We start from the raw sequence: 57,671 nt of genomic DNA on the forward strand, positions 1-57,671 counted from the left end.
CGGTGCCAAATCTTAAACTGCATAAAATGCAGCTTAACAAGAACCCTTGCAGTAACAACTGCAGGGGTTTCTTCGTTTAAAAACTTAAGCGCAAAGACCAAAGCGGAAAGCTAAAAGGCTAAAGCTAAAAGTCCGAAGCGCAAAGACTAAAGTTGAAAGTCCACAGCGAATTCATTTGGCTGTTTTACTGGCGGGGAAGGTAGTTGGCCGTGCTGGCGGAAACAGGCGGACGTAGGTACCACCGGAACCGGCTGCCCTAAACCCGATGGCAGCGGAAATCCTTTTTGGCTGCACAAAGCCTTCACTTCCGGCAACACACGCAGCCCAAAAAGATTGCAGCAAACAGCGGGGCGGTAGCACCTATGGAAAACCAACGCTCGTTTTCCAAAATTTTAACCTGTGTGTTTAGCTAATCGAAAGGTTAGATGAGCGCTTTTTGAGTTTAGGAAAAATGTTTACCATTATCAATTTGCAAAGTAAGAATGGTGTGGAATACAACCTGGCTTAAAATGTAAGATAACTTGCATTTTTTATGCGTATCAATGTACATACTCTTCATCACTTATATCATATTTAAAACTGAATTAGGCCATTTGTGTTAATATTGTAAGGTTTGCCATATTATTTGGCTATCTTTGCTAATAACAAATATATAACCACAGATAATGAGTTTTTTTGCAGATAAAAGAAGGGAAGTAATGGTGCATATTGAAAAATATATGCTTGAGATGATGGATACCTATCTTAAACCAATTGACACAAATTGGCAGCCGTCTGATTTCTTACCAGATTCTACAAGCGACACATTTTTTCAGGACATTAGAAATTTAAGAGAAAATGCTAAGGATCTTTCTTACGATTTAGTTGCAGTTTTGATTGGTGATACAATAACGGAAGAGGCTTTGCCGACATATGAATCCTGGCTTGCAATGGTTCAAGGGCCTAGTATGAAGGAAGATGGTGGTTGGATGAAGTGGAACAGGCATTGGACTGCAGAAGAGAACAGGCATGGTGATTTGTTGAACAAGTACTTATATCTTTCTGGGCGGGTTGATATGCGGCAGATGGAAATTTCTACGCAATATTTAATCGCTGACGGTTTCGATATCGGTACCGGTCATGACCCGTACAGGAACTTTATTTATACAAGTTTCCAGGAAATGGCCACGAACATTTCTCACCGTAGAGTAGCTTCTCTGGCCAAAAAGGATGGAGATACTTTACTATCAAAAATGTGTGGTGTAATTGCTTCTGATGAGGCAAGGCATGCAAAGGCTTACAAAGATTTTATGAATAAGATTTTTGAAGTTGACCCTAATGAAGCAATGATTGCTTTTGAAGACATGATGCGTAAAAAGATTGTAATGCCCGCTCATTTTTTACGTGAGGTTGGCTTGAAAATTGGGCAGACCTTTGGCCACTTTACGGATGCTGCACAAAGACTTGGTGTTTACACTGCGGTAGATTATGTAGAAATTATGCAGCAGCTTATCGAAGATTGGAAAATTGAAGGCATGCGTGACCTGGATGAGGCTGGTGAAAAAGCTAGAGATTACATTATGAATTTGCCTGCAAGGCTTTTGCGGGTAGCAGAACGAATGAAAAACCCAACTATCGACTATAAATTTACCTGGATAGCTGGTTAAATTACCAATAACTTTTTTAAAGCCACGATTTTTTAATCGTGGCTTTTTTTGTTTTACATGTTTCTACGGTACTGGCCGCCTACTTCATATAATGCCTTGCTAATTTGTCCTAGTGAACAGACTTTGCAAACCTCCATTAACTGTTCGAAGATATTTTCACCCGCAATGGCCGATTTTTGAAGCTTTGTGAGGAGATATGCCGACTTATCTTCATTTCTATCTTGAAAGGCTTTTAAGGTTTCTATCTGATATTGCTTTTCTTCTTCAGTAGCGCGGATTACTTCGCCCGGAACAATAGTTGGAGAACCGTTTTTATTTAAGAAGGTATTAACGCCAACAATTGGGTACTCGCCGGTGTGCTTTAATGTTTCGTAATACAAACTTTCTTCCTGGATTTTGCCACGTTGATACATGGTTTCCATTGCACCTAATACGCCTCCACGATCGTTTATGCGCTTAAATTCTTGCAGAACAGCGTTTTCTACTAAATCCGTAAGTTCTTCTATAATAAATGCGCCTTGTAGCGGATTTTCATTTTTTGCTAATCCTAATTCCCTGTTTATGATGAGCTGAATTGCCATTGCCCTGCGTACTGACTCTTCGGTTGGCGTTGTAATGGCTTCATCGTACGCGTTTGTATGCAATGAATTACAGTTGTCATATATGGCATACAAGGCCTGCAAAGTGGTCCGGATATCGTTAAAATCTATTTCCTGAGCGTGAAGCGAGCGCCCGGATGTTTGAATGTGGTATTTTAGCTTTTGCGATCGATCGTTTCCTTTGTATTTATTTTTAATTGCTTTAGCCCAAATACGCCTGGCCACGCGGCCAATAACTGCGTATTCCGGATCGATGCCATTGGAAAAGAAAAATGATAAGTTTGGCGCAAAATCATCAATATGCATGCCCCGGCTAAGGTAATATTCTACAAATGTGAAGCCGTTGCTTAATGTGAATGCCAACTGCGAAATCGGGTTTGCGCCCGCCTCAGCAATGTGATAACCCGAAATTGATACAGAATAGAAATTCCGCACTTTTTCATCAATAAAATATTTCTGAATATCACCCATCATCCTCAAGGCAAATTCTGTTGAGAATATACAGGTATTCTGTGCCTGATCTTCTTTGAGTATATCTGCCTGGACGGTTCCACGGACTGAACTGATTGCATAGGCCTTTATTTTTGAGTAGACTTCCGAAGGTAGCACCTCGTCGCCTGTAACGCCGAGTAGCATAAGCCCTAATCCGCTATTTCCTTCTGGCAGTGTGCCGTTATAGCTTGGCCTCGGGATATTTTTTGATTTGTATATCGCATCTATTTTTTCGGCTACTTCAGCTTCCAGTCCGTTTTCAACTATGTATTTTTCACATTGCTGGTCTATCGCGGCATTCATGAAAAACCCCAACAACATAGGCGCAGGACCATTTATCGTCATTGATACGGATGTAGAGGCCGCACATAAATCAAAGCCTGAATATAGTTTTTTCGCGTCGTCTAAAGTGGCAATACTCACCCCTGAGTTACCAATTTTCCCATAAATATCCGGGCGAACATGTGGATCTTCGCCATATAAGGTTACCGAATCGAACGCTGTAGACAAACGGTGGGCGGGTTGACCCAAGGAAACGTAGTGAAAACGCTTATTTGTCCGTTCAGGCCCGCCTTCTCCGGCAAACATTCGTGTTGGGTCTTCTCCTTCCCGTTTCAACGGAAACACACCCGCCGCGTATGGAAATTCTCCGGGAAGATTTTCCGTAAGCAGCCAGCGCAAAATATCACCCCAGTCTTCATAACGGGGTAGGGAAACTTTTGGAATGCTAAGCTTGGATAACGACTCGTAATACAAGGGCTGTTTAATTTCTTTATCACGCACTTTGTAGATAAAAAACTCTTCTTTGTAACTGCGTTTGGTTTCAGGCCAGTGGCGGAGTAGTCGTCTACATTCGCCATCCAATTGCTCTTCGAAATGCGTGTATGCTTCTTCCAGTCCGGCACCAATTGCTAAAGTTTTATTTTCATCCGCAAGGTTTATTACACCTTTAAGCTGATACATTTTTCTGGCAATGGCAACTTGTTTATCAACCCATTCGTTGTAAGTCTGGCTGGATTCTGCAATCTCTGCCAAATAACGAATCCTATCCGGCGGTACAATGTAAATCTTTTCTGATTGCTCGGCCGTTAATTCCATTTTTGCATGGAAATCTGTTCCTGTTTTAACTTTTATCTGTTCCATTAAGGCCACAAACAAATTGTTCATGCCAGGGTCGTTGAACTGCGATGCCATAGTTCCATACACCGGAATTTCTTCATCTTTCGCATCAAAAATATTATGGTTGCGCTTATACTGTTTACGAACGTCCCTTAATGCATCTAAGGCACCTCTTTTGTCAAATTTATTGATAGCGACAAGGTCGGCAAAATCAAGCATGTCAATTTTTTCCAGTTGAGTGGCAGCGCCAAATTCTGGTGTCATCACATACAAGGAAACATCACAATGTTCGGTAATTTCTGTATCAGACTGGCCGATACCGGAAGTTTCCACAATTATTAGATCATAACCAGCAGCTTTACAAATATCTATGCTTTCCTGAACATTTTTGGAGAGAGCCAGGTTTGCTTGTCGTGTTGCAAGTGAGCGCATGTAAACCCGCGGATTGTTAATGGCGTTCATGCGTATCCGGTCGCCAAGTAAAGCGCCGCCAGTTTTACGTTTGGAAGGGTCTACAGAGATAATTGCTAATGTTTTATCCTTAACCTCTACAAGGAATCTTCTAACCAGCTCATCAACCAGTGACGATTTTCCGGCGCCACCGGTTCCTGTGATGCCTAAAATAGGGGCATTATTATTTTTCGAAAGCTTTTTTAGCTCGTCTACAAATGTTTGAGCACCTTCCGGATCGTTTTCTGCCACCGTAATTGCGCCGGCAATTGCTTTAACATCTTTGCCCGGAATGGTTACTAATTCATCTGTAATGATTGATTTAGTAACAAAATCCGTTTGTATAAGCATATCATTTATCATCCCTTGAAGGCCCATGCGCCTTCCGTCATCAGGAGAATAAATTTTAGAGATGCCGTAGGCTTCCAACTCTTCAATTTCTGATGGTAAGATAACGCCACCACCGCCGGCAAATATTTTAATATGGCCCGAGCCACGTTCCTGAAGCAAATCGAACATGTATTTAAAATATTCAATATGTCCGCCTTGATAAGAAGTCATTGCGATACCTTGAACATCTTCCTGAATGGCACAGTTAACAACCTCATCAACAGAGCGGTTATGCCCCAGGTGTATCACTTCAGCGCCTGATGATTGCAGAATTCGACGCATAATGTTTATCGTTGCGTCGTGCCCATCAAAAAGAGAAGCAGCGGTTACAAAACGGATTTTATTTTTTGGTTTGTATATTTCTACTTGTTGCATATTGCGGTATTTTGGAGAAAAGATAAATCTTTCCTTAAATATATTTGGTTGCGCAAATGTAAGAATTACTTATTATCTGGCAGATGATTAATAGCATTGATACTGATTATAAATAAAAATGCCCCAAAAAGTCTGGAACTTTCCGGGGCAATGAATTGCTGATGAATGGACTATTACTTGTTAGTAATCTCCGTTATGGGCTCACCAACGCAACCGCTTGGCATTTGAATGTGCAATAAAGCTGCGAGGGTCGGCGCTATATCAGTCATATAATGTGTTTTATTTGATGCGCCGGGTTTTATTCCCCAACCCATAAATACTAAAGGAATGTGCGAGTCGTAAGGATTCCAGTTACCATGTGTAGTACCAGTAGTACTGCCGTTAAACCAGTTTGGATCGAGAATGTAGTAAAGGTCGCCACTTCGGCGGGCATTGTAACCATTCGTAATCATTTTCTTCTGCACTTCTGGAATTGTAGCTAGTGAAATTCTTGATATATCGACAACGTTTGCAAAGCCGTCCATTCGTTTTAAGAATTCCATTGATGCTGATTTAATAACATCGAAACTAACTGTTCCATTGTCGGTTTTATCATGATCAAAAATTATCTGGTTATTCATTGATTTTAACACAACATTGTTAACCTTAAATTTATCGTTTAAAAAACTGTTTAATTTAAAAACGATATCCCTGTCGCTCACGGTGCCGCCCGGAAGTTTGTTCTCTTTCATGAAACCGGGTACGTGTGCCACGCCATGGTCTGCGCTTAAAAATATAGTGTAATTCCCTTTCCCAACTTTTTTATCAAGATAGTTGAAAAACTCTTCAAAGTCTTTGTCCAGGCGGAGGTAGGTATCTTCTGCCTCAATAGAATTAGGACCGTACGCGTGGCCAACATAATCTGTTGCTGAACAGCTTACTGCTAAGAAATCGGTGATGTTATCCTGTCCTAAATCTTCTGATAAAATTGCAAGCTTCGCTAAATCAAGCGTTATTGTATTTCCATAAGGCGTACTCCTAATGGCATCGAAATTTTTGTCGATGTTTTGAGTGAGCTGATGTGGAAATGTACTTGTTTTACCTTCATAATCTTTTTGGTCGGCGGTACTGTTTACGTACGATGCTATGGGATACAGCGTTTCCCAGTTCTTTGCGTAAAATTTATTTGCCAATTTAAGTTTGTTGTAGTCAGCAATCCAGCTAGGAACTTCTTTCATATAGTATGAACTGGTAATCCAGTTTCCTGTGCTGCCCTGGTACCAATAAGCTGCGTTTGCGGCGTGGCCCGCCGGCAAAATAGACCCTCTATCTTTAAGAGAAATTCCAATTACTTTTCCCCTAAAGTTTGTAGCCAATCTCAATTCGTCAGTAATTGTAGTTGCTAATAAATTTTTTGGCGACATATTTCCCTCGCTTGATGGCGTGCTGCCTACCGTAACAACGGTCGAATCTTCTGTACAATAAACATTCTTTTTGGTTTCAGGATTGTACCAATCATTACCCACAATTCCGTGGATGGCCGGTATAGAACCTGTGTAAATAGAGCTGTGCCCAACTGCGGTGTACGTTGGCGTGTATGGAATGAAAGTATTTTCGACCGAGAATCCTTCGTTAATTAGTCTTTTAAATCCACCGTTAGTGTACCGGTTGTAATATCGATAAAGGTAATCCCAGCGCATTTGGTCTACTACTAAACCAACAACCAATTTTGGTCTGGCAACTTCAGCGGGGAATGTTTTAACAGGTGTTGATTTTTTTGTTTGAGCTGAAACTGTTGTGAGCGATAAGATAGACAGGGAAACGATTAAGCTCGAAATTTTCTTCATTCTAATTTATTTTAAACGCTAAAAGTAATAATTTTTAGATGAAGAATTTTTGAACTTTCTGTAAAGTTTTTATAGTGCTTCGGCCACTACAAAAGTGCTGCCACCGATGAAAATCAGATCATTTTCACCCGCATGACTGATTGCAGCCGCTTTGGCTTCCGGCACTGACTGGCAAGCAATTCCCTCCAACCCAAATTCCGCTGCCTGCTTCTGGAGTTCGTACGTTTCAAGGCCACGTTCTATGTCTGGCTTGCAAAAATAGTAACTTGCGTTTTTTGGCATTAACGATAATACTTTGGTGATGTCTTTGTCTTTTACCATCCCGAAAACGATGTGGAGGCGCTCATACTGCGTCTGTTCTATATTCTTTATCACCTCCGTTATGCCAGCATCATTATGGCCGGTATCGCAAATCATCAGCGGGTTTTTGCTTAAAGTTTGCCAACGCCCCTGTAGCCCTGTAAGTTTTTTAACCTGAGCGAGCCCGTCGTAAATTGATTTTTTCGCAACCTTAAGTCCGCTCTGCTCATTTAAAACATCAAGTGTTTTTAATACAGTCAAAATGTTTTTTGGCTGATACAAGCCTGTTAAGTCACTCTTTAATTTTTGATATTTAAGTGCGTTCTTCTCATAAACTGATAGTTGTAGTTTATTGTTTTTAACGGAAATATCCCGAGCTTCTAAATCACCATCGGCGAAAAATATCTGAGCGCTCTCAGCTTTTGCTTTTTCAACGAAAATTGGTTCAGATTCAGGGTGAGTTTCACCAATAACTACAGGGATTCCTTTTTTTATGATACCTGCCTTTTCGCCCGCAATCTCCGGCAAGGTGTTTCCAAGCATATTCGTGTGGTCGAGACTGATGTTCGTAATCACAGAAATTTCTGGCGTAATGATATTTGTTGAATCCAAACGCCCCCCAAGGCCAACTTCTATGACTGCGATATCCACCTGGTGCCTCGCAAAATGTTCAAAGGCCATTGCAACAGTAGCTTCGAAAAATGAGGGTTCGATTTCAAAAATTAGCTTCTTATTCGTTTTAACAAAAGATTTAACTTCAGCTTTGCTTATCATTTTCCCGTTTATACGAATTCGTTCGCGAAAATCTTTCAGATGGGGTGAGGTGTACAATCCGGTTTTGAAACCCTGAGCCTGTAAAACAGACGCCAACATGTGTGATGTAGAACCTTTGCCATTCGTACCTGCAACATGTATGCTTTTAAACTTATTTTGTGGATTGTTTAAAGCTTCACAAAAAATGATTGTATTGGTTAAGTCTTTCTTAAACGCAGCGGCACCAACCCTGGTAAACATGGGTAATTTACTGTAAAGGAAATCCAGCGTTTCTTGATAGTTCATCCTTTTTAATAAAGAAAATAGAAATGGGTAGGCTTATTTCACCTTGAAGTTAAACACGACTACACCTGTTTGGTTATCGGTGCCAACATCTGATTTACTTAACGACGAATTTAGCACGGCCTGGATACACTTGTTAACTAAATCAGTATCTGTAATTGTAGAACCTTTTAACTCCTGATTTGCCCTTGTAATGTCTCCGTTTTTGTTGAAATAGATTCTGATGGCAATTTTGCCGGTTTTCTGTCCGTCATCTTTAGGTATAACGAGATTAGAAAAGCGCCTTAACTCTATTGGTTTATTTCCGAAGCCTGAACCCCCGTTACCATAATTATTAGCCAATGGGTCACCATTTACCGAGCCCTGATTCCCAGGAGTGTTCCCAGTTCCATCGCCGCCGCCCTGACCGGTATTTTTCTTGCCTTTGTATAGTGCGTTCTGATTAATGACCGGCTTTGAAGGTTTTTCTTCTGCTGTAGTTGTCGGGGTAGTTGTAGTTGGCTTCGTTTTTTTCGTATTTACACTTATTGCATCTTCTGTATTCTGTGTCTGAATCTCCTTATCACTTGTTTGCGATTCGGTATTTTCCGTAACCTTTTCTTCCGGTACAACTTTATCTGGCCGCTTATTGTTGGCGTTTGGGTCCGCAGATGGTTCCTCGATACTTGTATAATCATCACCCATGCCGGTTTCGGCAGTTCCATAATTCACAACCATCCCGCCCATACCCAAATCTTCGGGTGGCTCGAAAGAATTAATCACAATTAAAAAGCTAATCGCAAGCAAAAGCCCCATTATTCCGGTAGAGATTGCGACGGCTTTTGGATAATTATTTTCTTCTTTGTAATTCATTATTTTTTCGGCTCAACAGCTAAAACAAGTTTTAATTTCAATTTGTTCGCTACATCGTAGGCAACCATTATATTTTCTGCGGGAACATTTTTGGCCACATATAAAATAATGGTCATATCAGGCGCCAGCTTTTGGTAAGCTTCAATAGCTGATTGCAGACTTTCTGCAGTTGCTGGTTTTTTATCAACGAAATAATTTAAATTCTCGTCTATACTAACTGTAACTGCTTTTTTAGCTGTAGACTGTTGTCCGCTGGATGATTGCGGCAATAACAATTTAACCACCTGTGGATTTACGACCGCCGATGCCAATAGAAAAAACAGCATCAGAAAGAACATTATATCATTTAATGCCGATGTATGTACTTCTACCGAGCCTTTAGTTCTCTTTCTTAAATTCATTATTTACCCGGTTCTTCTAATAAATCAATAAAGTCAATTGCATCGGTTTCCATTTTAAGAATGATTTTTTCGACCATTATGTTTAAAATGTGGTATAAAACATAAGCAATAATACCAATAATTAAACCCGTTGCCGATGTAATCATTTTGGTGTACAAACCACCAGAAATTGTACCGATTTCAATCGCTCCTTTTATTGATACCTGATGGAAAATGGTAATTACCCCAACAATTGTACCCACGAAGCCAAGCATTGGTGCAATACCTGCAACAATACCTAAAATACTTATATTTTTTTCGAGTTTTGAAACTTCTAATTTTCCAACGTTCTCAATTGCACCTTCAATATCTTTAATTGGACGGCCAATTCTTTTTAGCCCTTTTTGCAACATGCGGGATAGGGGCGAGTTGTTGTTTCTTAAAAGGGCAGAAGCACCTTCCAAATTTCCAGATTGTATGTAAGATCTGATCTGAACCATTAAATTTGATTCATCCTTTGTAGATTTTTTAATTGTAAGGTAACGTTCAACGAAAATAACCAATGCCAGGAAGGCTAAAAAAGCCAACGGAATCATTACCCAACCACCTTTGAATAACAGATCTATAAAATGCAATTCCGGTGCCGGTTGTGATAATGTCGGGTTTAAGGCATTTGCCGTGTCTTGAAGCGCTTGCGTGGTGTCTTGAATTAATAAAGTTATCATTATGGTTGTGTGTTGTTTTTTATTTCTTTAACGTAAAATCCTTCTCCTTTTAATCTCTTTTGGAGGATATTCTTTTGTTTTTCAGCTTCGTCTTTTGTAGTAAAGCTGGCAATACTGACTTTTTTTCTTTTGCCTTCCATCTTTGCAATGGTTGCATTAAGGCCAATTTTTTTCACTTTATCGATGTACCGTTGCGCTGCAGCTTCAGTAGCGTAAGAAACTGAAATTACATGAAACATCGATGTTCCCGGAGCAGCTACGGTTTGCTTTTGATTAGGCGTGATATTTTTTCTGCTAACTGTATCAGCCATTGCCGATACCTGATTTGCCTTTAAAATACTATCGGTTTTTGCAATCGAATCTTGTTTGGTTTTTGTTGCATCGGCCTTGTTTACATTTGCAGAATCTACAACTTTAGCAACCGATGTTGGTTCTTTCACTGTTGCTGAATTTCCGAACCATTCCGGTTTAACAAAGTACGCGATTGCGACAAGTAAAATTAATACAAAAAGGGCAATCCATACCTTTGGCCAAACAGATTTGCTTTCCTCTTCGTGGATTTCGGTATAGTCAAGCGGGTCGTTACCAAATCGATTTGGATGCTCCGCATGCTGTTCTTTTATAAATTCAGGAGCTTCGATAACTTTTTCGACCGTTGATGAATCATCCTCAAGGTTTACGTAGGTTTTAGGAAGTTCGGATTCTGGTTGATGGCCAAACCGATTTGGATGTTCCTGATGTTGCTCTTTTACAGACTCAGGCACAGCAACTTCGTCATGCTTAACATCGGCAGTTGAGCCTGACTCGACATTTGAGTTGGCAAGCGTATGCTTCAAATCATCTTTTACCTCATCTAATTCTATGTTTTCGATTAGAGGATGTTTTGCTTCGTCCTGAGGCAAATTATTGGCAGTTAAATGTGCGCCATTACCCGGAGCTTCCGCAATTTCATCATAAATTTCATGCGCTGTTTCAGGGTGGGTTTGATTTTCCTGCTCTGTCTTCTGTTGTACTGGTGGCTCTGCCGAAACTTCAGTTTCTGCTATCGCTGGTAAACCATAAAACTCAGAACCATAAATTATAGCTTTAGATGGTTCGAAACTTAAACCTTCGTGCTCAGTAAAAAATAAGCGACCTATGTTTTCAAGCTCAGCCTCGTGGTCAATTTCCAAACGCTTGTTTACCTCCTCAACAAATTGAGCAATGTAATATGCTGCGCTTTCAGCTGAAATACTCCTTTTTTCGGAGATAAAGGTTTGCAGCAAGTTTTCATTCTTAACATCGCTGGTAAATTGCAGGCTATATCCCGGAGGTAAAAACGATTGTTTTTCCTTGTCGTATCTGCCAGCAAATTTTTTTTTTAAAAAGGTACCAAGGCCGGTCAATCCAACCGAAGTATTTTGCTGTAAGAGTTCTGAAAGGTATAATAAGATATCCATTCCGGTAAAATTAGCGTTTTATTCTAAATCGACACAATAATAAATTAACGTGCTTAAAAAGAATAGGTTAGGCCACCAAATACGTTAAAGCCATTTACCTGGTAAAATAAGTACCTGCTATAATTGGTATTTAAGATGTTATTAGCTTTAGCGAAAACTGAGAATTTGTTGTTTATGCGATACTCCGCTCCAAGGCCCAAATCTACAAAACCTTTAACGGTTTGAATGAGTTCGATATTGGTATTTGGAACTACATACTGGCTTGCCGGAACCGGTGCGCCAGTATATATCTTCGCTTTAACATCATCCTGAATTACTACTGCCGCATTAAAGCTCAATTTTTTGTTATAAGTGTAAAGGAAATTAGAACTCACTTTTAAGCCTGGTTTAACCCAGCTATAGGTTTCAGATGCTGGCTTGTAGTCGTCTATATTTAATTTACCCGTCCATTTTAAAGCATCACTAACCTGAACCGAGATTTCACCTTCCAAACCAGTTATTTTTGCTTTCCCAAAATCATAGATTACGTCGAATTTATTAAAATCGGTAAAGTTGTTCACAAATAAAGGCATGTCATCAATTTGTTTCATGTAGAAACGTGCTTTGTAGCCAAAACCAGGGCCGCCCGTGCCTTTTATTCCTGCACTAATGCTTAATTTTTCAACCGTGTTCTTAATCAGGATGTTGTTATTTAACCATGGATTTTCATCTGTAAAAGTTTTCATCGAATTGCGGTTTACATCTCCTTTTACTTCTCCGAAAACCTGTAAATAGTCAGGAATTAATGTAAAATCTGCGGTAACAGCTGGGAAAATCCTTGTGCTGCTGTAGGCTCCGAATTCCTGAACGAAATTAATGCCGGCGGTAACTTTTGCCCCTTTTACCTGTAAACGGATATAAGGGTTTAAACGCAAAAGGTTATTTCCTACGCTTGTTGCCAGATCCTTGGTATTGCCAAATTCGGTTGATGCTGCGAGCCCTAAATTTAAAGAGTTAATCCGCTTGTTTAAATACCCGTTTAAAGTTAAATAACTTTCTTTTGCACTAAATTTGTCGTTCCATACGTAGCCATTCGCCTTCACAGCATAGCTAAAAGCATCAGTATCTTCCTTATAATTTCTTATCAACTCTCCTTCTGCCTCAAATAATGTTAGGGCTTGCTTTTGAGGATTAGGGTTTAAAGCAGGACGATCATTATCGATACCGTAGAAATACAAACCATTGCGCTCGAAATTGATTCGGCCGCTAATTGTATTTTCATCCATAATGCTCCGGCCAAAAAGGCTAAATTGCTGGTTGCTGCTGTTCTGCTTGTTCAGTTTACCTTCCTGACTGAAGTGTTTAAAATAGCCACCAACCTGTAGGGCAGGGTCGCGGCCCATATTTACATAGACCTCGCCGAGCAAAGTTGCCAGTGAGCCAAAGCCACCTTTTACGTAATTGTTTACTAACTCAGTTTGTTTTTCATCAACCAAGGCCTGCGCCTGAAGCTTCTGTATATCACTGTTAATCTCAAGTTTTCTATCCGTTACACTATAGTTAAGTTTCGCCTTATAGGTTTTAACATCATCCAAATTCGGACTTCTCCGCAGTTTAACGGCTTCAGCTAAAATTGGTTTGTAAGGACGAACAACCTCTATCTCTTCACTAACCGCCGCTTTCTCTTCCTGTTTCTTTTCCTGCGCCTCAGCTGTGATAAATCCGGCAGCAAAAATGAGCGTACTGTATATATATTTATTAAACTTCATGATTTTACTTCTTCGGGGTTAGTTTTTCTAATTTTTGTTTTGCCGTAGGGATGATGTCATCTGTTTTATTATCATAATTATCGATAATGCTTAGCAGTGTACTTTTCGCCTGCAAATTGTCCTTAAGCGCAACATAATTGTCTGATAATAAGATGAATGATTTAGCCACCCAATAATCGTATGATGCCATGTTGTTAATTAAATCGAAACAGGTTTTTGATGAAGTTTTATAATCACCTTTCGTATACTCCAGAAAAGCAAGGTTATACTTGGCTTCTGCAGCGGCAATTGTTTTTGTACTGGCCACAACATTTTTAAATTCTTTTACGGCCGTGGTTGTATCGCCTTTCAATAAATAAGCTTTACCAGCATATAAACCCGAACTGTTTTTTTCTTCCTCTGATGCCTTTTCAGACTCCTTGGTCAGCTGTGCATATTTTATCATGTCGTCAGCCGAATTGAGAGCAGTGTAAGCTTTCAACAAATTATTAATTGCATAACCGTAATGTGCTTTATAATCTGTAGTAGTTTCCAGGCGCTTCAAATAGACGATTGCTTCGTTATACTTTTTCTGGTCTAGAAACACTTTAGAAATACTTAATAACGAGCGCTCTGTATAATCGCTTGTCCAGTCATTTAATATGTATTCATAATCTGCAATAGCATCTTCTGGCCGGCCTAATTTAACCAATGATTCTGCCCTGATGAATTTTCCCTCCTTATCATGAATTGCTTTCGGGAACTTATCGAAGTAAGCATTGATCGCCTGTAAAGCACCGTTTGCATCTCCTTTTAGGTATAAATTATTGGCAGCCGCGAAAACAATGTTATCTTGTTCTGCATTAGAATAATTACCTAGTGGTGTTGTGCCAGCATAGCTAATAAAGCCATTCGCATCGCCTTTATCGATGTAGATATTTTTGATAGATTCCATTGCCTGCTTAGCTTCATCGGCGCTTGGATAATCACGAATAACTTTTTTGAATGATTCCAAAGCGGCATCGTCCTGGTCCTGATTGTATTGTACCAAACCAATGGTTACCAACGCCTTTGGAACATAGCTGCTGCGAGGATACTTTGCAACCAAACCAACTAAATCGGTTTTAGATTTTTCTAAATCACCTTTGTTAAAATAAGTATAAGCCGTTTCAAAGCCCGCGTCGTCGGCATAATTTGAGTTTGGAAAGCGTTGCAGCAAAGTTTGCATGGTTGCAATTTTAGTATCGTACTGGTTTTCCAAACCTTGTATCATACCTTTTTGAAAAATGGCATAATCTTCAGCACTTGTTTTGCGACTAATTATCTTATTATAATTATTCATCGCATCGCCGTAGCTCTTATTAACAAAGTATGAATCTGCTAAACGAATTGTTGCATCATCAACCGTTTTCTGGTCTTTATCATTTCCTGCCAAAAACTTCTCGAAGTAAGTAGCCGCTTTGCTGTATTTCTCATCTTCGAAAGCGGCGTATGCCAACGCATAATTGGCAAAGTTATAAACGCCCGTTTTATCGGCATCAGGCATTTTTAAAAATTTCTCGAATGTAGCAACCGCTTCACCATATTTTCTCAGTTCGTACATCGATTCTGCTTTCCAATAGGTGTTTAAGGCATGTATCTCATTATCTTCGGGAAATTTATCAGAACGCAAGAACATAGACAAGGCATTCGGGAATGCTCTTTCATTGTAAAATTCAAGTCCGCGGAAATAGGTAACTTTCTGATAAGCCTCTTTAGCTTCTAAGTTTTTATCGGGGATTGGCTCGAGGATATCTACGGCAGCCTGATAGTTTTTGGTGGTAAGCAATACTTCACCCAAAAGAATTTTTGCTTCGTTTGTTTTCTTTGATTTTGGAAAAGTTTTTAAGAAAGTTTGTGTCGCATCAAGCGCTTGCTGATGAAAATTCAACTCATAACTTAATTTCGCATAATTTAACCATGCTTCTTCCTGTATAGCCTTGTCGAAATCTAATCGCGAAGCCCTGAAAAAAGCACTTTGGGCTTTTTCTTTATTGCCCAACTGGATAAATGCTTTTCCTAAAGTGTGCATACCATTTTGAAGGTAAACATCATCCGTGTTCAATTTTTCCAATACAGCAACCGACTGCGTGTATTTTTTATTCTGAAACAAGGAATAGCCATACTGGTAAATGAAAAGGTTGTTTTTTACTTCGCTTTTATCTTTTGCGTAAAACGCTGCAAAATATTTCTCAGCATTTTTAAAATCTGATTTTGCAAAGTAAGAAGCAGCCACTAAACTCAGCATTTCGGGCTCAAATTGTTGTTTAGTTTTCGCAATGGCTGGGAGCGCATAGCTTATTACATCATCATAACGTTCATCCAGGTAATACATAGAGGTTATGTAATACGGATAACTTGCTTCATAGGTAGGCGAGCCTTTAAGTTTTTCGAAATTGGCTAAGGCTGTTTTATACTCTTTGTTTAGGTAGTTAATGTAGGCAAAATAGTAAGTAGCACTTTCCTGAAATTCACCCTCTTCTTTTTTAACTTTTTCAAAAAGGGGTTCGGCTTTCTCATAATCCTTTAACTGGAAATATGAATAACCTTGCTTAAACTGATATTCGTTTCTTTGCTTTCCGGATAGGGTGGAAGGATCGGTTTTTTCAAACCATTCGAGCGCTTTCTCATAATTCTTTTGATTGAAATAGGTCTTTCCAACATAGAAATAAGCAAGTTTTGTATTTGGATTTAAAGGGTAATCGCGAATGAAGGCTTGAAATAAACTCTCTGCATCGCTGTTTGTAAGTTCCAACGCACAAACAGCTGCGTAGAACTTTGCATTTTCTTTCAGCAGCGATAGTTCTGCATTACTTTCTGATTGCGATGCGGGTTTAATACGTTGCTGTTCTACAAGTTTAAATTGCTGCGATGCGGCTGTGTATTTTTCTTTATCTAATAATTCTAACCCCGTTTGATAGTTTTTATTGAGGTTTTGCACCGCACTAACTTGTGCATATGTGCTAAAACTTCCTGCTAAAATTAGCGGAATCAGTAAGTATTTTTTTTTCATTCGTATATCTTTTCAATGGTAATGCGCCATCATAATTTCGCTATAACAGCACTTTATCAGGTGGTGTTTGTTGCAACGGTTTCAAAAATGGTCGGTACTAAATTAGAAATAGTATCAAAGCTTATCAACAGAAGTAATTAACATCTGTTAATAACACAAATTAACGACAGGAATTTTTATTTGGTATCAGGGAAGTTAGATTGTGGAAAATTTCGCTGGTTTTAGCCCTGACTTGCCAACAAGTAAAGAACAGCCATTCTTACTGCAACACCATTTTCAACCTGCTCGAGAATGATGGATTGCTTGCTATCTGCAACGTCGCTGGTAATTTCAACGCCACGGTTTATTGGGCCAGGGTGCATTACAACAATCTCTTTGTCCAGGTTATCCAGAATCTGTTTATTCAATCCGTACATCATTGCATATTCCCTTAACGATGGGAAGTATTTAATGTCTTGGCGCTCGAGTTGGATGCGCAGCATGTTCGCTACGTCGCACCAGTTTAGTGCTTTTAGCAGGTTGTGTTCAACCTTTACACCAAGTTGATGAATGTGTTTTGGTATTAGCGTAGTTGGGCCGCAAACCATAACTTCGGCGCCTAGACGCTGCAGGCAGAGAATGTTGGAAATGGCAACCCTTGAGTGTAAGATATCGCCTACGATAACAACTTTTTTCCCCGCAACATCACCAAGTTTCTGGCGGATAGAAAAGGCATCGAGCAAAGCCTGGGTTGGATGTTCGTGGGCACCGTCTCCTGCGTTAACAATTTGAGCTTTAACATGTCTGCTCAAAAACTGACCCGCACCGGCGTATGGATGTCGCATCACCACCATATCAACTTTCATCGAAAGGATATTGTTAACGGTATCAATCAATGTCTCACCTTTGCTTACTGATGAAGATGATGCCGCAAAATTTACAACATCTGCAGAAAGCCTTTTCTCGGCCAGCTCGAAAGACAGTTTGGTGCGTGTTGAATTTTCAAAGAAAATATTGGCGATTGTAATGTCACGAAGTGATGGAACCTTTTTAATCGGCCGGTTAATCACTTCTTTAAAATTATCTGCAGTTTCGAAAATCAATTCGATATCATTCCGGTTAATATCTTTAATACCTAAAAGATGTCGGGTTGATAGTTTGTCTGCTGCCATTTTTTATTTATTGTTTTTCGGATAATAAAATCACTTTATCTTCTGCACCTTCGTCGGCCCAACTTACTTTAACATGTTGAGAATCCAGGCTATCTACCTGTAAGCCGATATAGTTAGGCTCGATAGGTAAGTGTCTGCTAAATCTTCTGTCAATTAGCACTAAAAGTTCAACTTTTTCAGGCCGCCCATAAGCTAAGAGGGCATCCATCGCTGCTCTTATTGTTCGTCCAGTCCAAAGCACATCATCAATAAGAATTACTTTTTTTCCTTCAATTATAAAATCAATTGAATTGCTGCTAGCCGTTACAAGACCGTCTTTGCGGCGAAAATCATCTCTGAAAAAAGTAATGTCGAGGTTTCCTTTTAAGATTTTCTTATTTTTTAAAATGCTCTGTAGTTCGGATTGAATGCGGTCTGCCAAGAAAATGCCTCGGGGTTGAATCCCGATTAAAACGGTATTTGCGAAATCGTCGTGATTTTCAATTAGCTGACGGCAAAGTCGCTTAATTGTTATCTGAATTTTTTGTCCGTCAAAGATTGTTTTCTTTTGCATTGAAGAAGGATTGGGCAAATATAGGCAAAAACACTAAAGTTGAAAGCAGAAAGTTAAAAGTTATCAGGTAAAAGGACAAAGCATTTGATTACTAAACTGTTGTATTTATATATCTTTTTAGCTAATCAATCTTCAAACATTAACAGCTAATTTACTGCGTTATACTTCCTGTAAATAAAATGCATTGCCCGCATCAGCATCGTGTTAAATTACATGAAATGGTATTTTACCGATAGTTATACTTCGCTCAATACTTTATATTTGTATATGGAGCCAGTAATTTTTTTTGATGGTATTTGCAACCTTTGCAACGCGTCGGTGCAGTTTGCAATTAAGCGGGATTCGAAAAAAGTTTTCAGGTTTACGGCTTTACAAGGTGTTTTCGCTCAATCAGTTTTGCCTGAATACAATATAGATTTAACGAAAATAAACTCAATATTGCTGCTCGACGAGAACCGGATTTATACTAAGTCATCAGCCGCGTTAAGAGTAGCAAAGAAACTCGATGGATTATGGCCCTTATTATATGGTTTAATTATTATTCCGAAATTTATAAGAGACTGGTTTTATGACGTCGTCGCTAAAAATCGTTATAAATGGTGGGGCAAGCAGGAGGTTTGTTGGGTGCCAACGCCGGAATTAAAGAGCCGGTTTTACGATTAATTGTCCAGGTACCTTTTAGAATAGGTTATTCCCATCAAATCGTAACGACTAAACTGCGATTTCAACCTTCTTTGAAAGTCTGGATAATTCTTTTTCTCTTTTGGGCTCCACAAAATTTCGCTTAAGGCATCGAGGCGTGGAAATAGCTGATATTGTACTTTTGCAGGATTTGTGATGTATTCAGTCCACAAACAACCCTGGCCACCCCAAATATAGCTTGTTTTTTCTGCGCTTAACGCTGCAGGAAGGGGTTCATAATTATATACATCAATCAGTAACGACGGTTTACCTGCGGTTAAACTATCTTCTTTCACAAACTGTGCATGGTTAAAGTACATTTTGTTTTCTGGAGTCATGATGGCTTTGTGACTTTGGTTGGCTGCGTCAATTCCCCCTTTTTCCCCTTGCCAGCTCATCACTACGGCATTTGGCGCCAATCCACCTTGCAAAATTTCATTCCAGCCGATAATTGTTTTTCCTTTAGCATTCACAAATTTTTCTATCCTTCGGATGAAATAACTTTGCAGTTCGCTCTCCGTATTCAGTCCGTTTGCTTTCATAATCTGCTGGGAAACTGAGGAGCGTTTCCACCACACTTTCGATGCTTCATCGCCACCGATGTGAATGTATGGCGATGGAAATAGGTCCATTACCTCTGTTAAAACATTCTCAAGAAACTTAAAAGTGGTATCAGATGCCTGAAGTACATTGTTGTACTTATTCATCATGCCCCAGGTTTCCGCAACGCTATACTTTTTATTGGGTTCTGTGCCCAATTCTGGATTGGCAGCAAGAAGCGCCATACTATGCGCAGGCATTTCAATTTCGGGGATAATGGTGATATAACGTTTTGCCGCATAATCTACCACATCTTTAATTTCCTCTTGTGTATAGAAACCGCCATGTTTAATGCTGTCTGTTTTTATGATGGCATCCTTCGGTGTAATTTTTATTTCTGATGGAAATACCTGGTATTTTATGTTTTCATTTCCTTTTCCAGGCCATAAACCAATAATGCTTCCATTTCTCCAGGCACCGATTTCCGTCAGCTTTGGATATTTTTTAATTTCGATTCTCCAGCCATGGTCGTCTGTTAAATGCCAGTGAAAATAGTTCATTTTATGCAGGGCTAAATAGTCAATATATTGTTTTACAAAGGCCACATCAAAAAAATGCCGGCTAACATCAAGGTGCATTCCGCGGTAATCGAAGCGAGGATAATCAGTAATGGAAACGGCCGGAATTTGAAGTGCGTCAGCTTTTGCATTTGGCAATAACTGAATTAAGGTTTGTATAGCATAGAATACGCCTTGAGCAGACGATGCCGAAATCTGAATCTGCTTATTGTTGCAATTGAACTCATAAGTATCCGGATTGGTTGGATTTAAATTACCGATAGCCAGCTTGATTACATTTGTATTTATGCCGGATGTTGTATCTCTGCTTATTGCAATTCCATAATACTTTGTTAAATAATCATTTAAGAAATTGATGCTGTTTAACAATGAATCAGGGGCAATTATTTTTGTACCGCTATTTATTGTAAAAGGAGGTGTAGCAGGATTTAAACTAACTTGCACCGGCTGCGGAATGATATTCACTTCCTGTGCAGAGAGTTTCCAGCAAAAGCCAATTAAAAAAAACAAAAGGATAATTTTTTTCATAACGAGTCGGTTTTCCTTTTCAAAAGTAATAATTATAGGCGTTTGAAATGAAAGCCTTTGGTAGAACGAACTACTTATGTTACATAAACCCGATGGGAGGGAAATCCTTTTTGGTTGTGCGATTAAACAGGTTTAGCACAAAAATAGACCAAAAAGATTGTACAAACAGCGGGACTGGCCTTTCCGAAGCGTGCTTGCATTCGTTTCCAAATTATTTGTGCTGTATATAACATTTTAAGTGTTAAATACATTTCGCCTACTCTTAAATGCATCAGTCGGTGGTAAGTGTTTATACCTTTTGCGGATTTTTGGGTAAAAAAAATCCCGATAACTTTCGCTATCGGGATTAATATTATCAGTTAAAAAGAACTAGCCTTTTTTAGCTTTGCTTTCTTCGCCTTCTAATTGCGATTTCAATTGAGCCAATACGTCTAAGTCTCCTAAAGTAGATTTCTCTACAGAATCTTTAACTTTTTTAACTGCAGTTACAGCAGCTTTAGCTTCTTTTTTCTTAGCATTTCTTTCTTCTGCTACTGCTTCAGCTTTAACTTCTTCCCAAATACGAGCGTGAGAAACAACGATGCGTTTAGCTTCTTTGTTAAACTCGATAATTTTGAAATCGTTAGTTTCTTCTGCTTTAACTGAAGTACCATCTTCTTTAACCATGTGTTTAGTTGGTACGAAACCTTCTACACCGTATGGTAAAGCAATAACAGCACCTTTATCAGTTACTTTAACAACAGTACCTTGGTGAACCGAATCTAAAGTAAAGATAGTTTCGAAAGTATCCCAAGGGTTTTCTTCTAATTGTTTGTGACCAAGGCTTAATTTGCGGTTGTCAACATCAAGTTCTAAAACAACAACGTCTAATACATCACCAACTTTAGTGAATTCGTTAGGGTGGTTTACTTTTTTAGACCAAGATAAATCAGAGATGTGGATTAAACCATCAATTCCTTCTTCAATTTCAACGAAAACGCCGAAGTTAGTCATGTTTTTAACCGTTGCTTTGTGCTTGCTTCCAACCGGGAATTTAGCAGCAACTTCTTGCCATGGGTCGTTAGATAATTGTTTAATACCTAAGCTCATTTTGCGCTCGTCTCTATCTAAAGTTAAAACTTCAGCTTCGATCTCATCACCAACTTTTAAGAATTCCTGAGGGTTTCTTAAGTTTTGTGACCAGCTCATTTCAGAAACGTGAATTAAGCCTTCAACACCTGGGATAATTTCTAAGAAAGCACCGTAATCTGCAACAGTTACGATTTTTCCTTTTACTTTAGAACCAACCTGAATGTCAGCACTTAGGTTTTCCCAAGGGTGTGGAGTTAATTGTTTTAAGCCTAAAGCGATACGTTTTTTCTCATCATCGAAATCTAAAACAACTACGTTGATTTTTTCATCTAATGATAATACTTCTTTTGGATGCTCTATGCGGCCCCAAGAAATATCGGTAATGTGAAGTAAACCATCAACACCACCTAAATCGATGAACACACCGAAATCAGTAATGTTTTTAACAGTACCTTCTAATACCTGTCCTTTTTCTAATTTAGAAACGATTTCTACTTTTTGGCTTTCTAAATCGTCTTCAATTAACACTTTATGAGAAACAACTACGTTTTTAAACTCATGGTTAATTTTAACAACTTTAAATTCCATTGTTTTACCCACGTACACATCGTAATCGCGGATAGGTTTAATATCAATTTGAGAACCTGGTAAGAAAGCTTCAACGCCCATGATATCAACAATTAAACCACCTTTAGTACGGCTCTTAACGAAACCATTGATGATTCTATCATTTTCAAGAGCCTCGTTAATCGCTTCCCAAGATCTTTGGGTTTTTGCTCTTTTGCGAGAAAGGATCAACTGACCGTTAGCATCTTCTGGTGCTTCAACGAAAACGTCAACTGAATCGCCGATTTTTAGATCTGGTGTATCACGGAATTCTGAAGTAGAAACTAAACCGTCTGATTTAAAACCAACGTTTAATACTACATCTTTGTTGTTAATTGAAACAACGATACCGCTAATAATTTCACCTTTAGTGATCTGATTAAACGTTCCGGCATACATATCTTCAAACTTTTTACGGTCTGCATCATTGTAATTACCGAAAACTTTTTCATCTGCATCCCAGTCGAAATCTTCGGTTGGTGTTGCTAATGATGATTTGATCGATTCGATCGAAACTGAATCAGCTTCTGATTCAATAGTTTCTTTTTCAGTTAGGCGTCCGCCTTCTCCCTGAAGTTCAGCTGTTTTTGCTGCTAATTCTTTTTCTGCTACTTGTTTTTTAGCCATTAATTAATTATCTCCTTTTTTCCCTATTTAGGGACTGCAAAGGTAAAACTTTTTTAATAAATAGAAAAGATTTTTTTAATAAATGTTGCTGATTTTAAGGTTATTAGAAAAGGAGTAACAACTATTTAGCATCGAGTATCAAGATTGGATGCAGAAAATAGACATTTGTAATTTTACGCCAGCAGACAGATTTTAGCAAACCGGAGAATTTTATTTATCGATTGAACCTAATGATTTGGAAATGAGCGTCAAGTATTTCTTCGCATACAGTAGCCCCGTTATTCGCTATAGCCCCGGGAAAAAAATCGGGGGCTGCCGCTACTACCGGGTTTAAAAACAACAGATAGTACCACAAATTGCAGCAGGCAATTACTTTTTGGTAAATGTACCTCTTGTAAAACCTTCGCCAATTAAGGTGTTTTCATCCCTAATCAAAAGCATTATTGTATTTTGCTGGTCGTATAACTTTATCATTTCTCCGTCTATTACATATTTCGATGTAAAAACAGAATCGGTATAAGCATCAGTAACGGTAACAGAATCTTTCGATTTAAAGTTGAAAGTTTTGTACTGAATATCTTCGTTGCTGGAAAAAGTGCCAGAAACAACCTTCGCCTGTATAAAAGTAATGAAACAAAAATAACCGATTACAAGGATTACAATTACAGAAAACGCAACCAAAACCTTGTTTCCACTCGCATATTTAATGGAGAAATACAGAACAGTAAATAAAATTAATGCAACAATTACAAAGAAAACAATACTGGCATAATCTTTAGTTTCTTTTGGTACCGAAGCCGCAATTGTTGATGCTGTTGCTACTGGTTTATTTACAGGAGAAACCCTAACCAAAAATTCTTTACTAGCCCAGCCTTCGCCATTGGTAACCTTTATTTTAAAGTAACTTGCATTGCTCGAGTCCAGAACCGCAACATTTTCACTTTCGGGCAGGTAGCCAATAACTTTACTTTTTGGGTCTGCCTGTGCTCTTACCCTTAAATTATCTGTTGTAACCCGGTAAATTACATCTGCTGTCGCTGTGCTTTGACTTTGCTGCGGCGTTTTGGATTCAGTTTCACTGGCATGGGCTACTGGTGTCGCCGTAATCTTTTCTACAAAATCTTTGCTCACCCAACCTTCGCCATTTCTTAATTTTACTTTATAAAATTTATCGTTTGAAGCATCTAAAACAATGATCTTTTCATTCTGTGAAATATTTGCGATAACCTTGCTCTTCGGGTCGCTGGTTTGCCTAACGCGAAGCTTGTCTGCTTTCACACGATAAGTATCCTGTGCGATTGCAAGATTTGAAAATATAGAAAGCGCAATTAGTAAAAAGAAAGTTTTAAGCATAATGTTTGGATTTCTTCAGGCAGGTTTATAACAAAATTTCATCGACGCTTGGAACAAACATCGTGCTAAGCGTTCCAAAATTATGAAATACTTTTAAATTGAGGGTAGAAAAGCCGTAGATATTGGTTCGGTACAGTTACCAACTCCCGCCGGTTCCGCCACCGCTACTGCTTCCACCTCCCCAACTACTGGATGATGATGACGATGATGAGCTGCTGCTCGAAGATGAAGAACCCGAAGATGAGCTAGACTGGACAAGCATTGGCAAAGCCACCCAACTAATAAATTCGGTTTTTTTGCAGAAACTACATTCATTAACCACTTTCGCTTTACCAGCGTGGCTGTAAGTTGCGGTTGTAACGGTAACTTGCTTGTTTAACTGATAAGTTCTAAAGCTGCAGTCAGGACACTGGATAAAAGTATCGTATTCTTCAGCTGGCCATTGTTTAATAACATGTTGCTTTCCGTCACAGCTTTCCCAGATATCGTAATCATAAGCCTTAACCATTTCTTCTTTACGTTGCCCCGCACTTAAAAATGGTTCGCCTTCTACATTCACATCCCTATCCACCCGAATCATTTCCCTTTGCTTATCATCTAAAATGGGCTTAAAACGATCGATATTTTTGCTGCGCTTAAACAGGTAATTCAATAGTAGAATTAAAATCAGCGGTGAAAAAATAATCAGCCAAAAATTCTTTCTATTAAAAGAAGTTACCGCTTCAAAGAAATTTTCGTCATCATTATGATTTTTTCTCAATGAGGATAGGTAATAAAGATATCGAAAAAATAATGCAATGGCCAATATACCGTACAATATGAACGGTGCATGTACCAACCTAATATTTTGGAGAAAACGAAAGCCATCGAAAAAAACGACAATAAAAATGCAGGCGAAAACCACAATAAAAAGGCCCACACATCCATTTGCTATTTTCTTTTCGAGATTGTTGTTATCGCCAGCTTGTTTGCCAACATTGCCTTTCGCCTGGCGGTTAATTAAAGTAAACACGCCAAAAAATAGAACGGCAATTGCAGCTATGTAGAGCCAACTTTTATCTGATGAGTTTCCGCCAGCCTCCGGTTGAGTAAATAATTGATTCAATTCGGCCTCATTATCCGGATTGAGAATAACCTTGCCGATGGCCTGGATGGTATTAATAATTCCGGTGCCGAAATCATTTTCTCTAAAGGCGGGCAGGAGTTTTTGCTCAGCAATATGCTTTAACTTAACATCAGGTAATACCCCTTCCGTTCCTGTGCCGGTTATAAATCGATATTTCCGGCGGTCTTTAGCGATGAACAGCAGCAAACCATTGTTGCTGGTTTTCTGCCCAATTCCCCAGGTGTTAAAAAGTTCGTATGCAAAATCAAAATCCTCTTTATCCTTTTCAAAATCGTTCACAATTACTACTGCAACCTGAACATTTGTTTTTTGCTCAAAATCGGAAATTGCGCTGTTGATTTGGCTTACAACATCCGAAGTTAAAATTCCATCAGGGTTACTTACCCAACCACCACCATCTTTTTTAGGGTCTGGAATTTCGTTTACCCGATAAGGCTTTTGGGCGTATGTTGTTACAGCAAGGGTGGTGAAAAGAAATAATAGAAAAGCTTTGAGCAGGTGAGTTCTGAGCATTATATAGATAATTTTCCGGTTACGAAGCTTTTTTAGAATTTACGTTACTCTTTTAAAATTCTGGCGAGAACGTTGTCCAGTTTAGACTTATCTTTTACGTAAGGTGCTAAATCGAAAAGTTTGACACTTTTAAATTCGATCGGATGACTCTCGCTTTGAAGCGAAATATAGCCAGATTTCAAAGGTGTTCCATCAACTTTTACTTTTGGGTCGTAGTTAGAAACATTTCCGCCACCAATTTGAGGCTTCGTATACTCTAAAACCACTTCTCCATCGATGATGTGTTTAATAACAGAATCGCCCAGCACCAGGAATTCTGCCGTAACCCATTGGTCGCCAGCGTATGTTTTAGATTTGGAATCCAAACAGTGTTGTGTAAATAGTTTCCCCTGAAAATCGATTTGTGTACCAGGCGTACAAACATTGCTCGTGTGCCTGTCGTGCTCCCCATCGCCACCCAGAATTTGGCCTTCAATTGAAATTGGGAAATCCTGGTCCTTAAGCATCGTTGCAGGATTTTGGCAATGTAACATGGCGCCACTATTTCTCAATGCCCATCCTTCGCCGCCCTTGGCCTGCTCGCCAACAAACCTGTATGTTACCTTTAACAGGTAAGCCGAAAATGGTTTTTTGTAAAATATGTGCCCATACTGCTGGTCAAAGGTATTATAGCCATCATAGCTTACCTTCATTAACCCATCTTCAACGCGAAACGTGTTTGCGTAGTTGTCTTTATATTCGTGCTTGGAAATTTTTACATTCCAGTCTTTTAAATCTTTTCCGTTAAAAAGGTTAATCCAACCTTTTTGAGCATTTGCATTTAACGATAGTATTGCAAGAAGAAAAAGTAGGAGGGTGATCTGTTTAAATTTCATATCAGCAAATGGGTTAAGTGCTAAAAATATGAAAAAATAAAATGATGTGTTGTTAATTAGTCATTAATGGTGTAACTTTTTCAAGTGCAAAAGCGAGTTGCTCCTCTTGGGTTAAATCGGTATTATCCAGAATAATGGCATCTTCGGCTCTAACCAGCGGACTTTCTTTTCTGGTTGTATCGGCATAATCGCGGTGGGCCAGGTTTTCAAAAACTTCTTCTAAAGTTGTTGTATTATTGCCTTTATGCTCAAGTTCTTTAAATCTTCGCTCTGCTCGGATTTTTGGGTCTGCCGTCATGAAAAATTTTAACGGCGCATTTGGGAAAACGGTAGTGCCAATATCTCGGCCATCCATAACAATGTTCTTCGATTTGCCCATACGTTGCTGCTGTTTTACCATTTCGTGCCGAACAATTTTATGAGCAGAAACCTCGCTTACATTTTCAGAAACAGGCATTAACCTAATCTCGTCAGAAACCTCTTCGCCGTTTAAGGTGATGTGGGATTCATAATCGCGGGAATGAAAGTTCAATTCAATATGTTGCAATGCGTCTGCTACCAAATCATCATTAGAGATATCAACGCTGTTTCTTAAAAAGAATAACGTAACGGCACGGTACATTGCACCGCTATCGACATAAATAAAGCCTAATTTTTTTGCTAACGCCTTCGCTAATGTACTTTTTCCGCAAGATGAATAGCCATCAATAGCGATTACAAGGTTTTTTTTCATCGTGCAACAAAGGTAAAAAATAGAAACACAATCATGAATTTTTTGCTATTGAGGAATAGCTATTTTTTGAATTTTGCGATCCAGACAGAAGTATAAGGATGTAGCCAACCCTCATGTTGCAAATACCAAAACAGACCTTCATCTATTCTAAAAGCGAACAAACCGTATAGAAAGTGATTAGCATTATGTGTTGTGTAGTTTTTACGATAATGAAAATAGGTTACCAGTGTTGCCTTTTTCTGGTCGCCCTCATCCGTTATTTCCAATGTTGATGGATCGAAAGCTGCTGCAAATCTAAAATTTCCATTAAAACGCTCGCCCCATTTGTTCCAGGCAACTTCGTTTTTGCCCTTACGGTTTAGCATTGCCTGAATATCCGGAGCACTCAGGTAGTCATCATCATAAAAAATTCTGGTTTTGCTTTGCTTTGGAAAAAGAAGGTAAAAATTTTGAATACTAGCCTCAGGGAAAGGGATAATGTCGCCAACGGTTATAATCAGTAAGGTACCGTAAATGGCGCACTTTTCTTTAAATCTTAAATGGTAGCCACTGTTTATTTGCGCTTGAAATGCTGCTGCATTCCGGTTGTACTGGCGCAGGTTATAAGGTGTAGAGAAAGCAAATATCGCTAAGCCGGCAAGCAAAGTTATGGTTACAAAGCGGCGGCTTTTCCCTTTAAAAAAGGCTATTGAGGCTAGAATAAGCGTAATTATAAAGAAATAAAAAACATGCAGAGAATAGCAGAACGTCCAAAGTGTGAGGAAAAGAAAAATTAAACAAATAGTGATGAAGGCTATTGTACGTAAGACATAACCAAGTTTTTGACCGAAAGTTTTTAATGTCATGGGGCGTTTTAGCTAAGCGCTTGTTGGAATGATTTTTTGAAGTTAAAATTTCTTGCTGAATAAACAAAATTACGAAAAAGCCTTAACTTTTATTTAAAGGTTATTGAGCGATTACTTTGACTTATATTTGGGCGATTATTGTAAGAATTTTTGCAAGATATGCAACCAGATAGAGAGGCAATTTTAAAAATCGCAACCTTTAAAACATCCAGAAGTGGGGGCAAAGGTGGGCAAAATGTAAACAAGGTATCGAGTAAGGTTGAACTAATTTTCAATCCAAATCAAGCTGATTTTTTTACTGAGGAAGAAAAAGCACTAATCGCTATAAAGTTGGAAAACAGGATAGACGCAGAAGGTTTTATCCACATCGTTTCGCAGGAAGACAGAAGTCAGCTTTTAAATAAAGAGAGAACAATTGTAAAACTGATTGAATTGATTAAAAAGGCGTTACACGTTTCAAAACCAAGAAAGCCGACGAAAACACCCAAATCTGTTATCGAGAACAGACTAAAAAACAAAACGGTTAAAGCCCTTAAAAAAGAAAGCCGGAAAAAACCCGGTCTATACTAATCTCAACTTCCGAATCTGTAATACAAACTTAGTCCGCCATAGTTTTGCGCCTTTGCTACACTTTTAACTTCTTTAGTTTTGAAGATGATGTTAAAATCTGCGGTAAACCTTTTGGAGCTGTAGTTTACACCAAATTGCTGCTCAAATACAATTGGTTTAACTCCAAAAGTAACAGGACTATTGTTGTTAAAAAGACTTCCCTGTATGGTTGCATCGTAAGCAACAATATTTAATTGTGGCTTAGCATAAAAGAAAAACTCCGAATTATTTAAACTTTTGGTTTTTGAATCGCCGATAACGGCATTGTGGTAAGCACTGTTGAAAAGCTGATTTAGTTTGCCTGCACGAAAAAGGAGGGATGTGCCGAGGCCGCTGAAAGTTGTCCCTAAATTTACATAACCCTGGCCGCTAAAATCGACCGCATTATCGCTTGAGCGATGGATTAACTTGCTGTAATTGCCGGATAAGTTAACTGCAAGTTCATTTTTTACCTGGTACTCCCAGCCAGCAGGCGTGTAAAACCCCACTGTTTTATGAAGGAACTTTTGTGCGTCTTCTGCGAGCGAGTTTGGGCCTACAGTACCAATCTCAATACTGGTTTTCAATACGCTCTCTTTTACATAAAAAATTGAATAAGCCGCTCCTGCGTACAAATAGCCGGCAAAAGGTCTATCCTGATCTTCTTTTTTTGCAACCTGCCCCCAATATGGCGTATACATTTTTTGGCCGGCAGAAATTTCGTAAGTTTTCTTCTCTATCTTTTCATTGACTTTGTCTGGATTAATTGCCCTTCGGAAATAAATAAAAAGTCCATTGGTGTAATATCTATCATTTAATGTGGCCAAGTATGCATCATTCTCTGTTTTAAAACCGAACTCGTTTTTAAAGTTTTGAGCCCTTGCAGCATCTGCAACAAACAAAATTGTAAGAAAAGCTAGAATCAATTTCATAAAAAAGTCCCGATGAATTATCGGGACTATAAATGTATCCATTGTAAACGACTTTCTTATTTAAGAGATTTAAATAAATAAAGAATATTACAAACTAGTTAACTATCGGTGCAAGTTTGATACTCAAATCAATCGGCTTTTTAACCTTGTTTTTTAGTAAAGCGAGTTCTATTACCTCACTCATCTCCGAAACATAATGAAATTTCAAATCCTTAATATAGCTTTCTTTAATCTCCAGAATATCTTTACGATTGCTTTTGCAGAGAATAATTTCCTTAATGTTTGCTCTTTTAGCAGCTAGGATTTTTTCCTTGATTCCACCAACCGGCAATACTTTTCCTCGAAGCGTGATTTCACCAGTCATCGCTAAATGCTGTTTAACCTTACGTTGTGTAAACGCCGAGGTTAGTGCTGTTAGCATGGTAACCCCTGCTGACGGGCCATCTTTTGGTGTTGCCCCTGCAGGCACGTGTACATGGACATCCCAGTTATCGAATAAAGTGTAGTCTATGCCAAACTCGTTTGCATGTGCACGCAGATAAGCGAGTGCTATCACTGCAGATTCTTTCATAACATCGCCCAAATTGCCGGTTAATGTTAATTTTCCTTTGCCAGGACTTAAACTCGATTCAATGAACAAAATGTCGCCGCCAACGCTGGTCCATGCCAGGCCTGTAACTACACCAGCCACTTCGTTGCCTTCGTACAAGTCTTTGTCGTAAATTGGAGCGCCAAGTATGCGTTCTACATCATCCTCTGTTAGCGTAACATTGTATGCTTCTTCCATTGCAATTTTAGTTGCAACGCCACGAACCAGTGAACCAACTTTTTTCTCCAAACCCCTAACACCACTCTCGCGTGTATAGTCTTCAATAACCTTTTCTATTAAAGCAGGTTTAAGCGTAATATCTTTTAGCTTTAAGCCATGATTTTCTTTCTGCTTTGGCAATAAAAATTTCTTGGCAATCTCTATTTTCTCTTCAATTGTGTAGCCGTTAACTTCAATAATCTCCATACGATCTAACAACGCAGGCTGGATGGTGCTTAAAGAGTTCGCCGTTGCAATGAACAGGATATTGGATAAATCATAGTCCATCTCCACATAATGGTCGTAAAAAGCATTGTTTTGCTCAGGATCTAGAACTTCAAGCAAAGCTGAAGACGGGTCGCCTCTGTGGTCGGTACCAACTTTATCAATCTCATCCAAAACAAAAACCGGATTATCGGCACCTGCTTTCTTGATTGATGAAATAATGCGCCCAGGCATCGCACCAATGTAAGTTTTCCGGTGTCCCCGAATTTCTGCCTCATCACGGATACCGCCTAATGCCATGCGCACATATTTGCGACCTAAAGCTTTCGCAATTGATTTTCCCAATGAAGTTTTACCAACTCCCGGAGGGCCAACAAGACACAAAATTGGTGCCTTCATGTCCCTTTTAAGTTTTAATACAGCCAGGTATTCAATAATCCTTTGTTTAACTTTTTCAAGGCCGAAGTGGTCTTTATCTAAAATCCGTTGCGCTCTTTTAAGGTCGAAGTTATCTTTTGTAAACTCGCTCCATGGAAGGTCAAGCAGTAATTCCAGGTAATTAAGCTGAACAGAGTAATCTGGCGCTGCTGGGTTCATCCGGCCAAGTTTATCCAATTCCTTATCGAAATGTGCATAAACCTCTTTAGACCATTTTTTCTTTTTCGCTCTTTCCTGTAAAGCATCAAATTCTAGGTCTGCAGAGTTTCCACCCAATTCTTCCTGAATGGTTTTTAGCTGCTGGTTTAAAAAATAATCTCGTTGCTGCTTATCTAAATCGGTACGCACTTTTGACTGGATCTGATTTCTTAACTCCAGCATCTGAAGTTCGACCATTAAAAGTTCCATAACTTTTTGCGCACGTTCCAGCAAGTTATCCATTTCAAGGATTTTTTGCTTATCCGCCATTTCGGCATTCATGTTTGATGAGATGAAGTTTATCAAAAACGAATTGCTCTCAATGTTTTTTAATGCAATGCTGGCTTCGCTTGGAATGTTAGGAGAAAGCTGAATGATCTGAGCAGACATTTCCCTGATGGAAGCAATAAGCGTTTTAAACTCCTTATCAGTTTTAGTTTTTTGCTCTTCAAATTTCTTAACAGATGCTTTAATGTAAGGTTCGTTTTGCACTTCGGCTAAAAGGCTGAAACGCTGCTTACCCTGAATAATAACCGTTGTATTGCCATCTGGCATTTGCAACAACTTTATAATATTTGCAACTGTACCAACAGTATTTAACTGCTCAAAAGTGGGGTCTTCTATCGAAACATCTTTTTGAGATACAACACCAATAATCTTGTTTCCCTTGTAGGCTTCTTTAATTAATTTAATAGATTTATCTCTTCCAACGGTAATAGGAATAACCACACCTGGAAATAAAACGGTATTACGCAAAGGCAGTATCGCTAAAATTTCGGGCGTTTCCTCATTATTCATGTCTTCCTCATCTTGCTGAGACATTAATGGAAAAAACTCTGTATCCTCGTTAATAATTGGCATCGCGTTATTAAAATCAAATATATCTTGTTTACTCATTCTTATTTTATGAAACGACAAACTGGCAGTTTTATCGCAGGTAATTTGTGTGTGTTTACTTTGGATATAGTAAATTCAACTCTTGTGCCAAAGTTGTTTTAAGTTGATGTTATCTTAAAATTGATATGATGTTATGATAAAAAGGCAGTTGAATTTAAATTATTCGCCAAATATCATATATCAGAATTTTTAGCGTTAAAGCTATTGTTTAATTGATTTAGTGAATGTAAAAAAATTAAACCATTTTATTTTCTAAGAATTGAATTATATTGCGTGACTATTTTATTCAATTATTTGTAATGAAATTTTAGATTTGTTAACTTATTATCAGTACATGAATTATATTAAACAAACCATTTTAGGTTTAATCATTTTTTCTTCCAGCAGCAGTTTTGCACAAAATGGCAATGATAAAAAGGTGATGGATGCGATGCTAAAGGGAGACTACAAAACAGCTGTAACCCAGTTGGAAAAGGCTGATACTAAAGATCCAAATAATGTTAATACCCTAAAAATGTTGGGCTATTCTTATTTTCAAAATGGCGATTATGAAAATTCGATTAACACTTACAGCCGTTTAGTCTTATTGAAACCAGCTGAAGTTTCGGCTTATTATTACCGCGGAAAGGCTCGTTTGAATATTGCTAACGACCCGAAGGAATCTTTAAACAGCATGCGTGAAAATTTCTATGTGGCCGCGATTAAAGATTTTACAAAAGCGAGTGAACTAAGTGGGGAAGAAGATACTCAGATGCTTCAAAACAGAGGCCTGGCTTACAAAGATTATGCAATTTTCAGATCATATAAAGCTAAAAAAGCAATAGAAAAAACAGCTTGTGTAACGTTGTTCAATAATTCTATAGCCGATTTTCAAAAGGTGCTTACGCTGCAACCGTCAAGAAAAGACATTTTGGATTGGATTGCTTATGATAAAGCGCAGATTACCAGTTTAAAATGAATTAAACCAACCGCAAAGAAAAAGGCTTGAAATTAATTTCAAGCCTTTTTTTATTTAAGCTTACCTGTAATTTGATAGGTTTTTTGCGCTAAAAGTTTTATTTTTTGATGCTTCCGAATTTCGTATAAACTATCGGGGTAATAAACCAGTGTATCACCCGAAGAGTACAAAATGTTCTTATTTGATATCACAATTTCCACACGGTTAACCTTGTTGCCCGTTTTGCCAATGCTAACGTTTTTTACGGGAATTTTTTTATTGTCAGAAGTATAACGCTCAAGCAAGTTCGATCTTTCTATTTTGAAACTGCCTTTCCACGATGCTTTATTAATATCTGCATTGCTAAAAATCGCAAGCTCTTTAGTCCAATCCTTAATTTTAATTGTTTTCTCCTCAATTTTGCCATTAACCGAAACTGCCTTAGTTACATCAGGATTGAGCTTGGTTAGCCTTACAGCCTCTTTTTTAAAATAACCTGAAACATCAAAATATAAAAAGTCAGTATTCGCCTTCGATTCTTCACGCTGGTTACAGCCCGCCAAAGCGAAAGCAAATACTGCAAGTATCATTTGTTTCCTCATTATACCAAAACATTGCCCGTCATTTCTTCAGGAATTGCTACACCAAGAATTTTTAAAACTGTAGGTGCAATATCGCCAAGTTTTCCATCGGCAATAGTTTTATAGTCATCATCAATCAAAATACAAGGCACAAGGTTGGTAGTGTGTGCTGTGTTTGGAGAGCCATCGCCGTTAACCATAAATTCTGAGTTACCATGGTCTGCCAGTAAAATGAAAGAGTAACCGTTCTCTAAACCTTTTTTAACAACAATTTCGGCACATTTATCGGCTGTTTCAACCGCTTTAATTACGGCAGAAAATACACCTGTATGGCCTACCATATCCGGGTTGGCAAAGTTTAGGCAAATAAAATCGGCCCAACCCGTTTCCATTTCTTTGGTAATTGCATCTGTAATTCCTGCGGCGCTCATCTCAGGTTGTAAATCATATGTTGCCACTTTCGGAGAAGGAACTAAAATGCGCTTTTCATTTTCAAACTCAGTTTCCCTTCCTCCCGAGAAAAAGAAAGTAACATGAGGATATTTCTCTGTTTCAGCTATTCGAATTTGATTCTTACCGTTTCTGCCCAAAACTTCGCCTATGGTTTGCGATAAATCATCCTTAGTGAAAATTACATTTACCTTTTCGAAGCTCTCATCATAAGTGGTCATTGTAACATAATACAATGGCAATTTATGCATTTGTTGTTCAGGAAAATCTTTTTGTGTTAGTGCCGTTGTAATTTCGCGGCCTCTATCCGTACGGAAGTTGAAACAAATAACAACGTCATCGGCTTTAATGGTGGCCGTTGGTTCTCCATCTGGGTTTGTAAGCACAATCGGTTTGAGAAATTCGTCGGTAACACCATTTTCGTACGATTTTTTTATCGCAGCCAAAGCATCGTTGGTTTTTTCTCCAATGCCGTTAACCATCACATCGTAGGCTTGTTTAACGCGTTCCCAACGGTTATCTCTATCCATCGCATAATAACGGCCAACCATTGTTGCTAACTTAGCATTGCTGTTTTGAATGTGGTTTTCAAGGTTTGTAATAAAACCTAAACCAGAATTTGGATCGGTATCGCGTCCATCGAGAAAAGCATGTATAAATGTATTTTGAACGTTCGATTCATTAGCAGCATCACATAAAGCCTTCAGGTGTTCGATATGTGCGTGTACACCACCGTTTGACACGAGGCCAATTAAATGTACGGCCTTATTATTAGTTTTTGCGTACTCGAAAGCCGCCACTAAAACCGGATTATTATGCAGTTCTCTATCTTGAATCGCTTTATTTATTCTTCCTAACTCCTGGTAAACTACGCGGCCCGCACCTAAATTCATGTGGCCAACCTCAGAGTTTCCCATTTGCCCGGCAGGTAAGCCAACCGCTTCGCCCGACGCTTCTAATTTCGAGTTTGGGTATTTTTCAATTAAAGAGTCGAAAAAAGGTGTATTTGCCGCAAAAGCCGCGTCAGAATTATCGTGTTTTCCATAACCCCAACCATCAAGAATTATAAGCGCAAGTTTTTTATTTTTCATTCGAATTGTATTTAATCTGAAAGGATTTGTTGTAATCTTCGTTGTGTTATTCTTTAACTAATTAAATAATTTTAAAACATTTTGATAAGGGCTATGTTTTAATATTTCTTTACGAGCGCAAATATAGCTTTATTGAAGCTTAAACAAATTAAGAAATCCTTTTTTGATAAGCTAATGGCATAATTTTAGCTATAGGGTCATTATAAAATACAGAAATGATCCGGAGCTTATTTTTATTTTTCATAGCGCTAACACCAATATATCGTTCTATTGCCTTCCAGGCTGATATTATTGATGATTTATCTTCTTATTTCAAAGCCGGAAATTCTAAAGAAATTGCTAAAAACTTTGCACCAACCATCGAACTGATTATTATCGATGAAGAAGATGTATATTCTAAAGCACAGGGTGAACAAATTCTGAAAGATTTTTTTAGTAAACATAATCCTGTAAAAACAAGCATTTTCCACAGGATTAATAACAGTCAAAACTATAGGTTTGGTGTTATTTTAGTGAGCACATCAAAAGAAACTTACCGGGTTTCCATTACGATGAAAAAGTTTAACACAGCTTTTTTAATTACCGAATTGCGGATAGAGCCTTCTAAAGAATAGCTTTGCGCAATTATTCATTTCCATTCTTACTAAAATTGGCTTCTGCTAAATAATTCTTACTTTTGGGGCTTAATTATCGAATTTTGGATAAGGAACTTATAGCTCAATTTATAAAAAATGCACTTGCCGAAGATGTCGGAGATGGCGATCACACGTCACTTTCAACCATTCCCGAAGGTACACAAGGCAAAGCTAAGTTATTGATTAAAGAAGACGGCATTTTAGCTGGCGTAGAACTTGCCCTGCAAATTTTTGCACAGGTCAACCCATCGCTTGAAGTGGCGGTTTTCATAAACGATGGTGCTCATGTTAAAGTGGGTGATATTGCCTTAACTGTTTCAGGAAGCACACATTCTATATTAATTGCCGAGCGATTGGTGTTAAACTGCATGCAGCGAATGAGTGGTATAGCCACGAAAACCAGTAAAATTGTGCAGTTGCTTAGCGATACAAAAACCAAACTTTTAGATACACGCAAAACCACACCCGGTTTACGCTACCTCGAAAAATGGGCAGTAAGAATTGGTGGGGGAGTAAACCACCGGATTGGCTTGTATGATATGATTCTGATCAAAGACAATCATGTAGATTATGCTGGCGGGATACAAAATGCACTTGCTGCGGCAAGGAAATACCTTCAGGAAAAAAACAAATCATTACAGATTGAAATCGAAGTTAGAAATCTATCAGAACTTAATCAGGTAATTGCAGCGGGTGGCGCAGACCGCATTATGCTTGATAACTTTAATTTCGACGATTTGAGAGCGGCAGTTGCCCTTATAAATGGGCGTTTCATTACCGAAGCTTCTGGCGGAATTACTGAAGAAAACGTAGTCGATTATGCAGACTGCGGTGTTGATTACATCTCGATGGGCGCACTTACGCATTCAGTAAAAAGCCTCGATATGAGTTTAAAAGCATACTAATCTGTGAATTCATATAAAAAGAAAAGCTTATTTTTTGTATCATTGTAGGCTATGGTTACGGTTTATTCTCTCACAGCTCTATTAGTTGCTTACCTGTTTGGGTCTATTCCAACTGCGGTTTGGCTGGGGCAGGCTTTTTATGGTGTTGATGTAAGGGAATATGGAAGTGGCAATGCAGGCGCTACCAATACTTTCAGGGTATTGGGTAAAAAAGCGGGTATCGCTGTAATGATTATTGATATTGCCAAAGGTTACACCGCAACCAATCTTGCCTATCTAATTGGCATGTCCGTAACGGGTCCCCAAAATTCTGTTGTATTTGTAAATTACCAGTTGGCGCTCGGTGTAACGGCTGTTATGGGGCATTTATTTCCTGTATTTGCTGGTTTTAGAGGTGGTAAAGGCGTGGCAACACTTTTTGGAATGATTTTAGCAGTGAACTTCGAAGCATCTATGCTTTGTGTTCTGGTTTTCGTGGTGGTATTGCTTGCAACAAAATATGTATCTCTAAGTTCGATTTGTGCCGGTTTCACTTTTCCTTTAAGCGTAGTCTTCCTGTTTCAGGTATCTATAAAATCGGAAGTTTTGTACGGAATGGTTGTGTGTATTCTGATTCTAGTAACCCATCAAAAAAATCTCGAAAGATTGCTGAAAGGCAAAGAGTCTAAAGTGTATTTGTTTAAGAAAAAGGCTAACTAAAACTTACAAAACACAATTATGAAACATAATTTAAGCTTGCCTGTTATATGGGTAACGCTTATGATTCTGTTCATAATCACTTATCATTAACTTATGAAAAAAATATTTTTAACGGCCTTTGCTGCCGCTACACTCTTGTTCAATTCTTGTTCTACGGTGCCTTTAACTGGCAGAAGCCGTTTAGATTTGGTTAGCAATGACCAGGTTCTTCCAATGGCGTTCCAAGCCTATGGCGAATTTTTAAATGAGAACAAATCCACTGTTTTGCCCGCATCGAATGCTCAAACCTTAAGAGTAAAAACAATTGGAAGCAGGCTGATAACTGCCGTTCAAAGTTACATGAACAACAATAATTACGGCAATTTGATTAAGGATTATAAGTGGGAAGTGAATGTTGTACAAAATAATGAGAAAAATGCATGGTGTATGCCGGGAGGTAAAATTGTAGTTTATACCGGAATTTTGCCAATTACACAGGATGATGCAGGTTTGGCGACCGTGATGGGGCATGAGATTGCCCACGCCATTGCAGGGCACTCGGCAGAGCGTATGTCTCAGGAGCTAGCTGCACAGGGTTTAGGTGCCGCCGCAGGTGCTGCATTATCAAAGAATCCGCAGGCGCAATCTATATTTAATGCAGGTTACGGTATCGGCGGACAAGTTGCGATGTTGAAATTTAGCCGCAACCAGGAGTTAGAAGCCGATAGATTGGGTTTAATATTTATGGCAATGGCCGGATATAATCCTCAAAGTGCAACCACATTTTGGAATAGAATGGCATCTGCATCGCAGAGCGGACAAAAACCACCAGAGTTTTTAAGCACGCACCCAAGCGATGCAACCCGAATTGCACAGATTCAAAAATGCTTACCTGAAGCACAACAGTATTACAAGAAATAATATTGGATGCTGATAAAGGAAAGCGGAAAGTTGGTGCAAACCGATTTTCCGCTTTTTTATTTATTAAAAAGCCAACCCTCAATATTGAATTTTTTAGAAGTTATTAGCATCGTTGCCAAAAACTTTTAATATTGCGCTTGCTTTCAGTAAGCATTCGTCATATTCTTTTTCCGCATCCGATTCGTAGGTAATTGCGCCCCCAACCTGAAACGACAAGTACATTTTTTGTTCATTATAGAGAATGCTTCTTATGATTACATTAAAATCAAACGCTCCATCGGGATTAATACAGCCAAATGATCCTGAATAAACACCTCTTCTTGTTTCTTCATATTGCTCAATAAGCTTCATCGCCATCACTTTGGGCGCTCCAGTCATTGAGCCCATTGGAAAAGCATTTTTTATCGCATCAATAAAATGGACTTTTGGGTCGAGTTCACAGCTTATTGTAGATATCATTTGATGAACCTGGGGAAAAGTGTAGATTCCAAACAGTTCGTCTACTTTTACGCTGCCCTTTACAGCCGATTTTGTCAGGTCGTGACGGACGAGGTCAACAATCATTACATTTTCCGCCTGTTCCTTTGCGTCGTGCTTAAGCCGTTCTTTTATTTGTTGGTCTTCGGCAAAATCAGTACTTCTTCTCGCTGTTCCTTTTATGGGTTGGGAGATAAGTCTGGATCCTCTTTTCGAAAGAAACCGCTCTGGCGTTGCCGATAAAATATAGCGTTCGTAAAGTTTGAAATAACCTGAAAACGGCGTTGGCGAAATTTTATTCAAAAGGGTGAAGGTTTCAACCGGATTGATTTTAGCATTTTCTGAGAAAAACTCCTGACAAAAATTGACCTCGTAAATGTCACCTTGCAGAATATGTTTTTTCAAGGCATTTACTTTCGTAATGTACTCGTTTTTAGAAATCCGCTTTTGTATGGATAATTCAGGCATATCCTCAACTTGAAAAAGCTTGATATTTTCAATTTGCCCCAGCACAGCCTCATCGCCAAGAATAACTTCAAGTTGGTTATTTCTACTTACAATTAAATATTGAGGCACGAAAAAGTAAAGTTCAGGAAATGTGAGCTGATCTGCATTTTCAGATTTCAAATCTTCAAGCTCATTTTTTAAATCGTAGCCGAAAAATCCAAAAAGCCATTGTTTGTGCGTTTCATAAAACTGCTTCAGCAGCTCAAAACCATTCCCTTCCGCCGATTTAAGCTCGGCCTTACATCCAGCAGCTAAAACAAATTCGTACTCAGAATAATCGTCTTTGTAGTTGTTAGAATCCAAAAAGCAACATACATCGAATTGATTTGCCCAATGCAATGCCTTTTGTTTAAAATCGGCAGTTATTAATTGATTTTTCAAGTGGGTACAAAGGTAAATTATTCTAAACCTCAAACAAACAAAGCAACCCATATGGATTGCTTTGTCATTTCTGTTTTCAAAATATTTGAATGGGCCACATTATGGCGCCAATTGTGTGTTCTTAACGTAATTCTAAAGTTTGAGCCCTATCTGGTCCAACGGAAAGAAACTTAATTGGTACTTCAAGTTCTTTCTCTAAAAATGCGATGTAATCATTTAATTTAGCGGGAATTTCCTCTACGGTTGTAATCTTTGTCACATCGGTAGCCCAGCCGTTGATAGCCTTCAAAACTGGCTTTGGTTCAATCGAAATGATGTCGTAAGGCATATAATCGATTGTTTCGCCATTGTATTCGTAATGCGTACAAGCATAAATCTTATCGAAGGTATCCAATACATCTGCCTTCATCATTATTAATTCGGTAACACCGTTTAACATAATGGCATATTTTAAAGCAGGTAAATCTATCCATCCACAACGGCGGGCACGCCCTGTAGTTGCACCGAACTCGTGACCTAATGCACGTAAGTTTTCGCCAACTTCGTTATCCAGTTCTGTAGGGAAAGGGCCGCCACCAACACGTGTACAATAGGCTTTGAAAATGCCATACACAGCGCCAACTTTGTTTGGTGCAATGCCTAAACCAGTACAAGCACCGGCAGTTGTTGTATTGCTCGAGGTAACGAACGGATATGAGCCGAAATCAACGTCGAGTAACGTTCCTTGCGCACCTTCCGCTAATACAGCTTTTCCCTGTTTTAAATAACCATTTACGAAATGTTCGCTATCTACATGCGGGATAGACTTTAAGAATTCAATCGCCTCGAAGAACGATGCTTCTTTCTCTGCAAGCTCATATTCAAATCCTTCGTAATGAGAAAGTATTTCGGTATGCTTTTCTACCAATTTTTGGTAGCGTTCTTTAAAATCAGGGAGGGTAGTATCGCCAACTCGCAAACCATTACGGCCGGTTTTGTCCATGTAGGTTGGGCCAATCCCTTTTAATGTTGAGCCAATTTTATTTTTGCCCATCCTTGCTTCGTTTGCAGCATCTAATAACTGATGGGTTGGTAAGATTAAGTGTGCTTTTCTGGCGATTACTAATTTGCCCTGGGCAACAGGATCATGCCCGGCCTTTTTTAAGTTATCTAGCTCTCTTTTCAAAATAATCGGGTCGATAACAACACCATTGCCGATAAGGTTCATGGTTTTTTCGTTAAAGATTCCTGATGGAATAGTGTTTAAAACGAATTTTTTGCCATCGAATTCCAATGTATGTCCGGCGTTGGGACCACCCTGAAAACGGGCAATAAGGTCATATTTCGGACTTAGAACATCAACGATTTTTCCCTTTCCTTCATCGCCCCATTGCAGGCCGAGAAGTACATCTACTTGCGTCATTATTTAAAAATTAAGCTGGTTTTATTTTTTTTAATTGATTTAATTTGCTGCAACTTTTGCCACAGAAGCGGCATTTTCGCTCACTTTTCTGGCCATACTGCAATCAGAACAGAAACCATAAAGATTTAATGAATGGTGTTTTACATCGAATTTTAACAAATCGCCAACCATGGTTTGTATCTGATGGATTCGGGGATCGCAAAACTCTACCACTTTACCACATTCAATGCAAATTACATGGTCGTGCTGGCGATAACCATAAGATTTTTCGAACTGAGCCATGTTTTTTCCAAACTGATGCTTGGTAACCAAATCACAGGAAACTAAAAGTTCTAATGTATTGTAAACAGTAGCACGGCTAACGCGATACTTTTGATTTTTCATGTGGATGTAGAGGGTTTCGACATCAAAATGGTCATTTCGCGAATAAATCTCTTCTAATATTGCGAAACGTTCCGGTGTTTTACGCAGATTTTTGTTCTCTAGATAAGCCTCAAAAATCTTGCGAACCAGCTCATTTGTTTTTTGTTCAGACATAGTTTTTAAACTCCTCTCAAAGGTATGTAAATTGTTTGATTGTTCAACTGTTAGATTGTTGAAATGTTGTAATAAGTAGGGTAGAACTGGTTTCAGCGCATCCGTTATAATTCTAGGCCAGTAGGCAAATTCAAGGCTGATAAAAAAATGATTGGTTATTGTTGAATTTATTCAACAATAACCAGTAACTACTTAATAATAACGGATAATCGATAATTTATTAAGCATCAAACCTGGTTACCCCGGTTACACCTTTAACCTCAAGTAAATTTTTAATCAGGTTTTCGAGGTGCTCCGTGTCATTAACAAAAATCATAATCGAACCATCAAAAATTCCTTCATTTGTATCAACCGTAATGGAGCGCATATTCACTTTAAAATCATTAGAAATTACTTTAGTGATGTTGTTAATCAGTCCAACATCGTCAATTCCAACAATGCGAAGCCCTGTTAAAAATGTGAGTTCCTGTTGTTTGTTCCATTTAGCTTTAACGATTCTGTAGCCATAATTCGCCATGAGCTGGGCTGCATTAGGGCAGTTTGTTCTGTGTATTTTTATGCCTTCGCTAACGGTAACGAATCCAAAAACATCATCGCCGGGAATAGGATTACAGCAAGCCGCCAAGGTATAATCTATTTTCTGCAGGTCTTCTCCAATAAGCAAAATATCGTTTTCCGAACCTTTCATTTTGGTTTTTACCATGTCTACCGTAAGGTTTTCAGGGCGTTCGGGACCTCGGTTTTCTACTTCTTTTTCGCTCGAGAGATATTCCTTAATATCCTTAAGTTCTATCTTTCCTAAAGCTACATTAACAAACAATTCTTGTGTAGAAGGCAGCTTGAAAAAGTAGCTGATTTTCTGTAAGTTATCGGTGTTGTATGTTATTTTTAATGATTTCAGCTTTCGTTCCAGAATCTCTTTTCCGGCTTCGGCAATTTTTCTTTTTTCTTCTTTTAATGAAGATTTAATTTTTGATTTTGCCTTGGCGGTAACTACAACATTAAGCCAGTCTTCTTTAGGTGTTTGCTTGCTCGAGGTAATAATTTCTACCTGGTCGCCATTTTGCAGTTTATAAGAAATCGGCACCAGCTTATGATTCACTTTGGCTCCAATGCAGGTTGCGCCAACATCTGTGTGTATTTCGAAAGCAAAATCCAAAGCCGTTGCACCCAGCGGTAATTGAATGAGAGCACCTTTCGGCGTAAAAATAAAAATCTCATCCGAGAACAGGTTCATCTTAAAATCGTCCAAAAAGTCGAGCGCATTTGCCTCCGGATTATTCAGCATTTCCCTTACTTTCTGAATCCATTGATCCAAACCGTTGTCGTTACTCGATTCTTTATACTTCCAGTGTGCCGCAAAACCTTTTTCGGCAATTTCGTTCATCCTTTGCGTTCTGATTTGGACCTCAACCCATTGCCCACGCGGCCCCATCACTGTGGTATGAAGCGATTCGTATCCGTTCCCTTTCGGCGAGGAAACCCAATCGCGTAACCTGTCAGGATTGGGGCGATACAAATCGGTTACAATTGAGTATGCTTTCCAGCAATCTGCCTTTTCGTTTTCATAAGCGCTGTCTAGAATAATTCTAATGGCAAATAGATCATAAACCTCCTCAAAAGGAATGTTCTTTTTCTTCATTTTATTCCAAATGGAATGGATAGATTTCGGTCTGCCGTAAACATCAGCCACCAAACCTTGCTCGTGCACAATTTCATCAATTGGTTCTACGAACTTTTTAATGAACATGTTGCGTTCTGCTTTTTTCTCGTTTAACTTTTTCGCTATGAACTTGTAAGTTTCGGGCTCCAGGTATTTCATAGAAAGATCTTCAAGCTCCGATTTTATAGCGTATAAGCCTAAGCGGTGGGCAAGCGGTGCATAGAGATAAATGGTTTCTGATGCAATTTTAAGTTGTTTGTGCCTTGGCATGAAATCCATGGTACGCATATTATGCAACCTGTCTGCCAGTTTTATTAAAATCACCCTAACATCGTCGGCCAGGGTTAGCAGCATTTTTCTGAAATTTTCGGCTTGGAGAGAGCTGTTTGTATCAAAAACCCCCGAAATTTTAGTTAACCCATCTATAATTTTCGCCGTCTTCTTCCCAAATTCCCGCTCAATGTCTTCAAGCGTAATGTCTGTGTCTTCAACCACATCATGCAATAGCGCACACACAATAGAAGTTGTGCCCAAGCCAATTTCTTCGGCTGCAATTTGTGCCACAGCAATTGGATGATAAATGTAAGGTTCGCCAGATTTTCGGCGCATATCTTTATGGCTTTCAAGAGCCATATCAAACGCTTTTCTAATTTCCTTTTTATCTCCTTTTTGCAAGGTTGATTTGCTGGCACGGAGCAGTGCCCTATATCGTTTTAATATTTCCTGTTTCTCTGCCTCTAAATCAATCACTAACTCTGTTTTCATTTGTATTTTTTGCGTAAAAATTGCGTCTTATTCTCGAATAAAACTTATATTAGTTTTCTAAAACTCCTAATATATGAAATAACACCTAACTTTGTTGAGGTATAAATTTATGAAATTTAAAGGGCTAATCATTCTGTTTATTGTCATGATTTTTAGTGTTTCACTAAAAGCCCAGGATAATAGCGCACCCGTGTTTCCCAAACTGGGGAAAACAGATACGATACGTGTAGCATCAACAAATGATAATGGAATCATGATTCCGTGGATGCAGCTTAATGATGTTTCTATTTTTGCGGCAAGGATTTGGAAGTCGCCGCAGGAGCAGGCTGCTTTTAACCGGTTACGATACAATGTTTTGAAGGTAATGCCTTATGCCTTATTTGCAAAAAGAAGGTATGAACAGCTGGAGCGTGATTTGCTCACGGCACCAGAGAAAAAAGATCAGAAAGTATTGGTTAAACAATGCGATAAAGAAATTAAAGATATGTTTAATCGTGAAATCAAAGATTTAACGATAACTCAAGGCCAGATTTTAACAAAACTAATTGATAGGGAGGTTGGCCGTACCACTTATGATATTGTTAAACAAACAAAGGGTGGTTTTGCAGCATTTTCATATCAGATTATTGCCCGCGTTGTTGGTCATAATCTAAAAAGTACTTACGATAAAAATGAGGATAGGGACATCGAATCCATTATCCGGTCTTCAGGCTTTTATCAATAACCGCAAAAAATGAAGGAAAATATTCCGAATATCTATTCATTTAAGGTGAAAAAGATTACAGGCGAAGATCAGCTTTTATCTGCCTATAGAAATAAGGTGGTGCTGATTGTAAACACGGCATCCGAATGTGGCTTTACACCCCAGCTGGGCGAATTACAGCAATTAAAAGATGAAATTAACAATCCTGATTTTGAAATTCTAGGTTTTCCAACAAATGATTTCGGGAAGCAAGAGCCATTAAACGGGAACGAGATAAGTTCTTTTTGTGAGATAAATCATGGTGTAAAATTTCCCGTTTTCGATAAAATTATGGTTCGTGGCGCACAGGCGCATCCATTATATCAGTTTCTGAGTGACAAGAAGTTAAATAGCAAGTTAAGTTCAACACCGAGGTGGAATTTTCATAAATATCTTGTTAATCAGAAAGGCGAAGTTGAAGATTATTTTTTCCCTTTTACAAAGCCGTTAAGTTCTAAAATTAAAAAGAAAATTCAGCGCCTGCTGGAAAACAATACCAGGTAAATTAGATGAAGTTAGATATTTTAGTAATAGCAGTTCACCCGGATGATGCAGAACTCTGTTGTTCGGGAACAATTTTAAAGCATATAGCGTTAGGAAAAAAAGTTGGAATTGTCGATTTAACCAGAGGCGAATTAGGAACAAGGGGAACAGCTGAAACCCGCGATGAAGAAGCAGCAGATTCTGCAAAGATTTTAGGCTTGCATGCCCGGGAAAATTTGCGGTTCAGAGATGGCTTTTTTCAAAATGACGAACATCACAGACTGGAAGTAATCAAGATAATCAGAAAATATCAGCCAGAAATTATCTTAAGTAATGCGCTGGAAGACCGGCATCCCGACCATGGAAGGGCTGGTGACCTCGTTTATGATTCAGTTTTTTTATCGGGCCTGCCGAAGATAGAAACTTCATTTAACGGCGAAATACAGGAAGCTCACCGCCCCCGTTTGCTCTTACAATTTATTCAAGACAGGTATTTAAAACCTGATATTATTGTTGATATCACCGAACATATGGATACCAAAATCAAATCTATTCAGGCTTTTAAAACTCAGTTTTTTAACCCCGAAGTTGATGGATTGGACACTTATATTTCTTCTCCCGAATTTTTTGAAACCGTTATCGGACGTTCAAGAGAATTTGGGAAAAGCATCGGCGCAACCTTTGGCGAAGGCTTTACATCCCGAAAGCTGCTTGGCGTTAATAATCTCTTTGATTTGAAGTAACTCCAGGTATCGCTTTAATACAGCTTTAAAACGCGGATTAAGCGCTGGTAATCTGCCATACTCATATTAGCATTATTTTTTATTGATGGTGCTTGCCGGCTTATTTTTTCAATGCGCTTGATAATCTGTCGTCTATTGCGAAGGTTTTCTCCCAAAACTTAAACAGGTTGAAAATCCTGCTATTTAACGTCCCTTCAACAAAATCGCTGCTTGTTTGTTAGTTTTAAAACGACACTAATGGCGAATATAATCTCAAATCTAAAAAACGCGTATAATCTTTTTAAGCACATAGATTTCGAAAAGCTCGGATCACTGTCGAAAAAAATTGATCTGCCTAAAATGGTTGAAACCATTTCCAGTTTAGATGAAAAGCAACTGTCTGGAATGATGAAAATGATGGGCGGAGATAGGAAAACAAAGGAACTTCCTCCTGTTGAGGGGGATTTTTACCACCTTGGTGACGAGGCGCTTAAAGATGAAGACCGAGCATTACAACTTAGGGTTAGAGCTTTTTTAGAAAAGGAAGTGAAGCCCATCGTAAACGAGTACTGGAATAGGGCAGAGTTTCCTTTCGAAATTATACCAAAACTGGCAGAACTTAATATCTGTGGTTTAACCTATAAAGGCTATGGATGCCCGGGAAAATCCAATCTGATGGAAGGCATTTTGGCGATGGAAATGGCAAGAATAGATACATCGATTTCAACTTTTTTTGGCGTGCAAAGTGGTTTGGCTATGGGTTCAATTTACCTTTGTGGTTCAGAAGAACAGAAACAAAAATGGTTGCCATTAATGCAGCAATTTAAAATAATTGGTGCTTTTGGTTTAACAGAACCCGAGGTAGGCTCAGCTGCAGCTGGTGGCTTAACAACAACCTGTAAAAGGCAAGGCGATAAGTGGGTGTTAAACGGCCAAAAAAAGTGGATAGGCAATGCAACATTTGCCGATATTTTGGTTATTTGGGCTAGAGACGAAGATGACGACCAGGTAAAGGGATTCATCGTAAAAAAAGATAATCCAGGTTTCGCAGTCGAGAAGATGAAAGATAAAATGGCGCTTCGCATTGTGCAAAACGGTATAATTACTTTAACCAACTGCGAAATAGACGAAGCCGACAGGCTTCAGAATGCAAATTCATTTAAAGACACGGCCAAAGTTCTGCAAATGACCAGAGCCGGCGTAGCCTGGCAGGCTGTGGGTTGCGCAAGAGGTGCCTACGAGAATGCGCTGGAATACACCAGAACGCGAAAGCAGTTTGGTAAGCCAATCGCTTCGTTTCAACTCATTCAAAACCATTTGGTGGAGATGCTCTCGAACCTCACAGCCATGCAAACTTTATGTTTCAGGCTATCTCAATTGCAGGATCAAGGTTTGCTTAAAGATGAACATGCATCGCTTGCAAAGGTTTTTTGCTCGCTGAGAACTCGTGATGTGGTTAGCAAGGCGAGGGAGGTGATGGGTGGAAATGGAATTTTGCTTGAGTATAATGTTGCCCGTTTTGTTGCCGATGCGGAAGCAATCTACTCGTACGAAGGAACAAAGGAAATTAATACGCTGATTGTGGGGCGGGCAATAACCGGATTTTCGGCTTTCGTTTAACGAAGAATACGAAGTCTGTCCATGAAATCGAACAGACCTCGCAAAGCTAGAAAGGGTACTTATTAAAAATTACCTGGCTCATTGCACTTTTTTCAAATAGTGCAATGCAGGATTTATTAAACGCGGGGTCAAAATTCACGTCGCCGGGTTGCAATTTTTCTGGCACCTTATTGCCAGCCAAAAAGTAATAAACTTTGGTATTGCCATATTTTGTGTGTGGCATTAAGTTGCCGTATTCTTCAAGCTCCTGCCAAATTGTGTCTTTTACCGTTACTATGTAAATTCGCTGAACGGGGCCGGTGTTATTGGCATTTCTGAATTTAGCGATTTCTTTAAAGCCCGCTTTCATATCATCGATGCCGGGTTGGCTAAGCGTGTCTTTCACCATGAAAAACACCAATATAAGTGCTAGCGCAGCTATAACATAGGCAATTACTTTGTTATTCATGTTTACAATAAAGGCAATATTTTTTCCATTACCGTCAAGCCCTGGTCAATATGTTGTTTCTCGATACACAGCGCCGGCCTAAAACGAATTGTGCGATCACCGCAACCTAAAAACATTACATTGTTTGCTAACCCCTCCTTGATAAACAAATTTCGGATCTCTTTATCGGGAAAATCGAAAGCGCACAGCAAACCCTTTCCACGAACATTACTTATCGAGTCAAATTTTTGCGCAAGTTGTTCAAGGTTTTGTTTAAGATAATTGCCAATGTTTGTCGCATTATCGCACAGATTGTCTTCCTCAACAATTTGCAAAATTTGAGTTGAACGAACCATGTCTACAAGGTTTCCGCCCCAGGTAGAGTTTATCCTGCTTGGAACTTTAAAAACATTAGTTTCAATTTCATCCACTTTATTTCCCACTAAAATGCCACATACCTGCATTTTCTTTCCAAATGCAACGATGTCGGGTCTGGCTTTCTCGCTAAAATGCTGATGGCACCAAAATTTCCCGGTTAAACCAACACCGGTTTGTACCTCGTCGTAAATTAAAAAGGCATCATTTTCATCGGCGATTTCTCGCAGTGTAACGAGAAATTCTTCCCTTAGATGGTTGTCGCCACCTTCAGATTGAATTGGCTCAATAATGATTGCACATATGTCATCTTTAAAGTCGAGAAATGCCTGCTTAACCTGTGCTATCGACAATTCTTCAGACTGGATAGCCTGATTTAAATTGCCGGCTTCTAAAGGAAATTTAACAATTGGGGTTGTTACCCGTGGCCAGTCGAACTTGGCGTACCACTTGGTTTTATCCGGCAAAGTGTTCGTTAAGCTCAATGTATAGCCGGTTCTCCCATGAAATGCTTTTTCAAAATGCAAAACCTTAAAGCCCTTTTCTTCAGTATAGCCTTTGGCAAAGTTCTTTTGCACTTTCCAATCCATAGCTACCTTAATTGCATTCTCTACTGCTAAAGCGCCACCGGCGATAAAAAATGCATGGGGCAAATAATCGGGGATACCTATCCTGGAGAATGTTTCTACAAACTGGGCATATTGCTGTGTGTATACATCAGAATTAGAAGGATTCGTCATTGCAGCGAGCAGCAGGTTTTTTTTAAATTCCTCATCGTTAATCATCTTTGGATGGTTGTAGCCGAGGGGCACAGAAGCAAAACAGGTAAAGAAATCTAATAAAGTTCTGTTGTACTTTGAGTCGTAGATATAAGCACCATTACTTTTTTCCATATCGTAGGTTAGGTCGAACCCATCTGCTAGGATATGCTTATTTAATGATTCGTTAACCTGGTTGGCTGGCACTGTTAATTTATACATAAACGGAGATATTGGTGTATCTCAAATTTACAAAAATGTGTCTGAATAGCAATTTTAAGGGCTTTTTGAACTCTGGTACAAAAAATAGCTTTAAACAGTTTAAAGTTAGTTTATAGACAAAAAGCAGTTTTGGACTTAAGCATTGTGGAAAACTTTTTCGCTGAATTTAGCAAAGGATGGCTTTTTACGAGTGACACGAGCTAATTTTTCTCGTACCATTTTGGAACAGGAATGTAATTATCCTCCCAGATTATCTGATCGTCATCGTCATTGTATCCTGCTGAAATAAAGTCGATTCTTGGAGCTTCTTCAGAAATTTCGCTTTTAAACTTATATGCGTCGACAGACAAATAGTGATATAGTTTTTCCTGTTCGCTTTTATTTTCTGCGAGTAAAATCAGCGCCTTCTCGCCAGTTTCCAAGGTAATAACCAATGTGCCCTTAACTTTCATAACTTCCGCTTTTTTATGAATACGTTTTTTTATGCCTAAAAGTTTTATTTTTAAGAATTGAATTTATCCTTCATTCCAAAAATACCCAGCAAGCCGCCAGTATGAATAGCTAAAATTCTTTCATCAGCAGCAATAGTACCTTTCTTTTGAAGATCTGTTATCGCAAAAAACATCTTCGAGGTATACACAGGGTCGATGAGCAAGCCCGTTTTGGAAATAAAATCTTTAATGAAAGTAATCAGCTCAGGCGTTGTTTTCGCATATCCACCAAAATGATAATCGTTGTGGAGTACTAAATTGGGGCAGTCTGCCGTGTACTTAGTTATTTCATCTCTAATAAAAAAGCCATTCTTTAGAACGGGAACAACGTGTACTTTTGTTTTGAGATTGTGTTTTTTTACTCCTCCTAAAAGGCCTGCTGCGGTTGTACCGGTTCCGGCAGCACAAAAGATATGGTCGTATTCCCCGTCAAGTTCGTCTATTATTTCTGCACAACCTTTCACCGCTTCGGCAGATGCCCCACCTTCATCAATGAAAAAAGCATTCTCATCATTTAGAAAGCGGGTATTGAACAAGGCAGCTTTGTTCCTGTAACTTTCCCTGCTAACAAAAATAAGTTCCATTCCATAGAGCGTACAAAGCAGCAAAATGTCATTTTTAACTTCTTCGCCACGAACAAAGGCGGTAGCTCTTAAACCGCTTCTCGATGCAGCGGCCGCAGTTGCCACTAAATGATTGGAAAAAGCTCCTCCAAATGTTACCAAATGATTTTTATGCTCCGCTTTAGCTTTTGCCAGGATGTACTTCAGTTTTCTCCATTTGTTTCCGGAAATGTAAGGATCTATTAAATCATCCCGTTTAACATTTAAATCATTAAATGCCATTAATTTTATTTTATCTACAGGACTGTATATTTTTTCAAACACGTGTAAAAATAAAAAACACCTGCAATTTGCAGGTGTTTTTTTGTTACTTATTCAAATAATTAGTTATTTGAAATATATTTTCCTTACTAGATAAGGAAAAAAATTAAGAACGATTTTTACATTCTGAGTAAAATTTTTCATAGATAAAATGATTAGGTATGCATTAGTTAGCAAATAGCAAGCCAACTTTTTTCTGGTGGGGTAGATTATATTAAATTTAACTTATTTTTAATGATATGTTGATTTGAAATTTAAGCCATTAAAAATTCTCTGAGTTTGTTTTGCTAAAAGCGCAGCACCCGTTTTAAAGGTGGTTGATTTCGATTTGTTTTGCTGTTAAGATTTTCATTTTGAGGGCGTTTTACTTTTTTTTGATTATTCAAAGATACGGTATCATTGTTAATTCCATGTTACCTAACCATCATTTTGTGCTTAAAGTATATATCAAGCTCACTTTCTTCTTAATCCCATAGCTTAAAAAATTCACGTTTCTATGAAAGTTTTACGGGCTTAGTAATTCATTTCAAGCGTGGTTCTTTGTTCTTATTATAAAATGAATCAAAAATCTTGGGTTTAAAAGATTATTTTTGCGGGATGGAAAAAGTGGTTGAATTGCAGGAATCGGAAGAGCAGGAATTATATGAACATTTAAAAATAATTGTTGATAAGGGGCAATCGCTTCTTCGAATTGATAAATTTTTGATGGTTCGTGTGGAAAATGCTTCACGAAACCGAATACAGAATGCAATTGATGCTGGAAATGTCCTGGTGAATCAGAAGCAAATTAAGGCCAGTTATAAAGTAAAACCTGCCGATGAGATTTCCATAGTCTTACCACATCCTCCCCGTGATACCGAAGTTTACCCGGAAGATTTGCCGCTTGATATTATTTATGAAGACAGCGATTTGCTTGTTGTAAACAAGGCAGCAGGCATGGTTGTGCATCCTGGTTTTAACAATTATACTGGCACACTTGTAAATGCACTGGCCTTTCATTTTGAGCAACTGCCTCAACTGCCGGGAAATGATGGAAGACCTGGTTTAGTGCACCGGATTGATAAAGACACGTCGGGTTTACTGCTTATCAGTAAAAATGAAAAATCTATAACGCATTTAGCTAGGCAGTTTTTCGATCACAGCATTACCAGAAAGTACATCGCTTTAGCTTGGGGCGATATTGAAAGCGATGGAACGGTGAGCGGATACATCGGAAGAAGTGTTAAAGATCGCCGTGTTATGGATATTTATGATGATGAAGAAAAAGGGAAGTGGTCTGTAACGCATTATAAAGTTTTGAAGCGCTTAGGCTACGTTACGCTTATTAGTTGCGAACTGGAAACCGGCAGAACACATCAAATCCGGGCACATATGCAACACATTGGCCATCCATTGTTTAATGACGCGATGTATGGTGGCGATAAGATTTTAAAAGGAACTACGTTTAACAAGTACAAACAATTTGTGGATAACTGTTTTGAATTACTTCCCAGACAAGCGTTGCATGCGCAAAGTTTGGGTTTCATTCATCCAAATACAAAAGAATACATGTACTTTGAATCGCCACTTCCTACCGATTTTAAGGCCGCATTAAATAAGTGGGAAAATTATATAGCTGCCTCTTAAATTATGTCGCAACCTTACCTTTTATTTAATGATGAATTTCAATTAGTTGATACGCCTGTTTTAACCGCTTCAAACAGAGGTTTCAAATTTGGAGATGGACTGTTTGAGAGCATGCGCATGATTAAGGGAAAACTGCAATTTGCAGATTTACATGCCGACAGGCTTGTTGCGGGCATGAAAACCCTTAAAATGGAAGGACATGCTTTGATGGATGATTACTTCATCAGGCAGAAAACAGCAGACCTTGTTAAAAAAAACCGGTGGAGCGGGAATGTGCGTTTCCGACTTTCTGTTTACCGGCAGGGCGCCGGCGTGTACACACCAGAAATTAATAAAGCAGGTTATGTTTTGGAAGGCGTAACATTAAAAAGCGATGCTTACGAGTTAAACAATAAAGGTCTAATCATAGATGTTTTTGATGAATTAACTAAACCTGTTAACAAGCTTTCTAACTTCAAAACCTCGAATGCATTGTTGTATGTAATGGCCGGTATATTCAAAAGCCAAAATCGCTTAGATGAAGCTATAATTTTGAACCAGCACGGCTTTTTATGTGAAAGCATAAGCGCAAACGTTTTTGTTGTTTATGATAATAAAATTTACACACCCGCTTTAACCGAAGGTTGTGTTAGTGGCGTTATGCGCACAGCGATTATGCAGCTGGCTAAAATGAACGATTTAGATTTAATTGAAGCGCAGATTAATCCAGAAATTTTAAGGGAAGCCGAAGAGGTTTTTATTACAAACGCAATACAAGGCATTCAATGGGTAATGGGTTATGGCAGGAAACGATACTTTAATGAAGTTTCTAAATTTCTTATCGAAAAATTAAATGCGCTTTAGCTGATTGCAGTTACCAGTTTTAATTCTTCAAATTCCTAAATTCGCGGACTTAAGTGAATTACACAAGTAAGCTGCCAAGCAAAAAAATCCGTCCTCAACCGCCTGTTAGGTCAGCCTCATTCCTCTTAAAAAGTCTTCAATAAGCATTCTCTTTTTTCCTTCATATTGAATATCCAGAAGTTTAATGAAGCCGTCTTTGGTGGCAAACTTTAGAAATGTCTTTCCATCGGTCAAAAATCCGCCAGCAGCAATACCGGGTTCTTTATCTTCTATTTCTGCTTTGAAAATTTTCAATACCTTATCGTTTAATATTGTAAATGCAGTTGGGTAAGGACTTAAACCTCTGATAAGATTGTGTACTTGTTTAGCGGAATTATTCCAGTCTATTTTGCAATCCTCTTTAAATATTTTAGGCGCATGCTTTAACACATCGATTTGTGGCTGCGGTTGTTCTGTAAAATTGCCACCTTCAATTGCTTTTACTGTTTTAACTAACAGGTTTGCACCGATAATCATTAATTTATCGTGCAACTCTCCGGCAGTTTCATCATCCGCAATTGGCGTGCTGTCGCTCAAAATGATATCGCCGGTATCGATTTCGTGTGTTAGAAAAAAAGTAGTTACACCGCTTTCCTGTTCTCCGTTAATTATTGCATGATTTATTGGTGCGGCACCCCGATATTGCGGCAACAAGGAGCCGTGTAAATTGATAGTTCCTTTCGGTGGCATATTCCAAACCACTTCGGGCAACATTCTAAATGCTACCACAACTTGTAAATCAGCCTCATAAGATTTCAGCGTTTCGAGGAACTCCGGATTTTTAAGTTTCTCGGGTTGCAACACTGGAATTCCTTTTTCAACAGCATATTTTTTTACTGCACTTTCATTTAGTTTTTGGCCTCGTCCTGCTGGCTTATCAGGAGCAGTAATTACTGCTACAATATCGAATTCGGCTTTAACCAGGGCATCTAAAGAGGCTACCGCGAAATCAGGCGTGCCCATAAAAACTATTTTCATGAGAAAGGTGTTGTGTGTTTGTAAATAACGAGAAGCGTTAGATTAAGTTTTGCAAAATAACTAAAAAAAATCATCCTTAAAGGTAAAAATGGTACAAGGCAAAGATGTTGTAAAGGCTAGTGGATTGGTTTACGTAACTGATTCTATGCCTGGATTTTACAGAAAGGGTAAACCTGGCAAGTTTTACTACGAAGACAAAAATGGCCACAAAATTACCGATGAAAAGCATCTTGACAGGATAAAATCATTAGTTATTCCTCCTGCCTGGCAAAATGTTTGGATTGCCAACAAGCCAAATGCATACCTGCAGGTAACCGGTACCGATGCGGCCGGAAGGAAACAGTACAAATATCATCCAAAATGGACAAGCAGACGTTCCGAAGATAAGTATTTTAGGTTGTACGAGTTCGGTAAGGCACTACCTGAAGCCAGAAAGCGGTTGATGAAGGATTTGAACCGAAAGGAACTTGATGAACGCAAGGTTTTGGCCATATCGGTAGATGTACTGCAAAAAACATTAATTAGGGTTGGTAATGAGAGTTATAAGCAGCTTTATGGCTCTTTCGGACTTACAACCTTAAGAGATAAGCATGTGAAAATTAACGGCAGCAAAATCAATATCGATTTTATCGGCAAAAAAGGCGTGCGCCAAAACGTTGAATTGAACGATAGAACATTGGCCAAACTGGTTAAAAAATGTCGCGATATTCCTGGTCAGGACTTATTTCAATTTTACTCTAACGGCAAAGAACATAGGGGAATTGACTCCGGAAAAATCAATAACTATATTAAAGAAATTACGGGCAGCGATTTTACAGCTAAGGATTTTAGAACCTGGGGCGGTACCCTCGAGGCATTAAGGCAATTTTCGAAATGTAGTGCCGATGAAAATTTTAACCTCAACAGTAAAAAAACAGTTGTTAGTGTTCTAGATTGTGTGGCCAAAAAGTTAGGCAACACACGGGCCGTGTGCAAAAGTTCTTACGTATACCCTTTGTTGATTTCGGCCTACGAGAATAATGAACTCGAAAAATACATGAAGAAGATGAATAACAAAAAAGCCATCGGAAAACTTAGCCTTGAACACGATGAGAAAGTGCTGTTATCTTTTTTAAAATCGACGGGAAGCAAATAAAAACATTTTATATTTGTTTCCCTTTATGCACATAAATTTTCAAGCTAAAAACGATTTATTTAATATTCTGATAGAAGAATCAGAGATGCCGATTGGCCTATATGTTGGTCGGGATATGATTATCTCTGTTGCGAATAAAGCCATGCTAAACGCCTGGGGTAAAGATGACTCCGTAAAAGGTATGGAGCTGGCAGCTGCATTGCCTGAATTAGAAGGTCAGCCTTTCATTCAGATTCTCAAAGGCGTTTTCGAAACCGGAACCCCTTACGAAGCTAAAGAAGATAAAGTAGACCTAATGAACAATGGTGTTTTACAAACGTTCTATTTCGACTTTATTTACAAGCCACTAAAAGACGACAAAGGCAATGTTTGGGCAATTTTGAACAACGCAACCGATGTTACCGAACTTGTAAATGCAAAGCAACAAGTTAAGGAAAGCGAAGCACTTTTTCGCCAGATGATTTACGATGCGCCAGTGGCAATTGGTATTTTGCGGGGAACAGACCTCATTATTGAGGATGTAAATGATGAGCTGCTAAAGATTTGGGGTAAGAATAAAGACATAATTGGTTTAAAACTTATTGAAGGATTACCAGAAATAATTAATCAGCCCTTTCCGGGGTTGTTAAAAGATGTTCTGGAGAGTGGGGTTGCTCATTACGGCTACGAAACCCTGGCAACACTGGAACGTAACGGAGTTTTAGGAGATTACTATTTCAACTTTGTTTACGATCCAATACGTGATAAGAATGGAGCAGTGAGTGGTATAATGGTTGTAGCAAATGAAATTACTACACAGGTTATTTCCAAAAATGCCTTTAAAGAAAGTGAAGCAAGATTTCGAAATCTGGTGCTCGAAAACCCAATGCCTACTGCGCTTTACGAAACGGAAAACATCGTCATTAAAATTGCTAATAATGAAATGTTAAAGCTTTGGGATAAAGATATTAGTATCATCGGAAAAACGATGGCTGAAGGCATTCCAGAACTTGTTGGTCAGCCATTTATTCCGCTTCTGCAAGAGGTATTCCGTTCTGGAATTGCCTACCATGCAGACCAGCAAGCGGCCAATTTAATGGTTAATGGAGAACTTACAGAGCGATGGTTTAACTTTACCTACAAACCCCTTCGAGATGCTGAAGGCAGCGTTTACGCGATTTTACACGCGGCCATTGATGTTACCAAGCAGGTACAGTTACAAAAGCAAAAAGACGAATTTTTAGGCATAGCAAGTCACGAATTGAAAACACCTGTTACCAGCATTAAAGCTTATGCCCAGGTTTTGGAAAGGATGATAAGGAGCGAGGGCGACGAAAAGAAGGCGAATATGGTGAAGCGTATGGATTTGCAGTTGAACAGATTAACAGGTTTAATCGGCGATTTGCTTGACGTGACCAAAATTCAATCTGGTAAAATGACTTTCAATCCTGTAAAATTTGAATTTGATTTTCTTGTACAGGATATTGTTGATGATGTACAGCATACCACTTCCCAGCACAAAATTAACGTTGAACTGGCTAGTAATGCTACAGTTTTTGCCGATAAGGAGCGGATTGGACAGGTGATTATCAACTTCTTATCTAACGCAATTAAATACTCTACAGATGCGAACGAGATTTTGGTAAGGAGTTATGTAAAAGAGGGCGAGGTTATTCTTAGCGTTCGAGATTATGGAATTGGTATATCAGAAGAACTACAGCATTTAGTGTTTGACCAGTTTTATCGCGTCAGCGGAAACTTGCAGCACACTTATCCTGGATTAGGATTAGGTCTATATATCTCTTCAGAAATTGTGAAAGGTGAAGGCGGAAAGATATGGCTGGATAGCATTGAAAACGAAGGTTCTACTTTCTATTTTGCGCTAAAAGTTGACTACACCAATTAGTAAATCAGTGTAATCAAACTCGAATTATTCTTTAGGTGCTTTTTTTATGGAGTGAACTGGCTGTTCCTCATTTTCTCTCCGCTCAGCTGGGTTTGGCGTTTTAACAGGTTTGTTTGGCGTACTGTCGTTAGGTTTTCTAACCGTTTTTTTATCAACAGGCGCTCTCCCCTTAGGTACTTCTTCTTCGTAGTTGCTTCCGGGTTTATCACTTTTAACT

The 57,671-nt window shown here is 38.7% G+C and carries 48 protein-coding genes (1 of these 48 running past the window's edge); 16 read left to right on the top strand and 32 right to left on the bottom strand.

The genetic code is table 11. The annotated features are described in order from the left end of the window. The first annotated feature begins 665 nt into the window (after positions 1-665). Positions 666-1,646: an acyl-ACP desaturase gene (locus AC0IWT_RS00005; RefSeq protein WP_056870346.1), complete on the top strand. Its 981-nt coding sequence runs from the start codon at positions 666-668 to the stop codon at positions 1,644-1,646. Between the two features lie 53 nt (positions 1,647-1,699). On the opposite strand, the gene AC0IWT_RS00010 is transcribed toward AC0IWT_RS00005, so the two are convergent. From AC0IWT_RS00010 to pyrR, 11 genes are all read right to left on the bottom strand, one after another. Next, positions 1,700-5,071: a methylmalonyl-CoA mutase family protein gene (locus AC0IWT_RS00010; RefSeq protein WP_471795446.1), complete on the bottom strand. Its 3,372-nt coding sequence runs from the start codon at positions 5,069-5,071 to the stop codon at positions 1,700-1,702. 173 nt (positions 5,072-5,244) lie between these two features. Beyond that, positions 5,245-6,897 (bottom strand): alkaline phosphatase PafA, encoded by a 1,653-nt coding sequence (pafA, locus tag AC0IWT_RS00015; protein ID WP_471795447.1) that lies wholly within the window; start codon positions 6,895-6,897, stop codon positions 5,245-5,247. Between the two features lie 69 nt (positions 6,898-6,966). Next, the gene (locus AC0IWT_RS00020) at positions 6,967-8,256 is read right to left on the bottom strand and encodes a bifunctional folylpolyglutamate synthase/dihydrofolate synthase (protein ID WP_471795448.1); all 1,290 of its coding nucleotides are present in this window, start codon (positions 8,254-8,256) and stop codon (positions 6,967-6,969) included. Positions 8,257-8,289: 33 nt separating this feature from the next. Further along, on the bottom strand, positions 8,290-9,105 hold the full coding sequence (locus AC0IWT_RS00025) for an energy transducer TonB (protein ID WP_471795449.1): 816 nt from the start codon (positions 9,103-9,105) through the stop codon (positions 8,290-8,292). Continuing rightward, complete coding sequence (locus AC0IWT_RS00030; protein ID WP_056870341.1) at positions 9,105-9,506, bottom strand: ExbD/TolR family protein; 402 nt, start codon at positions 9,504-9,506, stop codon at positions 9,105-9,107. The genes AC0IWT_RS00025 and AC0IWT_RS00030 overlap by 1 nt, the downstream gene beginning before the upstream one ends. After that, a complete protein-coding gene (locus AC0IWT_RS00035; protein ID WP_056870340.1) occupies positions 9,506-10,210 on the bottom strand; it encodes a MotA/TolQ/ExbB proton channel family protein in 705 nt (234 codons plus the stop codon). The genes AC0IWT_RS00030 and AC0IWT_RS00035 overlap by 1 nt, the downstream gene beginning before the upstream one ends. Then, the gene (locus tag AC0IWT_RS00040) at positions 10,210-11,649 is read right to left on the bottom strand and encodes an HU domain-containing protein (RefSeq protein ID WP_471795450.1); all 1,440 of its coding nucleotides are present in this window, start codon (positions 11,647-11,649) and stop codon (positions 10,210-10,212) included. Before AC0IWT_RS00040 ends, AC0IWT_RS00035 begins: the two co-directional genes overlap by 1 nt. A 53-nt stretch (positions 11,650-11,702) precedes the next feature. After that, positions 11,703-13,397, bottom strand: a complete 1,695-nt coding sequence (locus tag AC0IWT_RS00045; RefSeq protein WP_471795451.1) for a TonB-dependent receptor — start codon at positions 13,395-13,397, stop codon at positions 11,703-11,705. A 4-nt stretch (positions 13,398-13,401) separates the two neighbouring features. Then, the gene (locus tag AC0IWT_RS00050) at positions 13,402-16,428 is read right to left on the bottom strand and encodes a tetratricopeptide repeat protein (protein ID WP_471795452.1); all 3,027 of its coding nucleotides are present in this window, start codon (positions 16,426-16,428) and stop codon (positions 13,402-13,404) included. 221 nt (positions 16,429-16,649) lie between these two features. Beyond that, entirely contained in the window at positions 16,650-17,579 is a 930-nt protein-coding gene (locus AC0IWT_RS00055; RefSeq protein WP_056870336.1) for an aspartate carbamoyltransferase catalytic subunit, read from the bottom strand. Between the two features lie 7 nt (positions 17,580-17,586). Next, entirely contained in the window at positions 17,587-18,132 is a 546-nt protein-coding gene (gene pyrR / locus AC0IWT_RS00060) for a bifunctional pyr operon transcriptional regulator/uracil phosphoribosyltransferase PyrR (protein WP_056870335.1), read from the bottom strand. A gap of 213 nt (positions 18,133-18,345) precedes the next feature. On the opposite strand from pyrR, the gene AC0IWT_RS00065 reads away from it, so the two are divergent. Further along, positions 18,346-18,795 carry a thiol-disulfide oxidoreductase DCC family protein gene (locus tag AC0IWT_RS00065; protein WP_471795453.1) on the top strand — a complete coding sequence of 150 codons (450 nt, stop codon included), beginning with the start codon at positions 18,346-18,348 and terminating at the stop codon, positions 18,793-18,795. Here the strand turns inward: AC0IWT_RS00065 and AC0IWT_RS00070 are convergent. From AC0IWT_RS00070 to AC0IWT_RS00100, 7 genes are all read right to left on the bottom strand, one after another. Beyond that, a complete protein-coding gene (locus AC0IWT_RS00070) occupies positions 18,792-20,459 on the bottom strand; it encodes a beta-N-acetylhexosaminidase (protein WP_471795454.1) in 1,668 nt (555 codons plus the stop codon). The genes AC0IWT_RS00065 and AC0IWT_RS00070 overlap by 4 nt on opposite strands. 369 nt (positions 20,460-20,828) lie before the next feature. Continuing rightward, a complete protein-coding gene (gene rpsA, locus AC0IWT_RS00075; RefSeq protein ID WP_056851431.1) occupies positions 20,829-22,763 on the bottom strand; it encodes a 30S ribosomal protein S1 in 1,935 nt (644 codons plus the stop codon). A gap of 369 nt (positions 22,764-23,132) precedes the next feature. Next, positions 23,133-24,116 (bottom strand): SH3 domain-containing protein, encoded by a 984-nt coding sequence (locus AC0IWT_RS00080; protein ID WP_471795455.1) that lies wholly within the window; start codon positions 24,114-24,116, stop codon positions 23,133-23,135. A gap of 136 nt (positions 24,117-24,252) precedes the next feature. Continuing rightward, on the bottom strand, positions 24,253-25,755 hold the full coding sequence (locus AC0IWT_RS00085) for a TPM domain-containing protein (RefSeq protein WP_471795456.1): 1,503 nt from the start codon (positions 25,753-25,755) through the stop codon (positions 24,253-24,255). Between the two features lie 44 nt (positions 25,756-25,799). Then, positions 25,800-26,630 carry a 3-keto-disaccharide hydrolase gene (locus AC0IWT_RS00090; RefSeq protein ID WP_471795457.1) on the bottom strand — a complete coding sequence of 277 codons (831 nt, stop codon included), beginning with the start codon at positions 26,628-26,630 and terminating at the stop codon, positions 25,800-25,802. 52 nt (positions 26,631-26,682) lie between these two features. Next, complete coding sequence (cmk, locus tag AC0IWT_RS00095; RefSeq protein WP_471795458.1) at positions 26,683-27,363, bottom strand: (d)CMP kinase; 681 nt, start codon at positions 27,361-27,363, stop codon at positions 26,683-26,685. A gap of 59 nt (positions 27,364-27,422) precedes the next feature. Next, the gene (locus AC0IWT_RS00100; protein ID WP_471795459.1) at positions 27,423-28,208 is read right to left on the bottom strand and encodes a hypothetical protein; all 786 of its coding nucleotides are present in this window, start codon (positions 28,206-28,208) and stop codon (positions 27,423-27,425) included. Between the two features lie 159 nt (positions 28,209-28,367). Here AC0IWT_RS00100 and arfB point away from each other — a divergent pair, with 159 nt between their 5' ends. After that, complete coding sequence (arfB, locus tag AC0IWT_RS00105; protein ID WP_471795460.1) at positions 28,368-28,778, top strand: alternative ribosome rescue aminoacyl-tRNA hydrolase ArfB; 411 nt, start codon at positions 28,368-28,370, stop codon at positions 28,776-28,778. Between the two features lie 2 nt (positions 28,779-28,780). On the opposite strand, the gene AC0IWT_RS00110 is transcribed toward arfB, so the two are convergent. Continuing rightward, on the bottom strand, positions 28,781-29,728 hold the full coding sequence (locus tag AC0IWT_RS00110; protein ID WP_471795461.1) for a lipid A deacylase LpxR family protein: 948 nt from the start codon (positions 29,726-29,728) through the stop codon (positions 28,781-28,783). Between the two features lie 94 nt (positions 29,729-29,822). Beyond that, positions 29,823-32,294 (bottom strand): endopeptidase La, encoded by a 2,472-nt coding sequence (gene lon / locus AC0IWT_RS00115; protein WP_471795462.1) that lies wholly within the window; start codon positions 32,292-32,294, stop codon positions 29,823-29,825. Positions 32,295-32,628: 334 nt separating this feature from the next. On the opposite strand from lon, the gene AC0IWT_RS00120 reads away from it, so the two are divergent. Further along, positions 32,629-33,252 carry a tetratricopeptide repeat protein gene (locus AC0IWT_RS00120; protein WP_471795463.1) on the top strand — a complete coding sequence of 208 codons (624 nt, stop codon included), beginning with the start codon at positions 32,629-32,631 and terminating at the stop codon, positions 33,250-33,252. Positions 33,253-33,302: 50 nt separating this feature from the next. Here the strand turns inward: AC0IWT_RS00120 and AC0IWT_RS00125 are convergent, their stop codons facing one another. Beyond that, complete coding sequence (locus tag AC0IWT_RS00125; RefSeq protein ID WP_471795464.1) at positions 33,303-33,821, bottom strand: hypothetical protein; 519 nt, start codon at positions 33,819-33,821, stop codon at positions 33,303-33,305. A gap of 11 nt (positions 33,822-33,832) precedes the next feature. Continuing rightward, positions 33,833-35,353, bottom strand: a complete 1,521-nt coding sequence (gpmI, locus tag AC0IWT_RS00130; protein ID WP_471795465.1) for a 2,3-bisphosphoglycerate-independent phosphoglycerate mutase — start codon at positions 35,351-35,353, stop codon at positions 33,833-33,835. Between the two features lie 215 nt (positions 35,354-35,568). Between gpmI and AC0IWT_RS00135 the strand changes: the two genes are divergently transcribed. The 4 genes from AC0IWT_RS00135 (at position 35,569) to AC0IWT_RS00150 (ending at position 38,492) form a co-directional block, all read left to right on the top strand. After that, a complete protein-coding gene (locus AC0IWT_RS00135; RefSeq protein WP_056870322.1) occupies positions 35,569-35,967 on the top strand; it encodes a DUF4783 domain-containing protein in 399 nt (132 codons plus the stop codon). Positions 35,968-36,050: 83 nt separating this feature from the next. After that, a complete protein-coding gene (gene nadC, locus AC0IWT_RS00140; protein WP_471795466.1) occupies positions 36,051-36,893 on the top strand; it encodes a carboxylating nicotinate-nucleotide diphosphorylase in 843 nt (280 codons plus the stop codon). Positions 36,894-36,944: 51 nt separating this feature from the next. Beyond that, positions 36,945-37,592, top strand: a complete 648-nt coding sequence (gene plsY, locus AC0IWT_RS00145) for a glycerol-3-phosphate 1-O-acyltransferase PlsY (RefSeq protein ID WP_056870320.1) — start codon at positions 36,945-36,947, stop codon at positions 37,590-37,592. Positions 37,593-37,685: 93 nt separating this feature from the next. Then, a complete protein-coding gene (locus AC0IWT_RS00150) occupies positions 37,686-38,492 on the top strand; it encodes a M48 family metallopeptidase (RefSeq protein ID WP_471795467.1) in 807 nt (268 codons plus the stop codon). Positions 38,493-38,585: 93 nt separating this feature from the next. On the opposite strand, the gene AC0IWT_RS00155 is transcribed toward AC0IWT_RS00150, so the two are convergent. From AC0IWT_RS00155 to AC0IWT_RS00170, 4 genes are all read right to left on the bottom strand, one after another. Next, the gene (locus AC0IWT_RS00155) at positions 38,586-39,857 is read right to left on the bottom strand and encodes an anthranilate synthase component I family protein (protein WP_471795468.1); all 1,272 of its coding nucleotides are present in this window, start codon (positions 39,855-39,857) and stop codon (positions 38,586-38,588) included. A gap of 121 nt (positions 39,858-39,978) precedes the next feature. Beyond that, the gene (locus tag AC0IWT_RS00160; protein ID WP_471795469.1) at positions 39,979-41,259 is read right to left on the bottom strand and encodes an adenylosuccinate synthase; all 1,281 of its coding nucleotides are present in this window, start codon (positions 41,257-41,259) and stop codon (positions 39,979-39,981) included. 39 nt (positions 41,260-41,298) lie between these two features. Continuing rightward, a complete protein-coding gene (locus tag AC0IWT_RS00165; RefSeq protein WP_056870316.1) occupies positions 41,299-41,796 on the bottom strand; it encodes a Fur family transcriptional regulator in 498 nt (165 codons plus the stop codon). Between the two features lie 220 nt (positions 41,797-42,016). Further along, positions 42,017-44,224, bottom strand: coding sequence for a RelA/SpoT family protein (locus AC0IWT_RS00170; RefSeq protein ID WP_056870315.1), 2,208 nt, complete (start codon positions 44,222-44,224; stop codon positions 42,017-42,019). Between the two features lie 109 nt (positions 44,225-44,333). Between AC0IWT_RS00170 and AC0IWT_RS00175 the strand changes: the two genes are divergently transcribed. The 4 genes from AC0IWT_RS00175 to AC0IWT_RS00190 all read left to right on the top strand — a co-directional run bounded on the left by AC0IWT_RS00175 (position 44,334) and on the right by AC0IWT_RS00190 (position 47,791). Then, complete coding sequence (locus AC0IWT_RS00175) at positions 44,334-44,948, top strand: DUF4294 domain-containing protein (RefSeq protein ID WP_471795470.1); 615 nt, start codon at positions 44,334-44,336, stop codon at positions 44,946-44,948. Between the two features lie 9 nt (positions 44,949-44,957). Further along, positions 44,958-45,470 (top strand): glutathione peroxidase, encoded by a 513-nt coding sequence (locus tag AC0IWT_RS00180; RefSeq protein WP_056870313.1) that lies wholly within the window; start codon positions 44,958-44,960, stop codon positions 45,468-45,470. A gap of 5 nt (positions 45,471-45,475) precedes the next feature. Continuing rightward, positions 45,476-46,192, top strand: coding sequence for a bacillithiol biosynthesis deacetylase BshB1 (gene bshB1, locus AC0IWT_RS00185; RefSeq protein WP_056870312.1), 717 nt, complete (start codon positions 45,476-45,478; stop codon positions 46,190-46,192). Positions 46,193-46,429: 237 nt separating this feature from the next. Then, positions 46,430-47,791 (top strand): acyl-CoA dehydrogenase family protein, encoded by a 1,362-nt coding sequence (locus AC0IWT_RS00190; RefSeq protein ID WP_056870311.1) that lies wholly within the window; start codon positions 46,430-46,432, stop codon positions 47,789-47,791. A gap of 46 nt (positions 47,792-47,837) precedes the next feature. Here AC0IWT_RS00190 and AC0IWT_RS00195 read toward each other — a convergent pair whose 3' ends face one another. The 4 genes from AC0IWT_RS00195 to AC0IWT_RS00210 all read right to left on the bottom strand — a co-directional run bounded on the left by AC0IWT_RS00195 (position 47,838) and on the right by AC0IWT_RS00210 (position 50,909). Beyond that, positions 47,838-48,239, bottom strand: coding sequence for a hypothetical protein (locus AC0IWT_RS00195; RefSeq protein WP_056870310.1), 402 nt, complete (start codon positions 48,237-48,239; stop codon positions 47,838-47,840). Between the two features lie 2 nt (positions 48,240-48,241). Then, entirely contained in the window at positions 48,242-49,573 is a 1,332-nt protein-coding gene (gene lat, locus AC0IWT_RS00200; RefSeq protein ID WP_471795471.1) for an L-lysine 6-transaminase, read from the bottom strand. 200 nt (positions 49,574-49,773) lie between these two features. Continuing rightward, positions 49,774-50,025 (bottom strand): hypothetical protein, encoded by a 252-nt coding sequence (locus AC0IWT_RS00205; protein WP_056870308.1) that lies wholly within the window; start codon positions 50,023-50,025, stop codon positions 49,774-49,776. A 50-nt stretch (positions 50,026-50,075) separates the two neighbouring features. Continuing rightward, positions 50,076-50,909 (bottom strand): 1-aminocyclopropane-1-carboxylate deaminase/D-cysteine desulfhydrase, encoded by an 834-nt coding sequence (locus AC0IWT_RS00210; RefSeq protein WP_471795472.1) that lies wholly within the window; start codon positions 50,907-50,909, stop codon positions 50,076-50,078. Between the two features lie 636 nt (positions 50,910-51,545). On the opposite strand from AC0IWT_RS00210, the gene AC0IWT_RS00215 reads away from it, so the two are divergent. Both AC0IWT_RS00215 and AC0IWT_RS00220 read left to right on the top strand, forming a co-directional pair. Beyond that, positions 51,546-52,574 (top strand): RluA family pseudouridine synthase, encoded by a 1,029-nt coding sequence (locus tag AC0IWT_RS00215; RefSeq protein WP_471795473.1) that lies wholly within the window; start codon positions 51,546-51,548, stop codon positions 52,572-52,574. A 3-nt stretch (positions 52,575-52,577) separates the two neighbouring features. Continuing rightward, positions 52,578-53,417: an aminotransferase class IV gene (locus tag AC0IWT_RS00220; RefSeq protein ID WP_471795474.1), complete on the top strand. Its 840-nt coding sequence runs from the start codon at positions 52,578-52,580 to the stop codon at positions 53,415-53,417. A gap of 105 nt (positions 53,418-53,522) precedes the next feature. Here AC0IWT_RS00220 and fmt read toward each other — a convergent pair whose 3' ends face one another. Further along, positions 53,523-54,434: a methionyl-tRNA formyltransferase gene (fmt, locus tag AC0IWT_RS00225; RefSeq protein WP_056870304.1), complete on the bottom strand. Its 912-nt coding sequence runs from the start codon at positions 54,432-54,434 to the stop codon at positions 53,523-53,525. Positions 54,435-54,522: 88 nt separating this feature from the next. Between fmt and AC0IWT_RS00230 the strand changes: the two genes are divergently transcribed. Then, a complete protein-coding gene (locus AC0IWT_RS00230) occupies positions 54,523-55,569 on the top strand; it encodes a DNA topoisomerase IB (protein WP_056870303.1) in 1,047 nt (348 codons plus the stop codon). A 25-nt stretch (positions 55,570-55,594) separates the two neighbouring features. Then, complete coding sequence (locus AC0IWT_RS00235) at positions 55,595-57,454, top strand: PAS domain-containing sensor histidine kinase (RefSeq protein ID WP_471795475.1); 1,860 nt, start codon at positions 55,595-55,597, stop codon at positions 57,452-57,454. A gap of 24 nt (positions 57,455-57,478) precedes the next feature. Here the strand turns inward: AC0IWT_RS00235 and AC0IWT_RS00240 are convergent, their stop codons facing one another. Then, on the bottom strand, positions 57,479-57,671 hold the 3' portion of the coding sequence (locus AC0IWT_RS00240; protein ID WP_056870301.1) for a hypothetical protein. Its footprint extends 14 nt past the window's final position; only the last 193 of its 207 coding nucleotides appear in the window; its start codon lies beyond the right edge, outside the window — the gene reads right to left on this strand; its stop codon occupies positions 57,479-57,481.

The sequence above is a fragment of the Pedobacter sp. AC464 genome (assembly GCF_979253075.1).

What these genes read in the sequence shown, in the direction of transcription:
- bshB1 (WP_056870312.1), top strand. Translation starts at nt 45,476, where the DNA reads ATGAAGTTAGATATTTTAGTAATAGCAGTTCACCCGGATGATGCAGAA.
- AC0IWT_RS00070 (WP_471795454.1), bottom strand. Translation starts at nt 20,459, where the DNA reads ATGAAAAAAATTATCCTTTTGTTTTTTTTAATTGGCTTTTGCTGGAAA.
- AC0IWT_RS00005 (WP_056870346.1), top strand. Translation starts at nt 666, where the DNA reads ATGAGTTTTTTTGCAGATAAAAGAAGGGAAGTAATGGTGCATATTGAA.
- fmt (WP_056870304.1), bottom strand. Translation starts at nt 54,434, where the DNA reads ATGAAAATAGTTTTTATGGGCACGCCTGATTTCGCGGTAGCCTCTTTA.
- pyrR (WP_056870335.1), bottom strand. Translation starts at nt 18,132, where the DNA reads ATGCAAAAGAAAACAATCTTTGACGGACAAAAAATTCAGATAACAATT.
- AC0IWT_RS00195 (WP_056870310.1), bottom strand. Translation starts at nt 48,239, where the DNA reads ATGAATAACAAAGTAATTGCCTATGTTATAGCTGCGCTAGCACTTATA.
- AC0IWT_RS00150 (WP_471795467.1), top strand. Translation starts at nt 37,686, where the DNA reads ATGAAAAAAATATTTTTAACGGCCTTTGCTGCCGCTACACTCTTGTTC.
- AC0IWT_RS00050 (WP_471795452.1), bottom strand. Translation starts at nt 16,428, where the DNA reads ATGAAAAAAAAATACTTACTGATTCCGCTAATTTTAGCAGGAAGTTTT.
- AC0IWT_RS00170 (WP_056870315.1), bottom strand. Translation starts at nt 44,224, where the DNA reads ATGAAAACAGAGTTAGTGATTGATTTAGAGGCAGAGAAACAGGAAATA.
- AC0IWT_RS00110 (WP_471795461.1), bottom strand. Translation starts at nt 29,728, where the DNA reads ATGAAATTGATTCTAGCTTTTCTTACAATTTTGTTTGTTGCAGATGCT.
- AC0IWT_RS00220 (WP_471795474.1), top strand. Translation starts at nt 52,578, where the DNA reads ATGTCGCAACCTTACCTTTTATTTAATGATGAATTTCAATTAGTTGAT.
- AC0IWT_RS00025 (WP_471795449.1), bottom strand. Translation starts at nt 9,105, where the DNA reads ATGAATTACAAAGAAGAAAATAATTATCCAAAAGCCGTCGCAATCTCT.
- AC0IWT_RS00210 (WP_471795472.1), bottom strand. Translation starts at nt 50,909, where the DNA reads ATGGCATTTAATGATTTAAATGTTAAACGGGATGATTTAATAGATCCT.
- AC0IWT_RS00035 (WP_056870340.1), bottom strand. Translation starts at nt 10,210, where the DNA reads ATGATAACTTTATTAATTCAAGACACCACGCAAGCGCTTCAAGACACG.
- arfB (WP_471795460.1), top strand. Translation starts at nt 28,368, where the DNA reads ATGCAACCAGATAGAGAGGCAATTTTAAAAATCGCAACCTTTAAAACA.
- AC0IWT_RS00040 (WP_471795450.1), bottom strand. Translation starts at nt 11,649, where the DNA reads ATGGATATCTTATTATACCTTTCAGAACTCTTACAGCAAAATACTTCG.
- AC0IWT_RS00230 (WP_056870303.1), top strand. Translation starts at nt 54,523, where the DNA reads ATGGTACAAGGCAAAGATGTTGTAAAGGCTAGTGGATTGGTTTACGTA.
- AC0IWT_RS00100 (WP_471795459.1), bottom strand. Translation starts at nt 28,208, where the DNA reads ATGACATTAAAAACTTTCGGTCAAAAACTTGGTTATGTCTTACGTACA.
- AC0IWT_RS00120 (WP_471795463.1), top strand. Translation starts at nt 32,629, where the DNA reads ATGAATTATATTAAACAAACCATTTTAGGTTTAATCATTTTTTCTTCC.
- lat (WP_471795471.1), bottom strand. Translation starts at nt 49,573, where the DNA reads ATGTATAAATTAACAGTGCCAGCCAACCAGGTTAACGAATCATTAAAT.
- gpmI (WP_471795465.1), bottom strand. Translation starts at nt 35,353, where the DNA reads ATGAAAAATAAAAAACTTGCGCTTATAATTCTTGATGGTTGGGGTTAT.
- AC0IWT_RS00010 (WP_471795446.1), bottom strand. Translation starts at nt 5,071, where the DNA reads ATGCAACAAGTAGAAATATACAAACCAAAAAATAAAATCCGTTTTGTA.
- AC0IWT_RS00030 (WP_056870341.1), bottom strand. Translation starts at nt 9,506, where the DNA reads ATGAATTTAAGAAAGAGAACTAAAGGCTCGGTAGAAGTACATACATCG.
- plsY (WP_056870320.1), top strand. Translation starts at nt 36,945, where the DNA reads ATGGTTACGGTTTATTCTCTCACAGCTCTATTAGTTGCTTACCTGTTT.
- AC0IWT_RS00125 (WP_471795464.1), bottom strand. Translation starts at nt 33,821, where the DNA reads ATGATACTTGCAGTATTTGCTTTCGCTTTGGCGGGCTGTAACCAGCGT.
- AC0IWT_RS00180 (WP_056870313.1), top strand. Translation starts at nt 44,958, where the DNA reads ATGAAGGAAAATATTCCGAATATCTATTCATTTAAGGTGAAAAAGATT.
- AC0IWT_RS00235 (WP_471795475.1), top strand. Translation starts at nt 55,595, where the DNA reads ATGCACATAAATTTTCAAGCTAAAAACGATTTATTTAATATTCTGATA.
- AC0IWT_RS00085 (WP_471795456.1), bottom strand. Translation starts at nt 25,755, where the DNA reads ATGCTCAGAACTCACCTGCTCAAAGCTTTTCTATTATTTCTTTTCACC.
- rpsA (WP_056851431.1), bottom strand. Translation starts at nt 22,763, where the DNA reads ATGGCTAAAAAACAAGTAGCAGAAAAAGAATTAGCAGCAAAAACAGCT.
- cmk (WP_471795458.1), bottom strand. Translation starts at nt 27,363, where the DNA reads ATGAAAAAAAACCTTGTAATCGCTATTGATGGCTATTCATCTTGCGGA.
- AC0IWT_RS00080 (WP_471795455.1), bottom strand. Translation starts at nt 24,116, where the DNA reads ATGCTTAAAACTTTCTTTTTACTAATTGCGCTTTCTATATTTTCAAAT.
- AC0IWT_RS00020 (WP_471795448.1), bottom strand. Translation starts at nt 8,256, where the DNA reads ATGAACTATCAAGAAACGCTGGATTTCCTTTACAGTAAATTACCCATG.
- AC0IWT_RS00055 (WP_056870336.1), bottom strand. Translation starts at nt 17,579, where the DNA reads ATGGCAGCAGACAAACTATCAACCCGACATCTTTTAGGTATTAAAGAT.
- AC0IWT_RS00135 (WP_056870322.1), top strand. Translation starts at nt 35,569, where the DNA reads ATGATCCGGAGCTTATTTTTATTTTTCATAGCGCTAACACCAATATAT.
- pafA (WP_471795447.1), bottom strand. Translation starts at nt 6,897, where the DNA reads ATGAAGAAAATTTCGAGCTTAATCGTTTCCCTGTCTATCTTATCGCTC.
- lon (WP_471795462.1), bottom strand. Translation starts at nt 32,294, where the DNA reads ATGAGTAAACAAGATATATTTGATTTTAATAACGCGATGCCAATTATT.
- AC0IWT_RS00205 (WP_056870308.1), bottom strand. Translation starts at nt 50,025, where the DNA reads ATGAAAGTTAAGGGCACATTGGTTATTACCTTGGAAACTGGCGAGAAG.
- AC0IWT_RS00215 (WP_471795473.1), top strand. Translation starts at nt 51,546, where the DNA reads ATGGAAAAAGTGGTTGAATTGCAGGAATCGGAAGAGCAGGAATTATAT.
- AC0IWT_RS00045 (WP_471795451.1), bottom strand. Translation starts at nt 13,397, where the DNA reads ATGAAGTTTAATAAATATATATACAGTACGCTCATTTTTGCTGCCGGA.
- AC0IWT_RS00160 (WP_471795469.1), bottom strand. Translation starts at nt 41,259, where the DNA reads ATGACGCAAGTAGATGTACTTCTCGGCCTGCAATGGGGCGATGAAGGA.
- AC0IWT_RS00165 (WP_056870316.1), bottom strand. Translation starts at nt 41,796, where the DNA reads ATGTCTGAACAAAAAACAAATGAGCTGGTTCGCAAGATTTTTGAGGCT.
- AC0IWT_RS00190 (WP_056870311.1), top strand. Translation starts at nt 46,430, where the DNA reads ATGGCGAATATAATCTCAAATCTAAAAAACGCGTATAATCTTTTTAAG.
- AC0IWT_RS00175 (WP_471795470.1), top strand. Translation starts at nt 44,334, where the DNA reads ATGAAATTTAAAGGGCTAATCATTCTGTTTATTGTCATGATTTTTAGT.
- AC0IWT_RS00090 (WP_471795457.1), bottom strand. Translation starts at nt 26,630, where the DNA reads ATGAAATTTAAACAGATCACCCTCCTACTTTTTCTTCTTGCAATACTA.
- AC0IWT_RS00065 (WP_471795453.1), top strand. Translation starts at nt 18,346, where the DNA reads ATGAAATGGTATTTTACCGATAGTTATACTTCGCTCAATACTTTATAT.